This window comes from Stenotrophomonas sp. (genome assembly GCF_032066555.1).
Classification (GTDB): domain Bacteria; phylum Pseudomonadota; class Gammaproteobacteria; order Xanthomonadales; family Xanthomonadaceae; genus Stenotrophomonas.
Genome location: NZ_DAMBKV010000005.1, coordinates 214,039 through 263,658 on the forward strand (window position 1 = coordinate 214,039; position 49,620 = coordinate 263,658).

General features: G+C 59.5%; 37 protein-coding genes and 2 pseudogenes. 13 read left to right on the forward strand and 26 right to left on the reverse strand.

Annotated elements, in window-relative coordinates; translation table 11 throughout:
* The first annotated feature begins 369 nt into the window (after positions 1–369).
* The 4 genes from hutG to tssA all read left to right on the forward strand — a co-directional run bounded on the left by hutG (position 370) and on the right by tssA (position 6,626).
* Positions 370–1,221: an N-formylglutamate deformylase gene (hutG, locus tag RT131_RS09160; protein ID WP_313172216.1), complete on the forward strand. Its 852-nt coding sequence runs from the start codon at positions 370–372 to the stop codon at positions 1,219–1,221.
* Positions 1,218–2,885 (forward strand): urocanate hydratase, encoded by a 1,668-nt coding sequence (gene hutU / locus RT131_RS09165; protein WP_313172218.1) that lies wholly within the window; start codon positions 1,218–1,220, stop codon positions 2,883–2,885. Before hutG ends, hutU begins: the two co-directional genes overlap by 4 nt.
* Before the next feature lie 278 nt (positions 2,886–3,163).
* On the forward strand, positions 3,164–5,344 hold the full coding sequence (locus RT131_RS09170) for a CocE/NonD family hydrolase (protein ID WP_313172220.1): 2,181 nt from the start codon (positions 3,164–3,166) through the stop codon (positions 5,342–5,344).
* A gap of 217 nt (positions 5,345–5,561) precedes the next feature.
* Positions 5,562–6,626 (forward strand): type VI secretion system protein TssA, encoded by a 1,065-nt coding sequence (tssA, locus tag RT131_RS09175; RefSeq protein WP_313172222.1) that lies wholly within the window; start codon positions 5,562–5,564, stop codon positions 6,624–6,626.
* A 34-nt stretch (positions 6,627–6,660) separates the two neighbouring features.
* Here tssA and RT131_RS09180 read toward each other — a convergent pair whose 3' ends face one another.
* The 6 genes from RT131_RS09180 to RT131_RS09205 all read right to left on the reverse strand — a co-directional run bounded on the left by RT131_RS09180 (position 6,661) and on the right by RT131_RS09205 (position 14,882).
* A complete protein-coding gene (locus tag RT131_RS09180) occupies positions 6,661–7,452 on the reverse strand; it encodes an OmpA family protein (protein WP_313172225.1) in 792 nt (263 codons plus the stop codon).
* A 2-nt stretch (positions 7,453–7,454) separates the two neighbouring features.
* Positions 7,455–8,438 carry a type VI secretion system-associated protein TagF gene (gene tagF / locus RT131_RS09185; protein ID WP_313172227.1) on the reverse strand — a complete coding sequence of 328 codons (984 nt, stop codon included), beginning with the start codon at positions 8,436–8,438 and terminating at the stop codon, positions 7,455–7,457.
* Positions 8,435–12,166, reverse strand: a complete 3,732-nt coding sequence (tssM, locus tag RT131_RS09190; protein WP_313172229.1) for a type VI secretion system membrane subunit TssM — start codon at positions 12,164–12,166, stop codon at positions 8,435–8,437. The genes tagF and tssM overlap by 4 nt, the downstream gene beginning before the upstream one ends.
* A gap of 16 nt (positions 12,167–12,182) precedes the next feature.
* Positions 12,183–13,619 (reverse strand): hypothetical protein, encoded by a 1,437-nt coding sequence (locus RT131_RS09195; RefSeq protein WP_313172231.1) that lies wholly within the window; start codon positions 13,617–13,619, stop codon positions 12,183–12,185.
* Between the two features lie 43 nt (positions 13,620–13,662).
* Positions 13,663–13,923, reverse strand: coding sequence for a PAAR domain-containing protein (locus tag RT131_RS09200; protein ID WP_313172233.1), 261 nt, complete (start codon positions 13,921–13,923; stop codon positions 13,663–13,665).
* Positions 13,924–14,024: 101 nt separating this feature from the next.
* The gene (locus RT131_RS09205) at positions 14,025–14,882 is read right to left on the reverse strand and encodes a M15 family metallopeptidase (protein ID WP_313172235.1); all 858 of its coding nucleotides are present in this window, start codon (positions 14,880–14,882) and stop codon (positions 14,025–14,027) included.
* 225 nt (positions 14,883–15,107) lie between these two features.
* Between RT131_RS09205 and RT131_RS09210 the strand changes: the two genes are divergently transcribed.
* The gene (locus tag RT131_RS09210; protein ID WP_313172237.1) at positions 15,108–15,848 is read left to right on the forward strand and encodes a hypothetical protein; all 741 of its coding nucleotides are present in this window, start codon (positions 15,108–15,110) and stop codon (positions 15,846–15,848) included.
* 353 nt (positions 15,849–16,201) lie between these two features.
* On the opposite strand, the gene RT131_RS09215 is transcribed toward RT131_RS09210, so the two are convergent.
* From RT131_RS09215 to RT131_RS09310, 20 genes and pseudogenes are all read right to left on the reverse strand, one after another.
* The gene (locus RT131_RS09215) at positions 16,202–16,804 is read right to left on the reverse strand and encodes a hypothetical protein (RefSeq protein WP_313172301.1); all 603 of its coding nucleotides are present in this window, start codon (positions 16,802–16,804) and stop codon (positions 16,202–16,204) included.
* Between the two features lie 11 nt (positions 16,805–16,815).
* Entirely contained in the window at positions 16,816–17,199 is a 384-nt protein-coding gene (locus tag RT131_RS09220; RefSeq protein WP_313172239.1) for a hypothetical protein, read from the reverse strand.
* Between the two features lie 246 nt (positions 17,200–17,445).
* Positions 17,446–18,495: a DUF6708 domain-containing protein gene (locus RT131_RS09225; protein ID WP_313172242.1), complete on the reverse strand. Its 1,050-nt coding sequence runs from the start codon at positions 18,493–18,495 to the stop codon at positions 17,446–17,448.
* 295 nt (positions 18,496–18,790) lie between these two features.
* Positions 18,791–18,904 (reverse strand): annotated as a pseudogene (locus RT131_RS09230) (transposase); the annotation flags it as partial.
* Positions 18,849–19,256 (reverse strand): hypothetical protein, encoded by a 408-nt coding sequence (locus tag RT131_RS09235; RefSeq protein WP_313172303.1) that lies wholly within the window; start codon positions 19,254–19,256, stop codon positions 18,849–18,851. The pseudogene RT131_RS09230 and the gene RT131_RS09235, both read right to left, overlap by 56 nt.
* A 43-nt stretch (positions 19,257–19,299) precedes the next feature.
* Positions 19,300–20,241, reverse strand: coding sequence for a phage holin family protein (locus tag RT131_RS09240; RefSeq protein WP_313172244.1), 942 nt, complete (start codon positions 20,239–20,241; stop codon positions 19,300–19,302).
* A gap of 161 nt (positions 20,242–20,402) precedes the next feature.
* Positions 20,403–20,660, reverse strand: a pseudogene (locus tag RT131_RS09245) (transposase); the annotation flags it as partial.
* 548 nt (positions 20,661–21,208) lie between these two features.
* On the reverse strand, positions 21,209–22,201 hold the full coding sequence (locus tag RT131_RS09250) for a DUF6708 domain-containing protein (RefSeq protein ID WP_313172246.1): 993 nt from the start codon (positions 22,199–22,201) through the stop codon (positions 21,209–21,211).
* Between the two features lie 44 nt (positions 22,202–22,245).
* Positions 22,246–25,740, reverse strand: coding sequence for a T6SS effector BTH_I2691 family protein (locus tag RT131_RS09255; RefSeq protein WP_313172248.1), 3,495 nt, complete (start codon positions 25,738–25,740; stop codon positions 22,246–22,248).
* The gene (locus RT131_RS09260) at positions 25,733–26,704 is read right to left on the reverse strand and encodes a hypothetical protein (RefSeq protein ID WP_313172250.1); all 972 of its coding nucleotides are present in this window, start codon (positions 26,702–26,704) and stop codon (positions 25,733–25,735) included. Before RT131_RS09260 ends, RT131_RS09255 begins: the two co-directional genes overlap by 8 nt.
* Positions 26,701–29,430, reverse strand: coding sequence for a type VI secretion system Vgr family protein (locus RT131_RS09265; protein WP_313172252.1), 2,730 nt, complete (start codon positions 29,428–29,430; stop codon positions 26,701–26,703). The genes RT131_RS09260 and RT131_RS09265 overlap by 4 nt, the downstream gene beginning before the upstream one ends.
* A gap of 126 nt (positions 29,431–29,556) precedes the next feature.
* Positions 29,557–29,907 (reverse strand): hypothetical protein, encoded by a 351-nt coding sequence (locus tag RT131_RS09270; RefSeq protein ID WP_313172254.1) that lies wholly within the window; start codon positions 29,905–29,907, stop codon positions 29,557–29,559.
* Between the two features lie 21 nt (positions 29,908–29,928).
* The gene (tssH, locus tag RT131_RS09275; RefSeq protein WP_313172256.1) at positions 29,929–32,679 is read right to left on the reverse strand and encodes a type VI secretion system ATPase TssH; all 2,751 of its coding nucleotides are present in this window, start codon (positions 32,677–32,679) and stop codon (positions 29,929–29,931) included.
* 66 nt (positions 32,680–32,745) lie between these two features.
* On the reverse strand, positions 32,746–33,831 hold the full coding sequence (gene tssG, locus RT131_RS09280) for a type VI secretion system baseplate subunit TssG (protein WP_313172259.1): 1,086 nt from the start codon (positions 33,829–33,831) through the stop codon (positions 32,746–32,748).
* The gene (gene tssF, locus RT131_RS09285; protein WP_313172262.1) at positions 33,795–35,630 is read right to left on the reverse strand and encodes a type VI secretion system baseplate subunit TssF; all 1,836 of its coding nucleotides are present in this window, start codon (positions 35,628–35,630) and stop codon (positions 33,795–33,797) included. The genes tssG and tssF overlap by 37 nt, the downstream gene beginning before the upstream one ends.
* Positions 35,630–36,121 (reverse strand): type VI secretion system baseplate subunit TssE, encoded by a 492-nt coding sequence (gene tssE / locus RT131_RS09290; RefSeq protein WP_313172264.1) that lies wholly within the window; start codon positions 36,119–36,121, stop codon positions 35,630–35,632. Before tssE ends, tssF begins: the two co-directional genes overlap by 1 nt.
* Positions 36,122–36,241: 120 nt before the next feature.
* On the reverse strand, positions 36,242–36,739 hold the full coding sequence (locus RT131_RS09295; protein ID WP_057628616.1) for a type VI secretion system tube protein Hcp: 498 nt from the start codon (positions 36,737–36,739) through the stop codon (positions 36,242–36,244).
* A 146-nt stretch (positions 36,740–36,885) separates the two neighbouring features.
* Positions 36,886–38,376: a type VI secretion system contractile sheath large subunit gene (tssC, locus tag RT131_RS09300; protein WP_313172267.1), complete on the reverse strand. Its 1,491-nt coding sequence runs from the start codon at positions 38,374–38,376 to the stop codon at positions 36,886–36,888.
* Between the two features lie 3 nt (positions 38,377–38,379).
* Positions 38,380–38,880 carry a type VI secretion system contractile sheath small subunit gene (gene tssB, locus RT131_RS09305; protein ID WP_313172269.1) on the reverse strand — a complete coding sequence of 167 codons (501 nt, stop codon included), beginning with the start codon at positions 38,878–38,880 and terminating at the stop codon, positions 38,380–38,382.
* Between the two features lie 32 nt (positions 38,881–38,912).
* Entirely contained in the window at positions 38,913–39,539 is a 627-nt protein-coding gene (locus RT131_RS09310; protein WP_313172272.1) for a tetratricopeptide repeat protein, read from the reverse strand.
* 239 nt (positions 39,540–39,778) lie between these two features.
* On the opposite strand from RT131_RS09310, the gene tssJ reads away from it, so the two are divergent.
* From tssJ to RT131_RS09350, 8 genes are all read left to right on the forward strand, one after another.
* The gene (tssJ, locus tag RT131_RS09315; protein WP_313172273.1) at positions 39,779–40,390 is read left to right on the forward strand and encodes a type VI secretion system lipoprotein TssJ; all 612 of its coding nucleotides are present in this window, start codon (positions 39,779–39,781) and stop codon (positions 40,388–40,390) included.
* 221 nt (positions 40,391–40,611) lie between these two features.
* Positions 40,612–41,946, forward strand: coding sequence for a type VI secretion system baseplate subunit TssK (gene tssK / locus RT131_RS09320; RefSeq protein WP_313172275.1), 1,335 nt, complete (start codon positions 40,612–40,614; stop codon positions 41,944–41,946).
* Positions 41,946–42,737, forward strand: a complete 792-nt coding sequence (locus RT131_RS09325; RefSeq protein ID WP_313172277.1) for a DotU family type IV/VI secretion system protein — start codon at positions 41,946–41,948, stop codon at positions 42,735–42,737. Before tssK ends, RT131_RS09325 begins: the two co-directional genes overlap by 1 nt.
* Before the next feature lie 10 nt (positions 42,738–42,747).
* A complete protein-coding gene (locus tag RT131_RS09330; protein ID WP_313172279.1) occupies positions 42,748–45,609 on the forward strand; it encodes a type VI secretion system Vgr family protein in 2,862 nt (953 codons plus the stop codon).
* Entirely contained in the window at positions 45,606–46,118 is a 513-nt protein-coding gene (locus tag RT131_RS09335; RefSeq protein WP_313172281.1) for a hypothetical protein, read from the forward strand. The genes RT131_RS09330 and RT131_RS09335 overlap by 4 nt, the downstream gene beginning before the upstream one ends.
* A gap of 11 nt (positions 46,119–46,129) precedes the next feature.
* Positions 46,130–48,010: a TIGR02594 family protein gene (locus RT131_RS09340; protein ID WP_313172283.1), complete on the forward strand. Its 1,881-nt coding sequence runs from the start codon at positions 46,130–46,132 to the stop codon at positions 48,008–48,010.
* Positions 47,934–48,722, forward strand: coding sequence for a hypothetical protein (locus RT131_RS09345; protein WP_313172285.1), 789 nt, complete (start codon positions 47,934–47,936; stop codon positions 48,720–48,722). The genes RT131_RS09340 and RT131_RS09345 overlap by 77 nt, the downstream gene beginning before the upstream one ends.
* Before the next feature lie 139 nt (positions 48,723–48,861).
* Positions 48,862–49,521 (forward strand): hypothetical protein, encoded by a 660-nt coding sequence (locus RT131_RS09350; RefSeq protein ID WP_313172287.1) that lies wholly within the window; start codon positions 48,862–48,864, stop codon positions 49,519–49,521.
* The last annotated feature ends 99 nt before the right edge of the window (positions 49,522–49,620 follow it).

Genomic DNA, 49,620 nt, shown 5'->3' on the forward strand with positions numbered 1-49,620 from the left:
AGGCCAGGCACAGTTCACCGCGAGCTGCGATGCAAGCCCTTCTCCCGCCTGCGGGAGAAGGTGGCGCGCAGTGCCGGATGAGGGGAGCTTTTCGGCTTCACCGCGAAGAGCGCCCTCACCTGCCCTCCGGGCATCCTCTCCCGCAAGCGGGAGAGGCGACAGCCAGCAACGCTGCAATCTGCCAGGCCAGGCACAGTTCACCGCGAGCTGCGATGCAAGCCCTTCTCCCGCCTGCGGGAGAAGGTGGCGCGCAGCGCCGGATGAGGGGAGCTTCTGGCCTTTACCGTGCAAAGCATCCCCTTCTGCCCTTCGGGCATCTTCCCCCGCCAGCAAGGGAAGAACAACGCCTGCCATACCCCAGGAATCCCCATGACGAACTCCCCTGATTGGCTGCAGATCCACCACGGTCACGCTCCATTGATCGTCAGCTTCCCGCATACCGGAACCGAATTGCCGGCATCGCGCGTCGGCCACTTCGTATCACCGTGGCTTGCACGCCGCGATGCCGATTGGTGGGTGCACGAACTCTATGCCTTCGCCAAGGCGATGGGCGCCACCACGGTACGCACTGCCATCTCGCGCTCGCTGATAGACGTCAATCGCGACCCATCCGGTGTCTCCCTCTACCCTGGGCAGAACACCACCGGTCTGTGTCCGCTTACCACCTTCGACAACCAGCCGCTGTACCGCGCCGGACACGAACCTGATGAAGCGGAGATCCAGTACCGCCGCGAAACCTGGTTCGATCCCTACCACGCAGCACTGGCCGGCGAGATCGCACGCCTGCGTGCCCAGCACGAGACCGTTGTCGTCTACGACGCGCACTCGATCCGCTCCCTGATTCCGCATCTATTCGAGGGCGAACTGCCGCAGTTCAATATCGGCAGCGCCGGCCCCAGCGGTGCCCCCGATACCTCCTGCGACAACGCGCTCACCGACGTGGTCGAGAACCTGTGTGCGCTGAGCGGCATGAGCCATGTGCGCAACGGTCGCTTCAAGGGTGGCTGGATCACCCGCCACTACAGCAACACCGCCAACGGCGTGCACACCCTGCAGATGGAGCTGGGCTGCCGCGGCTACATGCACGAACCCGCACCCGAGGACGTGGACGAGCACAGCTGGCCCACGCCCTACGACCCCGAACACGCAAGCCCCGTCCGCAACACCTTGCAGCAAGTGCTTGGCGCTTGTATGGAATTTGCTACCAGGAGAAATGCATGACCCGTCACGACCCCTCCCGCAACCCGCGCGCACCTCGCGGCACCACGCTCAACTGCAAATCCTGGCAGACCGAAGCGCCCTTCCGCATGCTGCAGAACAACCTCGATGCCGAGGTCGCCGAAGACCCGACCTCGCTGGTGGTCTACGGCGGCATCGGCCGCGCCGCACGCGATTGGGAAAGCTACGACAAGATTCTGGAGACCCTGCAGCGACTGGACGACAACCAGACATTGCTGGTGCAGTCCGGCAAGCCGGTCGGTGTATTCCCCACCCATCCGGATGCACCGCGCGTGCTGATCGCCAACTCCAACCTGGTACCGCATTGGGCCAACTGGGAGCACTTCAACGAGCTCGATAAGAAGGGCTTGATGATGTACGGGCAGATGACCGCCGGCAGCTGGATCTACATCGGCAGCCAGGGCATCGTCCAGGGCACCTACGAGACCTTCGTCGAGATGGGACGCCAGCACTACGGCGGCAGCCTGAGCGGCAAGTGGATCCTCACTGCCGGCCTCGGCGGCATGGGCGGCGCACAGCCGTTGGCCGCCTCGTTGGCCGGTGCCAGCAGCCTGACCATCGAATGCCGCCAGAGCAGCATCGATTTCCGCCTGCGTACCCGCTATGTCGACGAACAGGCCAGCGACATCGACGACGCCTTGGCCCGCATCGCCAAGTACACGTCTGCCGGTGAAGCCAAGTCGATCGCCCTGCTTGGCAATGCCGCCGAGATCCTGCCGGAACTGGTACGCCGCGGCGTGCGTCCGGACTGCGTCACCGACCAGACCAGCGCCCACGACCCGGTGCATGGTTACCTGCCGATCGGCTGGAGCGTCGAGCAGTGGCTGGCCGAACAGCAGGCCAATCCGGAGAAGGTGCGCGACGCCGCCAAGGCCGCGATGCGCGTGCACGTCGAAGCGATGCTGGCCTTCCATGCCGCCGGCATTCCCACCGTCGACTACGGCAACAACATCCGCCAGATGGCCTTCGACGAAGGCTTGCAGAACGCCTTCGATTTCCCCGGTTTCGTGCCGGCCTACGTGCGTCCGCTGTTCTGCCGCGGTGTTGGTCCGTTCCGCTGGGTGGCGCTGAGTGGCGACCCGGAAGACATCTACAAGACCGATGCCAAGGTCAAGGAAATCATCGCCGACGACCCACACCTGCATCGTTGGTTGGACATGGCGCGCGAACGCATCAGCTTCCAGGGCTTGCCGGCACGTATCTGCTGGGTTGGCCTGGGCCTGCGCCACAAACTCGGCCTGGCCTTCAACGAAATGGTGCGCAATGGCGAACTGAGCGCGCCGGTGGTGATTGGCCGTGACCATCTGGACAGCGGCAGCGTCGCCTCGCCCAACCGCGAAACCGAATCGATGAAGGACGGCTCGGATGCGGTCTCCGATTGGCCGCTGCTTAACGCCATGCTCAATGTCGCCGGCGGTGCCACCTGGGTAAGCCTGCACCACGGCGGCGGCGTCGGCATGGGTTACTCGCAGCACTCGGGCGTGGTCATCGTCTGCGACGGCAGCGAGGCCGCCGACCAGCGCATCGCACGCGTGCTGTGGAACGACCCCGGCACCGGCGTGATGCGCCATGCCGATGCCGGCTATGACATTGCCATCGACTGCGCCAAGGAAAAGGGCCTGGACCTGCCGGGCATCCTCGGCTGACCGAGCGCCTCTGGCTGTGAATGCAACGGGCAGGCCGATGGCCTGCCCGTTTTGCTTTCAGCACTGGTGCCCAACGGTGCGTGCCTGCCAGAACCTGGACAGAAGCAACGCTTCCAAGGCGGGCTCCCCGCGTTGTGGCAAGGCTTTGACCCACTCAGGCCGCTCATTACGCTCATCCAGGCGATGTGCTATTGAAGACCGACGATCAAACCGATGGTCTACCCATGCGTGGCTTGCTTGCCCTACTGCTCTTGCTCAGCGCGGGAACTGCCTCGGCCTTGGACCAGCCAGCTCCCAGGCTGGCGCGGCCACAGGCCGCCGATATCGATGCAGCCATGCCCGGGCTTGCAAGGCTCGCCTTGGGCCGCCTGCCCCAGGGCGACGAACAACAGCTGTTGGACACCCGTTTCCGCCTGCAGATCGTCGCTGGCCAGTATCCACAGGCGCTGGAGAGCATCCGCAAACTGCGCGCATTGCGCGCCGATCCACGCCAACAACCGCCGCTATACCTCCAGTACGAAATCTACGCGAACGCCAAACAGCTACAGCAAGCGCTGGGAATCAGCTTTGCCGATGCCTGGAAGCAATGTTTTGAAACGCACTTCCAGCGACTCGACGACCCAACGGCCCTGAAAGCCGAGTTCGCCTTCGCCAGCAACCTGCAACCGCTACGCGAGCAACGCGACAGACTGATCAATGCCACCGACAGTGTCGCTGCGTTGGACGACGAGCAAACCATTGCCCTGCTGCGCGCATGGCAGGTACACCGTGTCTACGCGGACTTCCTGCCGCTGGCGCCGCAGGCTATCCGCGAAGACGACGCGCGGCGCTACAGCATTGACCGCGACATCAGCATCACCACGCCCGATGGCGCGCGCATCTCCGTTATTTCCGTGCACCCTAACAAGGCCAGCAAACTACCGGTATTGCTGACCTTCACCATCTATGCAAATGACGACTGGGCCTGGTCCGATGCCAAGACCATGGCTGCACACGGCTACGGCAGCGTGGTCGCCTACAGTCGCGGCAAGGGCCGCAGCCCTGATCCGATCCGGCCGTATGAGCACGATGGCAGCGATGCCGCGGCAGTGATTGCCTGGGCTGCCACCCAACCATGGAGCAATGGCAAGGTCGGCATGTATGGCGGCAGCTACAGCGGTTTCACGCAATGGGCGGCACTCAAACAACGGGCCCCTGCACTCAAAGCCATCGCCACCTCCGCAACCACCGCGCCGGGCATCGACGTACCGATGGAAGGTGGGATCTTCCTGAATTTCATCTACCCATGGCCGTTCTACACAACCAACAGCACCTCGCTGGACGATGCAACCTATGGCGACAACGAGCGTTGGAACGCGCTGAACAGCCACTGGTATCGCAGCGGGCAGGCCTATCGCGACCTGCCTATGCTGGACGGCGCGGCGAACCCCTGGTTCGAGCGCTGGCTGCAGCATCCTACCTATGACGCTTACTGGCAGGCATTGATACCCCAAGCGCGGGAGTTCGCTGACATCGGTATCCCGGTGCTGGCGACAACCGGCTATTTCGACGGCGCGCAGGTCGGCGCCCTGCACTACTTCCGCCAGCACCTGAAACAGCGCCCGGATGCAGATCACACCCTGCTCATCGGTCCCTACGAGCATTTCACCATGCAGACTGGCGTACCCGAACAGGTCCAGGGCTATACCCCTGATCCCGTCGCGCGCGTGGACCTTCAGGCGCTGCGCCTTGCATGGTTCGACCATGTGCTGAAAGCTGCGGCCAAACCGCCGCTGCTGGCCGACCGGGTCAACTGGCAGGTCATGGGCAGCAACCAGTGGCGTCATGTCGCATCGCTTGATGCAATGCCGACACGCCAACAGCGGCTCTACCTGCTGCCCGCCAGCGCTGGCGGTCATCGACTTGCGGTTGAACCCGCGCCTGCCCGCAGCAGCGTGCAGCGGGTCGATTTCCGTGATCGCGGCGACGCCGCCTGGCAGGCCCCGCCCAATGTCGTCAACCGCACGCTTGATCCACACGCGGGGCTGGTCTTCCTGGGCGAACCGTTGGCGCAGGACACCGAACTGGCGGGTGCGTTCTCAGGCACATTGGACTTCAGTCTGAACAAACAGGACGCCGACATCGCGCTCGCCATCTACGAACTCACTGCCGACGGCACCTATCTCGATCTTGCGTACTGGCTGCAGCGGCTCAGTCATGCAGCCGATCCCCGCCAGCGGCAGCTGCTCGCCCCCGCACGACGCCATAGCGTGCGCGTGACCGATACCCGATTGCTGGGCCGCAGGCTCGCTGCAGGCAGCCGCATAGTGGTGACGCTGGGGGTGATCAAGCAGCCCGATCGACAACTCAATCTCGGTAGCGGCAAGGACCCGAGTGATGAAACCCTGGTCGATGCAGCAACGCCATTGGAAGTACGCTGGTATGGCAGCAGCCACATCGACCTGCCCATCCGTGATTGACCGTGGCAACGCCAGCGCTTGACGCCGCAGGCCAGGTGCAACGACATCCCCTTCACATCCACGTCCGCCATCGCCCCAAGGGTGCATGAGCAAGCTGCCCAGCCATTGCTGAATGAAGGCAGGCGCGACGTTCTCTTCGCCAGCCTGCAACCGAGCGCTACATTCTTCTGCCCACAGCCGCGCTAGAATCGGGCGGTAACCCACAACGAGATTTGCCATGCTGGATCAGGATGCCCTGCTGGCCCCGATTGACGGACACGCAGCGACCGGTGAAGACCTGTCGTTCTCGGCCGAATTTGATCGGATCATCGAAAACCGTCGTGCCGATGACCCCACCCTGGATCAGGGGGCGTGGCAGACCGATATCAAATATGCGGACTGGGGCAGCGTGCTGCGCGACTGCAACCAGTTGCTGCAGACCCGCACCAAAGACCTGCGCCTGGCCGGCTGGCTGTGCGAGGCAGCGACCCAGCAGGAGGGCTTTCCCGGCCTGGCCGCAGGCTTCCGGGTCACCGCAGGGCTGTGCGAACGCTATTGGGATGACGTGCATCCAGTAGCGTATGACGGCGACTACGAGGAACGCATCGGTAACCTGAGCTGGTTGCTGACCAATACTGCGCAATGGCTGCGCGCGATACCCATTGCCGTCGCACCGCAGGGTCGTTTCAGCCTGGCCGACTTCGAGCATGCCCACGCCAATGGTGGCGAGCCTTCCGATGGCCGGCCAAGCCTTGATGTTCTGGAAGCCGCGCGTCGCAGCACCTCGCACGACGTGTACCGACAGCTGGTTACCGCCCTGCCCGACTGCAGCCAGGCACTGGATGAGTTGCAGGCCGCGGTGGACAGCCGCTTGGGCATGGATGGCCCCAGCTTCAGCTCGGTGCGTGAGCAGCTGGATCATCTGCAGCGCACCGTCCGCCGCTTCGCACGTGAGGCCGGCATGTTGCTCGACGGCGAGGTGGAAGACACCACCGATGAAGCGAACGGCACACATTTCGCGCCCGCAGCGATCACCGCTGAGCCAGCGGCGGCCAGCACGGCGCCACGTGGCCCTGCCGGCGCACCGACCAGCCGCAAGGAAGCGTTGGCGCAGCTACGTCAGGTAGCCGAGTTCTTCCGTCGCACCGAACCGCATAGCCCGGTCGCCTACCTGGCCGAGAAGGCCGCCAGCTGGGGCGAGATGCCACTGCACGTGTGGTTGAAGCGTGTCATCAAGGACCACACCACGCTCGAGCAGATGGAAGAAATGCTCGATGTCAAAAACGATAACGACGGGCTTTGAGCCCGTCGTTGTCGTTTCAAGCTGGGCCCGGCACTTACTGGATCTTGAACTCGATACGCCGGTTGCGCGCACGCCCATCGTTGGTGGTGTTGTCCGCGACGGGCTCATCCGGGCCTTTGCCCAGCACATCCATATGCGTGCTGGGAATGCCCTTGGACATCATGTAGTTCTTCACCGCTGCCGCACGCGCATGGCTAAGCGACAGGTTGGACTCTCGCTGGCCGACATTGTCCGTGTGGCCAATGATCAGGAAGCGGCTGTCCGGCATCTGTGCCATCTTCGCCACCATTTCATCGAGAATGCTCATGCCAAACGGCGTGAGCTTGGCACTGCCACTCTGGAACTCAATGATCCGGTTGGCCAGGGTTTGGTCCAGCACACTCTGCTGTGAGCCCACCTTCAAGGCATTGCTGACCGTATAGCTGGTATTGCTGGCAAGGCTGAGGTCACTGGCCACCTGCTGCCGCAGGGCCTCATTGGCCACTTCGCCGGTAATCCGCACCGACTGCCCGTTGACCTCCAACTTGCCGGGTGAAACGCGCTTGAGCCCGGTGTTGATCATCCCGGCAACATAGTCGCCCCAGTTTGGTGGCGTGGCGATGCTCTCCACCTGAATGCGATCGACCACACGTTCGGCACCATAGACCGCGCGCAGGTTATTGAGCAACTTGGCCTTGGTGGCCTGATCCGGCACCACCCCTTCGATCACCACAGGACGCTCCCCCGCTGCAGGCGTCGCCGCAGTTGCCGGAGCAGCCGTTTGTGCGAACACAGGCGTAGCCGCCAACAGCAATGCAGCGATGTAACTCACTTTGAACAGATGCATCGTCAGGTTCCCAGGAAAGTCTCGCCAAACAGCCGACGCGCGGTGACCAAGGCAAGGTCGTCACGCTCGAGGAAGCTGCCGAAGCGGTTCAAGTTGTAGTCGCCATGCAGGTAGTCATCCACCCACGCAGAGTGCTGCAGGTGAATCAGGTAGTCGCCTGCTTCGGAAGGATCCAGTGCCGCCCGCAACACCATGCGATCAGCACCGTTGAAGCCAATCACCATGTTCGGCTTTGCATCGTTGCGGATCAGCACCGCCAGCTCGAAATCACCGCGACTGACGAAGCTGGATACCAGGTCCAACCAGAAGGCAGCCACCAATGGTCGATAGGCCGGGTCGCGCACCAGCGGCAGCACCAACGCCTTGTCGATGGTCACCTCGCCACCACTCAGCACCGGCTGCAGCAACAAGCCCAAGGCCGGCAGCACCTGCCGCAAGGACACATCGCCATGGCCTGCCTCACGCAGGCGCTGTTCGAAGCTGGCGATAGTGGTGCCTTCGAGGAAGTCATGGAAACTGGCGTTGTAGTCGGCCGGATCGGTGCTGATGCTGAAGCGTGCATCTGCCAGTTGGCTCAAGGCCTGTGTGGCATCGGCATCTTCGTTGGCCTGGCGAGCCAATCGCGCCAGCCCGGACCACGCATTGGACAGCGCCAAGGGGCTGCGACCGATGAACGGCAAAGGTTCCGGGGCTTCCAGTCGCAATGCGGAGAGCAGCGGGAAGCGTCGCTCGGACGCGTCGCGACTGGCCAGGAAATGACCACACACCAGCATCTTGCTACGCGAGCCAAGAAAGGCGTAGTTGATCTCCGGGGCATCGTCGTAGCGCTGCTTCCAATCCGGGCTCTGGCTCAGTAACTCCAATGACTCACCGGCCCAGCGGTCCAGCCACCCCAGCAACTGGTGGTTGTCGGCGGCACGCACGAAGTCGCCCCGCGAGGGCACCTTTCCAAAATAGGAAACACCGGCACTGACAACGCGGCTCATCGCGCACCTCCGGCAGCCTGCTGCGCCGGCGTCGTCGCAGGCGTAGTTGCTGCAGGTGCCTGCATCGCGGGGACCTGCGGTGCTGCGGCTACAGGCGCACCGCCGGCGACGCGCTCCGGCAACTGCAGGCCGCGCTGCCAATCGCTGCCATCAGAGCCCGTGCCTGCACGCCGTACGACACGCATTTCCACCGTTACGGCAACACCACTGCCTTCCCAGGTGATGCGGCTGGAGTCATCGAGACGCTCATACTGCCCTTCGGACATCAAGCGCTTGAAACCATTGGAGCCCGGCGCATTGAATACCTCCACCGTGCGCCCATCGCCGGTCACCGCCGAGATCTTCACGCCGGGAATCTGACCCGCGTTCGGGTATTGCATGGTGGTCCACTGCGGCGGCGTGTTGCGATAGCGCAGCTGCTGGCCATCGATCTCGATGGTGTACTCCACCGCTCCGGTGGCCGGTGACGGCAGCAGCTCGAAGATGGTGCTGTCCTGCGCTGCGCCCGCACCGGCACCGCTGACCCAGTTGCCGTAGTTGGCGACCAGTTCGGAGGACAGGTTGATACCGATACCCGCCCAGCGCCGTGCTTCAAGCAAGGGCCCGCGCTGGATGACCAGTGCCCCCATCGCGTCCTTGTTGAAGGTGGCAATGCTGCCGCTGGCGCCGAAGATGGCACCGATATCGCTGGCGGCGGCGTCCACATCCGAGTTCAGGTTGAACGGATACTGCTGGCCGATACGTGCCTTGAACGGATCATAGACCTGTGCCGTCCAGGTCTTGTTGACCTCGTCTTCGGTCGGCGGCACCAGGGCGGCAAAGGTCTGCGTCAACGGACGCAGCAGCAACGGTCGCAGTGCATCGCGCTGCTTCTCATCCAAACCGTTCAGCACCTGCTCGTCGACCAGGGCCAACGCGACACTCAATTCGGAGCCTTCATTGCTGAAAGTATCCTGCATCAGCTTGCGTGCGCCCACACCCACGTCGCCCTGCGACTTGATCGCATTCAAACGGGCGCGCAGCTTGCCCAGCGTGTCGAAGTACGCCGCGATCACGGCCGGCTGATCGCCGCGCGGCATGGTCAGCCGCGCAATACCTTCAAATGCCTTGCCAATCGGTCCGACCGGCGCGGCTGCGGCAGCAGCTGCCGGATCCTTACGCAGGATCGTACGTTGGAACCAGGCCACGAAACCCTTGCCGGCCTTGCTGGAGCGCGCCTGTGCAGGCGGGTTGTCCCAGATGGTTTCCTCGTTGATCTTCTCCAGCAGGGTGCGCAACGGCGAGTTGCTGGCGTCGCCCAGGCGATTGATGCGGGCGGCGGCCTCGTCGAAGGTATTGAACTCGGCAATGCTCAAGCCCTGCACGAACTTGCCCCACTCCCGCGCGTATTCCTGCTTGTACAGCGTCACCAGCTCACGCGAGACATGCTCTGGGCTGCCGGCAAGTGACAAGTCGCTCTGCTCGGTTGTGCCCAGGACCCAGTCGGTTGTGCTCAGCTGGGTGTTGGCCGCTTCCTTGATCGCATCCTGCACATAGTCTTCCCAGGCCTTGCGGCTGAAAGCACCGGAGATGGCATAGCTGCCATTGATCAGCCGCGCATTGCGCTCCTCACCCACCAGGCCATCCACCGTTACCGTGCCAAAGCGCGCACCGGCGCGCGCCTTGATCTGCGCGAACACGCGCTCCATCGCCGGCTGGCCCTTCATGACCTGTGACAGCGCCTGGCGCGAATCGGTGACCAGGGTGACCTTGTTCTGCACCTGCGGCCAGCCCGGCTTGCCGGCCTGCGCCACGTAGAACGTCATCAGCTTCTCGGCAGCGCGCACCATCTCCTCACGGCTCATCTGACCACGATTGGCTTCCAGCCAATTGCGCCAGAACAGGGTGAGCTGCTGTGACAGGTGCGCGCCTTCCACATACTTGGGATTGCCCAGCATCAGGTAGGTCTTGAGCGCGTTGTAGGCGTCGTTGGTGCTGGTCGGCGATGCGTTCTGATACAACGTTTCGCTTTCCGCAGCGGCAGCGTTGGCCTGGCCGAGCTTGTCGCGCTCGGCAACCACTTGCCCCAGATAATTCTCAAGATTGGATACGGTAGGCGCCAGCATCACCTGCTGCATGCCGTGGTTGTACTCGCGCAGCAATTTGTCGCGAATCGCGTCGCCTTGGTACAGGCCGAGGCTTGTGGTGATGCCACCTTCCTTCTTGTAGCGATCGAGCTGCTCCATGCGATCCTGCAGCAGCAGCAGCGCGTCGACGCGTGACTTCAGGTCCATGCGATCCTTCTGCACACGCACGGCCTGGTCCAGATCCTTGGTCGCATTGGCGACCAGTTGCGCATTGGTGGTGTACGACCAGGTCCACAGTCCCAAACCCAAAGCCAACACACCCACCGCACCCAGGAACACGCCATAGCGCAGGCGATTCTGGTGTGGACTTGCGTACTGCCGGACCAGCTCGCGGTCGGCGAAGATCACCTTGCGGAACAGATCCTTGAGGAAGAACGCGGTCTGCCCGCTCGGCGCCTCGTCGACATTGGAGCCGCGCTGCAGCCCGAACTGGCGCCCAACGCGCTCGGAGGCATGATGGACCGAGCGGCCTTCCTGCAACGCACTGCTGAAGTAGAAGCCGCGGAACACCGGCTTGAACTGATACGGATTCTCCTCGAACAGTGTTGCGATGAAGGTGCGCAATGCCGGCTTGATGCCCACGAACTCCAATGGCAGCGACAACAGGCCTGGCGAGACTTCGCGCCCCCGCTGCATGGCCATGTGGGTCAGGCTCATCTCCTTGATGCCGTCCGCCAACTCGTCGAAGTGCTTGTCGAACGCCGTCAAGGCGTCACTCTGCTGCAGCACATCGGCTGGCAAGGTCGCGCCCCACACATTCTCACGCTCGCCCGGGTCCAGGTTGCCAAAGAACTCGCTGAAGCCAGCGATCAAATCGGCCTTGGTAAACAGTACGTAGACCGGCGCAAAAACCTCCAGCTGTTCGGTGACTTCCTGCACGCGCTGGCGCAGGTTCTTGGCCAGCTCCATTGCGAATTCCGGCTTGCTGCCGGACAACTCGGCAATGCTGACCGCGATGATCACACCGTTGATCGGCGCGCGCGGTCGATTCTTCTTCAGCAGACCCAGGAACGTCAGCCACTCCATGCGGTCTTCGGTGCTGACCGAATAGCGTCCGGCCGTATCCAGCACGATGCCGTTGGTGGTGAAGTACCAATCGCAGTTGCGGGTACCACCAATCCCCTGGATGACATTGCTGCGGTTGTCCTCGAACGGGAACTGCAGCCCGGAGTTGAGGATGGCCGTGCTCTTGCCCGCAGCAGGATTGCCGATGATCACGTACCACGGCAGCTCATAGAGCGCTGCATTGCCCTTGAGCATGCCCATCCGCGAGGACTTGATCTGCTTCACCGCGTCCAGCATGCGCTTGCGCAAGGCTTCGGTATCGGCCCGCTGCGACGGCTGCGCATTGGCCACGGCCTTGTCGGCCTCGCCCTGCACCATCGCTTCCACCCGCCGTGCTGCGCGCCGCGCCATGATCCGCTTGATGATCCACACGATCAGCGCGACAACCAACAGTGCTGCGAGAACAATCGCTGCCCATATGCCGATCTGACGTGCTTCGGCCTCGCCGTACTTGGCCAGCCCCGCGGCGCCGATAAGGCCGATCACCATCCACAAGCGATAGTCACGCAGGTAGTAGCTGAAATTGCTCAAACTCATGCAGGGAATCCAGGGGTTAGTTGACTGTTGGCATTTCAGCCGCCAGCGTCGGGGAAGAAAGCGGCTCTACGAGACCAAACAAACGTTGCTGCGCATCGGCAACACCGAGCAACAGCACCGCATCGGACTGCCGTTGCAACTGCGCCTGGGCCAAGGCCAACTGGGCAACCGGCAACACCGGGCCAAGCTCACCTGAGCACACTGCAAGGGCAAGGCTTTGTGAACTGAAATCCAGGTCCGGATTGAGCGCAGCCGTGACCGCCGCAGTGGCGACAATGGATTCAGGGTGCTGATCGGCGTCATGCAGCACGAACTGCACACGGCCCGCATCGGCAAGCAAAGGCTGCAGCCACTGCTGCGCCGCCGTGGCGAGCTGACGACGAAGCTCCGCAGGCCGGCTGCCGTAAACCGGCTCCAGACGCTCGACCTGTGGGCGCCACAAGCGCCCCGCACCTTCGCCTGCGAGTGCGATGCTGCTCAACAGCACACCGGCCGCACCCTCGCCCGGTACACGGCCCTGGGCGTTCTGGGTGGTTGCCAACAGGCCCTGAGCCAACCATGTGTTGATGACACCGGCGTCAATCGCGGAGTAGCAGGAAACCAGCAGATGCCAGCGCGGCGTACCTGCGCTCAATGCATCCACTATGCGCTGCAGATGCGCCCACACATCCCCGGGGCGCTCGAGCACACTGATGCGAACATCAAACCGACGCGCGTCCAAGCCGGCCTGCACGGCTTGCTCCTGCAGCCATGCCTGTACCCAGTGACGCAATCCGTCAGACCACGCCGGTGAAACCACGAGTTCGACAGTAAGAGCGTTATCGACCCGTTCTTCTTCCCGACGACGCAAGCCGGCAACCACGACTTCTTCACCGCCAACGATTGCTGGCATCGCCAGATAGGCAGCATCCAGCAATTGCTCCAGGACCGGCTGCAACAAGGCCGTCGCACGCCGCTCATGGGCTGCGGTATCGATATCACCTTCACGCTCGGACAACACCAGCCACTCGTCCAGATCAGCTACCGCGCTGACCCGGATAGGCAGGTTGTTGGCGTCGCGAAACCGATTGTCCAACTGTGGCCTGGGCAGCGCCGTTGCCACGGCCAACATTGCGTTGGCGTCCGTAGCCGCAGCCGCAGCCGCAGCCAGATTGATGCTGGCTGCAGTTATCGCCATCGACGGCAGCGCCGCGCCGGGGGCAGCCACCGTCGCAGCAGAGGGCGCCTCAGCGCCGCTCGCGTTTGTTTCAACAACCTTTTCCACGCCGCGCGACAGCATGCTGCGCAGCATGTAGCCCGCACCGCTCAAGCCTACCGGCAGTACGCCGAGATAGGCCAACATCTGCATGCCATTGGGGGTAGTGCCGCTGCTACGCCAGTACATGATGGCCGCTGCCCAGGTGGCAACGAAAACCATCATCACGCTCCCCACGTTCTTCAACCAACCTGCCATCAGTCGCCGTGCTCCATGCCCGCTCCTGTACTGCGTGTTGCGATTAGCCCAACCCGGTGCTGCTCTGTGTTGCCAACAACGTGGCACCACACGCAGTGCGATCTCCGTCACGTGCGACAGGCTGCCCGTCGATTACGACGGTAGCGTCACCACTGATGATTGATGTTGCCCCGTGCACCGCACAAATGGCGCGGTCCCCTATCCGGGAAACAGGTTTGCCATTGACGTCGGTCTGGCCAGTGCCAGACACCACGCTACCGCCATGACTCAGTTTGTCACCGACAACGATAAACGGTCGTGCCATGCATCATGCTCCTTGATTCGCCGTGACCCGGCCTTTCCATCGCCCCTGTCCAACGGCGACCCGAGTCATCACCGGCTTACGATACCAGCACTTGTCCGCGCTTATAAGCCTTGCCGTCGCAGTTCATCGCGCTTTGCATTGCGTGCGGTGCGGCAGCGATCCGTGTCTTCGACGTGCACGTAGTCCTTGATGCTGCGCCAGTTCCCACCCCAATCCAGACCTGCCTGTTCAGCAAGCTCCCCGTACAGAAAATAACCTCGGCGGGTCCACGGGTCTTCCATGTCCCATTGCAGACGCCCGTCACGGATTGGCGCGCTGTCCACACCCAGTCCGTATTGGTGACAGCTCTGCCAGGCACCGGCACGCGTGGCCTTCCCACCCGCCATCAGCTCGGCCTGCCGCTCGGGGCTGCGATAGCCTTCGATCAGCACCATCTCGTAACCATACTGACGACGCATCACTTCGTAGATAGCCAGAACGCGTTGCTGCAGATCCGGATCAATCTGGTTCCATTTGCGATCAGCCGTAACTATCTCTGGTCGCAAGCGACGAATCTCGGTGGTGGTGAACACCTCTGGCGGCGGCGCTGGCGGCGGGGTCAAGCGCTCGCCACGCAGCAGCTGCGCAACCATCGAGCCGGATTCGGCGAGGTCATCTCCGCGAAAATCCGACAGCACCACGGTTTGCCGCGACATCAGAATTATCACGGGAGGAATCGACAACAGCCCGATGGCTATCGCCAACACAGGCCAATGGCGGCGCAGCGCACCGCGCGCACTAACGACTTCTTCACGAACCCCACTGCGCACACGCGCCGCGCCCTGACCTGCACGATCACCCGCGCGCCCTGCCCGCTGCCGAGCCGCTGCCCAGCGTGCCTGCAATCGCGCAAACACCGGACCCAGCGACTCAGGAAACAACAAGCCCCAACAAAGCAGTGCAACAAGCAGCAACAGCACAATGGCTACAACGACAATTACAGTCACCGGTCCTCCATGACGACAATGCTGGTTGACGCATCGAGAGGCTTACTCTACAAATGCGCGTATTCGTTTCGGCACTAGCCGACTCAAACCAAGGGCTGGAAGCACTTGAATAATGGCGGAATCAATCGGCCGAGTCTGCTCTCAGGGGGAGCGCAGAACAACGGCCCGGCACCGAACACGGGCCGCATTCTCGCAGACATGGAAGGTCGACAGGTTGCCGCATCGTCGCGCGCCACCAAAGACCGCCCCACTCAACGCCGGCGCGTCTGGGTGTGGGTTGGCGCGTGCTGCGCACTTCTACTGTCGTTCACGACGGCCACGTTGTGGTGGCTATCGAGCAGCGCGTCACAGGACAGCACCGAGTACTCACTGAACCCGGATGCAAACCCAGATTCATCTGTAACCGGCGCTACCGGCCACCCCGACGCACCCTTTGCTGCCCCCAGCGATGGCGCTGCGATGATCATTGATGCGCCGGACAGCGCAGATGCCAAGAACCGCAACGAGACGCCACCGGCTGTGGAAGCCGCCGCAGCGAACGCAACACCAGCGCCCGCAGCACGGGATGCACGCGTACAGCGCACCACAGCGGCCGCACGCCCTGCAGCAGGCAGCAGAAATGCGGACGAGAATCTTCTGGGCACATTGCTGGGCATCATCAAGGAAGAGGAAAGCAAGAAGAAGAAAAGCGCTGCTGCGCCACAGCCTCAGACCATGGATGATCTGATCGCGAAAATTGAAGCAGACGACAAGAAGCGTGCCGATGACGAACGCGTTGCATTCGAACAGGTTGCAACGCGGAAGACTGCTTCGACCGAATCGACGATCCAGACCCAGCTGCGTGCGTGTCCTGGTGCGAACACCACCAAGGGCCTGGAGTGTCGCGCGAAGATCTGTGCCAGCGTACGCGGCAGGGATCCTGCTTGCCCTGCCATGTGATGGCTTGCCTATTCGGTTTGGGAATCGACTGAAAGTCAGTAGTTCCTCAACGACGCGTATGCAGATGCAGTCGTGACGACGTCCTGTCCTCCGTCTCTACTTGTGCCCACGAGCCCGCCGCTGCGGGCTTTCCCATAAGTCACGATTGACTCGTCCATCGACCATCGACCATCGACCATGCGCGAGCCTGTCGGAGACGAGCCTCAACTTCGTAGCGATTTGACTCATCGCCGGTCTCGTTGAGGTTGGTTTACCCGGAGACCTCTAAGGATGTCCGGATCAAGGCCATGGGCAGGCGACACACGCCTGCACAGCACTCCATGCGGCCTCACCGAAAATATTCTCCGGAAATACTAAGATTTACCTTTACGTTGCTGCCGCTCGCGATAGAGTTCCCTTGCTCTTGCCACCACATCTGGGCGGCCGCCAAATTGATCAATATAGTCCGGCTCTTCCCAACGATCTGCATCATTTGGATCGAATCTACTTTCAGCTTCGGTTGCGGAGGAAAAGCGAGGGACCGCGCACGTCAGCATAACCACCCATCGTGTTAGCGCCAACGTCCAGTACAACGGAAAAAAGAAGTACCTGAAAGGAAACAGCGACTTTCCAAGTAGGAAGCAGGTCCAGCGATAAGCATTTACAAGAGTATTACGCACGGACAGCGTAATAACTTTATCCGCGTCGTGAGAAACCGCACGTTGCGCACCCCACTCCATGTACCGTTTAATGAACTCCCAGCACTCACGCACCCGCCCTGGATCATCATGGAAGATCCCGACAGTAAACGTTTCTATAATAATTCCATTTTTATCAAGGATATGGCAGCGTAGATCGCGCAAAACCGAATTTTGACTACCCCGTCCAACATGGAATAAAAGAGCATCACTCCCCCACGGCACGATTACTTCACCACCTGAAAGATTGCTTCTGAAAATATGAACCTTCCTCGTCAGCCTGTTAAATCTTACCGGATAGTACCGATATGAAAAAAGTCATGCCTTAACACAAGGTTCCAGAAGAAATACACCAGACCGCTAGTTATGCTTAACAGAAAAATCGCTGCAAAAAACTCGGCCATCGAAGGATTAGCAGGAATAATACTTGCGATCGCACATATAGCGGTAACGACAAAAAAAACACTAAGGACACCTGCGACCAAGGTCGGAGCAAAACCTTTCATCGAAAATGTTCGATCTACAAAATCCGCATAAGTAGAGTTCAGTGAAATCAGCGAAGTGGAGTCGCCTGGAATAACCCCCTCACTCACACCTAACGCAAGATGATCAGCCTTTTCAACATTGGTGATGCCTCGCCCTTTCTCAAATCTCGGATACCAACCCGTCAACATATCGCCTCACTCCTCTTGCGCGCATATCCCGATCCGGATCTTTAGCGGATACTCTCGACTCTCAACGTCCGCATCCTCACAACGCTCAGATGTCAAACGCTCCAATAGCAACACTATAGCCAAGCGTGCCTCAAGTTATCACCATCAATCCGGCATACATCCGCTTGAGATCGGCGTGCTCGGCTTCAACGTCGCGCGACGGCTGCACCTCCGAAGCTTCGATGCCGCCGCAGTCTTACGAACTCTTTAAACGACGGCCTTTCCATAGATTTGTGCTTTCAAATCTGCGTCCAAGGCTTTTGCTTCCTGCACTGATTCCCTCCAATAGGTCATCATCGCCTCTGCCTCGGGTCCCTGCTTCACTCGCCCAAATACTGCCGGCGCCTTGAGGCCATCGCCTTGACCGCTAAGAGACCTGCAATCCGCAAGCACGGACGTAGGCCAAATCGGCTTACGGCACAGCATCATCGTCAAATAGCGGGATAATGCCCAAGGGAGAGTCAACGGCAGACCCAGCAAGATCATTCCCGGACCTGGGGAAGATACGTGCATGATGAAAGCGTTGCGAAAGCTAGGTACAACGGACGTAAGCAACTGCAAAGGTGGGAACGGCAAAGCATCAGGACCTGACTCCATGAAGCGTTTGATCATCTCCCAACTAGCTAAAGACACCCCTGGACTACCTCCGCTATCGGAACCCACGGCAAACGTATGGACCACAATGCCGTCACGCATCACGTTTCCCCGCAAGTCATAGGTATGACCTTCATCTGGCCCAACAGGCTTGTCTCGCCCGATGTAGAAGTGCACGTCGTTCCAGGGGACAGATATGGCACGACGGTTTCCGCCGATAAAGACGTGCACCATACGCGTCACCCGATTAAATCGAATTGGGTAGTACTGATATCTAAAAACATCCCGCCCCAACAGCATCCAGTATGCAAGACCTGCGATTGAGAAACAAAGCAAGACCAAAAAACCAACGGCATAGTACTCACCCTGTACGATCACTCGTTCGCCAGCGATCTGCACCTGCCAAAGCACCCATATCATCCCGGCCGCGAATGCCATTACCAGCACAATCAAAAGCGCCCCCCACATCGCTGCCCAACCACGATAGTCGAAGTGGCGATCCACATATTCGAGGTACGTCGAGTTTATCGCTATCAAACCCTGATCTATTGGTTTAGAAACCCTGAAAGAGCGAAGACTGCCGAATCCAGCGGCGATTTCGTAATCTGACAAAGAACGCCCCACCTTGTAACGCTGAGCTAACCAACCTGCAAATTGGCTCATGCGGTAGGCCTTCGTAAAAAATACATCACTATTTGCATCACCACTTCTCCAATAAGTCAATAAACCGCAGTCGACCCAGGATAAGGCAGGCCAACTGCCCAACGGCAGACGGCAATCCCGCCTTAGCTACGAATGATCAACTGGTTGCCTCCAAGATGATCTCAAGGGCCAGCGCCGACTTGCGCCGGGCGCTCCAGCGCTTGATCTGTTCCTCAATCTTTTCGCTCATCGGTGTCTCCTTTGCGGAAAACTGACACCTGAGCAGGATTTTAGTGGATCATTACATAAAGACCTAGTAAGTCGCATCGAAAGTTCCAAGCTCACGGCAGACATCCTTGACCTGCGTTCCAGGATCAACCTGCTTCAACGTCGTAACGATATGACTCTCTGTGAATTTGCTCTTCCGCATCAGTGATCTCCTTGAGGCTAGTTTGCCCGGAGACCTCCAACAATACCTGGATCAAGTTTACCGTCAGGCGACACATCTTCTTTAATATCGAGCTTGCCTGTTCAAACGCATTGGATAGTGTGTGCAGCATAAATTTTCGCTTTTCACTAACCAAAGAACGCCGCCAACTACGAACAGAGTCATAAAAACGATAAATATTCAAGAATTCACAAGATATCCAACACTCATCCTCGCGGGAAGGCGGCCCCAAAAACATGACGTGATCCGACACGCCAAGCAGCGCATAGGCTCCCTCTCCAATCAACCCAAGAAACGCATGGAAACCCTTCCATAGATACCAGCGGTCAACCAACTCCAGAGACTTTGAGTTGACAGGTCACCCGCACACATTTTCATCACCCACTAAAATAATAGAACCAAGGTGGAATTCCGATAACCGCAAACATCATAAAGACAAGCACCGTGCTAATACTTCCCAGCAGGAGCCAGCGACGGTTCAAATAGTCCAGATTCCCATCATAAGCAAGACGCTCTGCAGCGGTGAGCCCTCTAGTTCTGAACGAGCTCTCTGGAGAGCGTACTGACATGTCCGCAAGAATATCCGATGGCCAATCAGGTCGAGGAGCACGACGCCAGATCCAAAGCCCTGCGCGTTCGAACCAATACATTATGGCTCCAACCACAGAAACATAGATCACAGGGAACGCACCAGGCTTTATACGATGCTGGTTATCCACAAGCCCCCCGTACAACCGTCTATCGAGCAGCACATAGTCCGCAGCAGCATCATCAATGGATGGCAGTGGATCCACAGGAGGCAGAGTCTTCGGGTCTCCATCCATGTAATGGCGAATGAACTCCCAAATCATTTCAGGCGCACGATTGTCGCGATTGGGCTGGGCCAACGGCACACACGAGCGGATACGGTGATCGGAACTGTCAATATCAATCACGGCGAGCACATAACCTGTCGCAGCACCTGCCAGACTATAGCTCCTGGACACCAACGAAACGGGTTGTGCGGCGTCATAATCTACGGTGACCCAGCCGCTCTTCTTGTCAATCCAACAAAAAAACTTCCTTAGCCTTCTGCTTAGCACAACCGGGGGCGGGGCGGTGCGTCTAACAGCGGCAATTGACCATACAAAGAACGCGCCACCGATCAGAAGGACCACTCCATAGGCGGCCGCGAGATAAGGCCAAAAGTCAGCCCGTGACAGAATACCCCCCAGTACCACACGAGATAAAATCATACTCAAGCTTGCACAGCCGAATACCAAACCCAGAATGAACGCAAATCCCCTGCTGGACGCTTCGGTAGCAGGTGAAAATGTCATGAAGGAGTTATTAATTGCTTGGATAGCATTAAGAGAGGCGGGCTCGACAGCTTCCGCCTTACTACGCGTACTTAGTAGTTCCCCCCACCAACCACTCTTTCCTGGAAGGTGACTCATTCCGAACAACGCGTCGTGAACATTCCTAGCCATGGGCGCTACTTCTTCCTTGCAATCAGATCCTTCAATGCATGATTTCCCATCGCCAGTCCCGCGTACATCCGCTGGGCTTTGCGTGCCTTACTTCGACATCGCGCAACCGCTGCACATCCAAAGCCTCCATGCCGCGGTACTTGGACTTCCAGACGTAGTGAGTCGCGTCGAAAACTCCAAGCTCACGGCACATCCTTAACTTGCATTCCGGCCTAAATCTGCTTCAACGCCGTAACGATCAGACTCTCAGTGAATATGGTCTTGCGCATCGGTGGTCACCTTGGGTTTAGTTTGCGTGCAGACCTCTAAGAATGCCTGGTTCAAATTTACGGCCAGACGACAGCCTGCGCGACGTTTTCAAACCAAAATTACGGACGCAAGAAAAAAAACAACCGGACATCCCATGCGCCCTAGCGCGTCGCTAGCAAACGAACGCAAAACAGTATTAACTTTTTTCCTACAAACCCAATCCGAACAATCAAAACTCCGCAAGCAACCCTAATCACGGTGCAGACTAACGGCCAAATCAACTCGACGAAACCAAGCCTAGCATTAACTCTCAAATCTCGCTCGAATGGGTCATCCGTGCAAATATCATTCGCAGCCTGAACTTCCGCCTGCCACACGGGAAAAGGGGATGTGGCCATCGCCAGCTACCAAGGGCTGTTTTCAGGATATCGCGACGCATAGTCACCCAGCCACTTCACTGCCTGCACCCATAATCCTCCGGGGTAGCGCATCGACTTCCTGAAGCTCACTAGGTGATTCAGCTTTTCGGGCAAATGGAAAATTGGAGCCTCAATATACCTCCACAGAACTAGCTCTTCTTAACTTTTCTCTTTGATTTCTCACCACTCAACATTAGCGACTCCTCCAATGAAGCCAGCGTCGCTTCATTAAAAGGTCCAGCTCCGATCGATGCCTTAATGGATTCTGGCCACACAGGTCGCCGCTTCAAACAATAGCTGATATACCGATTCATCCCCAGGTACGCGGTGATGGGGAAAAAGACCAGGCTTGCAGCACCCAACAGCCACATCAACGGACCCCTCCGCCAATTCTTTGCACTTCCGGGTCCAATCAAAGGCTGACCAAGAGTTAATGCTTCAGAAAAGCTGACTCCAAAGTCCTGGTATCGGACCTCTCCCTTGGCCCAAATCGGCCCTTCCCCGCGCATAGCCCTCCGAACATACTCCCATCGCTCAACTGGGCCGACGGTGTCGCCATAAGCGAAGCTAGGGCCGACACCTACCCGTTGGATCTCAACCAATCCATTTGGCCCGTCCTTTATGGACAGGACAAGGGACGATTCGCGCCGAGCTACCTGCCCCGTGAAAATCGTGAATGTCGAGACCTGACCCTCGACGCACGCCCAATCAAATGTTTGCACCTCGAATTTCGGACGACCAATTAGATTCCAACCCCATTGCCACCACGGTAACCCTAGCGACTTGAAGATGTGAACCTTTCCACTTCCTCTATCAAAGAGTACTGGTTCGTAGCGATACCCAATCCAATCGGTTTGAACAAATAACAAGAAAACAAATAGCATGAAAACAAGCAGCAAAGAGAGCCAATCAAATGCCCCCATTCGGAAGGAAACAAAGAGGCCAAAACAAACAACAAACAACCCAATTATTCCAGAGCTGCTTAGATAACCCCTCATCAACCCAACCTGGTCGACAAAGGCAAAACCATTTTCATACACTTCAATCACACCGCCATGACTGGAGGATCTCGACGTTGCGCTCGTTCCCAATGGAGGCAGCTGCAACAGCGATGGTGCGTTGATAGATTTGTCATTAACCATAACAGTTCAACGCCCCAATGTTCCCAGGTAAAAATGCCAACGATTTAATCCTTTTCCCATACTTCGCCACGGGCCATTATTTCATTAGATTTTCTACTGTGTAGCGAGTAAACAAGTCGTACTACTCTAAATTTTCCAGGTATGGGCGATTCTATTTTTGCTTTATGCCCCCCCCCATCTGGAATTTCTTCAAACACCAGCGGCGATGCATCACTTGAAACCACGCGCGCACCAGCGGGAGCGAGACCCTTGCCCATATCTGGCATAGATTCATAGCCCTCAAGGCTGTACTTGACTTCCTGTTCATCAACCTTCAGGTCGCCAACAGATATCGTCGCAAAAATAACATCGCTACTTAGTAAATTATCTTGCCAGTTTTCGATTGTTGCGGTTATTCCTAGTGCCAAGGCACCGAGACCGAGTATCTCATCATTCAACCCACCAGCTACCCATGCATCCTTATCATCGATCTCAGCACCACCAAATCGACCCTCTGTCCTTTCGTGCTTTCCAAAAAAAGATCTATCCAAGAATCTCTCATTCTCGTCATGCTCTAAGCTAGCAGCGTAAAGCGCCCAGGCGATACCAACGATTAGAAGAACAACGCCTACACCGGTCATGCTCGCTCCGACGAGAGCACCGATCGACGTTCTGAGAGCAACGCCACCGAGTACACGCAATGCAACCTGCTGCCCTACGCGTGCAGCAAGTGCTGCCTTCCAAGTCACAAAGGATCCGCCTATCAGGGCGCCACCAGATACGGAAAGCAAGACACCTGCAGTACGATAGTTGTGAGCGGCTTCAATCTGCCCCTGCGCGTCTGCTCTAAACGAACTTATAAATGCGGAGAACCCGCTCATTAGAGCCCCGACCCCGGTACTAACGCCAGCCAGGAAGCGAAGCATGAGTGCCCTATTTACATTTACCGCCAGCAACGACGTACCTAAAGGGGGACTTTGCCGGCTCGCTGCCTGATACGCGAACGCGCTTATCTCCATAGCACCGCCAAAAGTACCAGCCAAGCCCCCCATTACATTGACAGAGGCATCCGCATAATTGAAACCGGATGTGGAACCAAGCTTCGCCCAAGCATCCCAGAATTGACGAACAGAGAAGAATATAGCGAAGGCAGAAAATCCTACTTCTCGGTTGGCAAACCCCTTCCAGCCGTGTTGCCGCAAGATCGTGTTGCCTTGGACCAAACGCTCCGCGACATCAGCCGGCAGCTCCACCACTGGCGACGATTGACCAATGTTGTAAAGTTGCGTAACACCCTGCTTTCCCCGAGCCCTCTCCAGGGTAGCCCTCTCGACAATAAGCGGAACTGTCAGGTCAGCCTGAAACTCAGGTCTTTTCTGAAGGTTAGCCAAAAGCTTTCTAGAATCAGCATTTGCTCTACGGGAGGCCGTTCGATCACCAACTTTTCGGCCATTGAGCTCGAATACTCCGGATGCAGTAGCATCCCCATTCGCGACAGCATCGAGATAGGAGCCGACAGTCATTTTTACGTTGATAGAATAGTGCTGTTTGCCCGTATCAATGAAATCCCATAGTGCTGCCGCACGCACCCATACGATTTCTTTTCGCGCAATTTCCTCTAACGCCCCAACAGCCTGAGAGACCCCCTTCCCCGCAGCTGGCTTTAGCGCTTTTGCCCTATTTTCACTAGCGACCTGCTGCATGCTCAACACCAGACTCTCCACCGAGGCAACAGCTGATTGCTGATAACGCTTGAATTCCTGCCACCATGCCTGAGGCAGCAAAGCACCACTGAGAATAGCGGTATATACAGTACCCGCGTTACCTGGAGACTTAGCCGACTCTAAGAGATCGAACCCCGAAAGCAGCGCACCAGCGAACCAGTTATTCTCATCAGAAACATCCAACTTGAAAAACTTATCTAGGAGCTCAAACGATGCGGCCGAGGCGGCCCCTCCGCCATAGAAGCACTCTACAGCGCGCAAGCGAGCCACGGAATTGTAAACCGAATTCTTGATGTCAAGTTGCGAGGCGGCGGCTTTCGGGAGAGCGCTATTGAAATCATACTTACACACGATTTCTGACCAAGGACTTGACGAGAACTTAGCGAAGTCCTCGTCCACTTTCTTTACCGCGCTTTCCCAATCATCTTCATCAACTACATATTGAAGATTAAACTGTTGTAACGCACCAACGTCCAATCGCTCGCGATATCTCTCAAGCTTTTCCTTTGCCAATGCACTTCCGTGATATTTACCATTTGCAACAATGTATTCTTCGGAATACTCAATATTACCCAGCGGCTCCGATTTCCAGTTGGGGTCATAATCCCGGGGGTCCCCTGTTTCAGCTATTTTAGAAGTCGTCATCCGCAACCTATTGGTCACAGGGTCGATTGAAGGAATCCAGCGAGCTCGATGATAAGGATTCAGCCCATTCTTTTTTTTAAGCGGCTCAGCAACCGCCTTCCCATGCTTTCGTTGAAATTCGCGCTCAGTTACAAGAAAAGCCCCCTGATCGCGAAACTGCTGTGCACCTCGCCTGATACTTTCAGCAGTTTGCTTGCCCTCCCAATCCGCACGCTGACGTGCCCATGTCTCAACGTACGCCACATGAGTGGCTGACTGACGCTTCCATGCCCGCAACGGATCAGCTCCTAATCCATCCAGCCTTTGCCCACCAGCCCTCCAATCATCAGCGCGTCTACGAACCATTGATCGCAAAGCATTGTGATCGTCGGCAAGACCCACCGGATCAGGGATTACGAGAGCAACACCGGTCTTGACCGGGGTAGCTGAAGATGCAGTTGCCATTTCACTGACAAGTGAATCACAACTTGCCGACAGATTTAGGACTGCGCGTGGCACAAACTCATGCAACCGCGCCTGAAACTCGGACGGAGTAAAATCAGCGACTCCACGCAACGATTCCGCAGTAGCGAGCATCCCAAAACTTACGCCGCTACCCATGCCCACGTTGCCACTTGCAGCTTCCTGCACCATCAACTGGGTCATGCGACTATCTCGCCGGCCGTCAGAATTTTCCTCATACGCTTTCACGACTTCTGAGGACCAACGATGCTGGCTAAAAGCTATCCATATTTTGTCGAGGCTTGAATCCACGGTGATAAACCGTGGCTTGATGTTGCTATGCCCTTCACGACTACAAGATGACAGCAGCACTTCATCCGGCTGGTCAGGCAATGCGTCAACAGGCATTCTGTTGAACATCCCGTCGACCCCAACGACATACGCATCCCAGGTATTGTCCGACTTGTAGATATACAGATATCCCGTCGGCAAAGTACGTAAATAATACCAAGTAGCTGAGCCATCTGATGCATTGAGCCTTCGCCCAAGGCGAGCAAGTTGCGCAACTGCCACAGCATCGTCGGAAAGCCACTTATCCATGTAACTCGGGGCCGGCGCGAAACAAACCGGAAATAGGGCCAATCCAACCTTGCCAGTACAGTTACGACACTTACCCGGAGACTCACCTTTCTTGTTCGCAGCAGCGCGCACGGAGCTGGAAAGCCTGGAAGATCCATTATTTTCATTCATATCGATATCCTTCGAGCAGGCATTGCTGATTTGTTGCGCTTCGTATCTCTTGCAGCTGAGCATCTTCCAGTCGAGCGATACTTGATGCAAAGTAACCCGGCCTTCTGGTGGCTACAGATAGCACCCGATCTACCAATGGGAATTTAGAAAAGCGGGGTCCTAGCAGGAATACGCAACTGGCGAAGACCAAACAATCCTCCTGCGACTCCAACCCCGCTGACTGGGCTAACGAGAGCGCCGCATCCATCTGATGATCTTCTGGCAGCTCATTCATACCCCAAGTCAAAGCCAAACAGCGCAGCTGCTGCAGCCAAGCAACCCTTTCCAAGTCGATCCGTTGCTGATGCGACAGACGCAATTTTCTGGCGGGCACATCACATTCGCGCTCTGCGTGCGCGACTTTAATAGTGCCGCGATGATCGAGAAATAGCCAAGAGGAAAGTGGCGATATCAAAGCACTCCGCTGACCTTCCCCCAAAATTCTTCCGAGATGCCCCATGACGCGCGGATCGAAATAACGAAAATAGAGAGACTTGCCTTGAAAATCCGAGACACACGCATTGGCCCCCAAAGAAATAGCTAAGGAGCGAGCATTGAAAGTACTATCAGCTTCGATCGGTAGCCAGGCACAGATTGACCTCGCATTGCGAGCACTATTTACACCCGCGAAGCTTTCTTGGGCAGCGATGGAGAACGTCGCACTTATCAGCCTCTCGGCGCTTAGTTCGTCGTCGATCCATAGTAGATATGGAGAATTTTCTGAGCTTAAATCCGGGTGTTTGACCGCCAAGTGTATTGGCCGCATGCGTTCAGGCATGTAGACAGATAGCTGTCCCAACGGGTTAAAAGCTGCTGGATCAATGAGAACTGCGAGTCTAGAGGTTCCGATCCGAGACAACTCAGCCCTTAGTGCAATCGTTGCTTGTTCTGCAGCGACATCAGGGGAGGCCACAGCGTCGATCATGCTATTGCAGCTCCTGTCCGCGCAGCCTCACGAATTCGCTCAGCACACCCTTTACCTTGACCGCTTGGCACCTCTGCCATCGCGCTCACGCCCGCAGGCCCCACCCAATCCCTCTGGCTCGCCTTGAACTCAATCTTCCCCGGCGCGCCAAGCTCGATGTTGTCGCCTTCAATCCGAATGTAAGCACCGGCCGCCGTAGCCAGCAGATGCTTGCTCGGCGCCGCCATCTCGACATCGGCTTCCGTGCTGGCGATCCGGACGTTGGTTTTCGCGGCGATCGTGGCTTGGTTCTTGTGCGCCCTTGCGCTCACCTTGCCTTGTGCCGCGTGCAGGGCAATCCCTCGCTCCTGGTTGGGGCTTTCCTTGCTGCCTTCGCTGCCTGCCGTGTACAGCACCAGACCTTGCGCGACTGCCAGGCTCAGCGAGCCCTGCGTCATCCAGTTCAATGCAACGCCGCTGCTCAACAAGGTGTGGGTGCCGCTTACCCAGGCTTGGTCGGCCGGGGTCAGACTCATCACGCCGGCTACGCCGCTGCCGAGCAATACCGGCGCACTCCAGCCGGGTGCTTCGCCATCGCCGCCATTGATGCTGCCGGCGCTGCTGCCGCTATGCGTTGCTTTGAGCTGCTCTTGCAACTCGGCCAGGGTTTGATCGATGGGAAGTTCGGCAGGATCCTTGGGCAGCTGCGCTGTTTGATCAGTTGCGGAGTCGGCGAGACTCTTGAGCAGGTCGTGGCCTTGCTGCAGCTGTGCGATGGCTTGTGGTGCCGCCATCTGCGGCGTGCCCTCCTCGGTTGTCAGCAGCAGACCGCGACCGGCACGCAGACTGCCGTGTGCTTGGGTTGAAAGCTCGACGCCGAAGCCGCGCTCGCCTTCGCGCACATTGTCGTCACCGCCTTTCAGATGTCCGAGGGTGAGCGTTGTGTCGTGCTGCGTTGTCGACAGCTGTGCACGGCCTTGTCCGGGGGTATCGTCGAAGCGCAGCTGCTGGTAGCCACCGGTGCCGCTTTGGCTTTCTGCCAGCGCCTGGCTCTTGAAGCCGGTGTATACAGCGGCGTGGTCGTTGCCTTCAAACCATGCAGCGGCATTGCCGGTGGCGTTGGCGCCAGCGCTGTTCAACTGATTGTGCTGTGCATCCTGCTGACCGCGGCCGTTGTAGAGCGCGCCAACGATAACCGGGCGATCGATATCGCCCTCCAAGAAGGCAACCAGCACTTCCTGACCGCGCCGAGGCAACACTACCCCGCCCCAGTTGTCGCCGGCCCAGGGGGTCATTACACGCACCCAGGTCCAGGCGTTGCCGTCGGCGGGCGCGTTGTCGTCCCCCGCAGGGTGCGATAGACCGTTGCTGGCGTTACCGCCGCGCTGCCACGGAAACTGCACTTTTATACGGTGGTCACGGTCGGACAGCAATGGATCGCCGTCGCTGACCACGATCGCGCTCAAGGTGCCTGTAATGCTGGGGCGTGGATGCAGGTGCACGCCGTGGCCATCCTCGGTCTGTGGGCGGTAACTCACCTCGGCCGGAATCACCGCGAACTGGTTGTCGTAGTAGCCTGTGTCGATGTCATTGCGTTCGGCAACTATGCCGATGCCTGCCAATGCAGTTGGCAGCGCCAAAGTGCGCTGGTTGATCGGACCCAGTGTCTGCTCCAGTGCATCGAATACATCGGCGTCCAGGTTGTTGCGCGCCTGGTGCCGCACCGAGATGCAAAGGAATGCTGCGTCACCGGGCACCTGCGGATGCTGCGACAGTGCCAGCTTTGCGCCGGCGGCGAGCGCGCGCCATTGGCCAATTCCTTCTATCAGGTGCGCGCGTACCCGCAATGCATCCAGGTGCTGCTGTGCGCGGCGCTGGCCGCGGGCGTTGTCCTGCCAGCCATAGGGTCCGCTGGTGTCCTGATCGACGATACCCAGATCGCCGCCCTGCTCCGCTTCGGCGCTCGCTTGTCGACGCTCGAGGCTTCGGTAATCCCAGGTGGCGCGCTCCACTTTCGTGGTGCACCAGCTGCGGCCTTCCTGCCAGTGCTGGATCGCATCGCTACGCTCACTCTCATTGCTACGGTGAAAGCGAACGCTGCCAAGATCGGTGACATCGTGCGCGTGATCGGCCAGCACCAGGCTATGTTTGCCGAACGTGGATGCATCTGCATCGCCTTCGTGCTCAAACCAGTAGAAGATGCCCTCTTCGGCCAGCAGGCGCTGCACAAATGCGAGGTCGCTCTCTTGGTACTGTGTGGTCAGGCTGCGTTTGGCGTATTGGCCAGCATCCGTAAGCGCCCAGCGCCACTCGGGTGCCAAGCTGCCGTAGTCGGCGAAGATGTCTTCGACGATCTCGACCACCGTTTTGTCATGGAATACGTAGCTATCCACGCGCTGCGACAGGAACGCCAACCACGGTTGCAGGCGCAGACGATAACGGGCAAGTCCACCATTGCTGCCAATTCGCTCGGCTGCCGTGATGCGGCCATGTAGCGGTCGATGGCTGCCATCGGCCTGCTGGAGCTGGAGCAGTGCCGGCTTGCCGATCAATGGCTGCAGCTGCAAACCTGCATCAACCGACAGCGCAGTGATCGTCCATTGAAAGCCGATGCCATCGATCTGCTCGATGCCATCCAGGGTTTCCGCAATCAGCACATCGCTGCCCAGCGCGGTATGCAGCCGCAGGAAGCGCTGTGTCTGTGCGGGCCCGGCCAAGGCCGCCAATACATTGTTTACCAAATCCATGGTGGTGATCTGCCTTCATGGAGTGTAGTGCGCGCTACGCCCCGGACTGAAAACGGTTGGGTACATCCATTTGTCGCCACTCATTCCAGCGCCCGCCGGCGCTGGAACGAGCTTGTTGCGGGTGCATCAAGCGCTCTGCACGATTTCCTCAAGACGCAGGCGTACGCCTTCGCTGATCTGCAGGCGATAGTCACGTCCACCCGCGGAAACAAGCACTTCGCGCATGTTGCTCACCAACTGCGGCTTACCCACCGGGGCGCTATCCATATGGATACGCCAGGAGCCGCGGCTGATCTGGCCAGCCACATTACGGGCGTCCTGGCGTGCCGCCGGCACCGCGCTATCCAGCAGTTCGATGATGTGCTCCGGGCGCAGGCGGTTCCATGCGCGCACGCGGTCGAGGTCGCGTCCCAGGCCCAGCTCCAGGCTGTCGCAGTGGTTCAGTGCTGCCTGGCGGTCAAATCCGAAAAAATCCATGCTGTTCTCCTTCGTCCGTAATCAAGAAACTTTGTACTTGAAGTCGCCCTTCTTGCCGGCGCTGACCTTGATGCTGTTGATGCGCGTGCCTTCGGCCATGGCCGTCAACACGTTCTCTGCAATTTCCGGCAACAGGGTGCCGTTGAGAATGTGGTCGACATTGCGTGCACCCGAGTCCACCTCGGTGCAGCGTGCCAATACGGCCTCCACCAGGCCTTCGTCCCAACTGAAGCTGGCCTTGTGGTTGGCGCTGACGCGGTCGCGGATGCGGCCGAGCTTGAGCGTGATGATGCGCGCCAGCACGTCGTCGCTGATCGGGTAGTACGGCACGACTTTCATACGGCCCAGGAAGGCAGGCTTGAACGTGCGCATCAGGATGGGCCGCAGTGCCTCGCCCAGCGCTTCGGCGTCGGGAATCTCTTCAGCCGGTTTGTTCAGGCAGGACTGCATGATCTGCGAGGAACCGATATTGGAGGTGAGGATGATCAAGGTATTGCGGAAGTCGATCTCGCGCCCCTCGGCATCATCCATCATGCCCTTGTCGAACACCTGGAAGAACATTTCCAGCACATCCGGATGGGCTTTTTCCACCTCGTCGAGCAACACCACGCTGTACGGATTACGGCGCACGGCCTCGGTCAGTACCCCGCCCTCACCATAGCCCACATAGCCCGGCGGCGAGCCCTTCAGGCCGGATACGCTGTGCGCTTCCTGGTACTCGCTCATGTTGATGGTGATCAGTTTGCGCTCACCGCCGTAGAGGATGTCGGCCAGCGCCAGTGCGGTCTCCGTCTTGCCGACGCCGGAGGGGCCGACAAACATGAACACGCCGCGTGGCTTGTTCGGGTCTTCCAACTTCGCGGTCGCGGTACGCACACGCTGGGCGATGGCATCGAGTGCGTGGTCCTGGCCGATGACCCGCTCTTCCAGCAGGGCGCCAAGCGAGCGGATGGTGCGGATTTCGTCCTTGACCATGCGGCCCAGCGGCACGCCGGTCCATGCCGACACGATTTCTGCGACCACGGTGCCATCCACCTGCAATGGCACCATCGGAGTCTCGCCCTGCAGCTCACGCAGCTCCGCCTGCAGCTTGGCGAGTTCTGCATGTTGTGGTGACAGCTCGCGGCCGGCAGCCTTGCTGCGCTTGCCGGTGGCCTTGGCGACCGCCACATCGGCCTGCCCCTCCGCCGAGGCATCCGCCTCACCCTCGCCCGCCTGCCCTTGTTCAAGCTGCTGGCGCAAAGCAGCCACCCGTCCGGCGAGCTCGCGCTCGACGCCCAGGCGCTGCTCATTGCTGGCAAGCACCGCCTGCGCCTCGATCTGCTGCGCCTTCAGTTCGGCAAGGCGCTCTTCATGCTGGGTGCTGCCACCTGCGGTCTCGCGCTGCAGGGCAACCAGTTCGGCCTCAAGCCGATCCAGATGCTTGCGCGTGTCTTCGATGATGGCCGGCGTCGCGCTTTGCCCAAGGGCGACCTTGGCGCAGGCGGTGTCCAGCACGCTGACCGCCTTGTCCGGCAGCTGGCGGCCACTGATGTAGCGATGTGACAGACGCACCGCCTCGGTGACCGCTTCATCCAGCACACGGATACCGAAATGGGCCTCCATCAGGCCGACCATGCCGCGCAACATCGCAGCGGCCAGCACTTCGCTGGGCTCTTCCACCTTCACAACCTGGAAACGACGCGCCAGGGCAGCGTCCTTCTCAAAGTACTTCTTGTACTCACTCCAGGTCGTCGCTGCGATGGTGCGCAGCTCGCCGCGCGCCAATGCCGGCTTGAGCAGGTTGGCAGCGTCGTTCTGGCCCGCCGAGCCGCCAGCACCAATCATCGTATGGGCTTCATCGATGAACAGGATGATCGGATGCGGGCTCTTCTTGACCTCGTCGATCACGTTCTTCAGGCGGTTCTCGAACTCACCCTTGACGCTGGCACCGGCCTGCAACAGGCCCATGTCCAGGGTATGCAGTTCAACACCCTGCAACACCTCAGGCACATCCTTCTCGGCAATGCGGCGGGCCAGGCCTTCCACAACCGCGGTCTTGCCCACGCCCGCCTCACCCGTGAGGATGGGGTTGTTCTGGCGACGGCGCATCAGGATGTCGACCACCTGGCGGATTTCGGCGTCGCGACCGACAACCGGGTCGATCTTGCCATCGCGTGCACGCTGGGTGAGATTGGTGGTGAACTGATCCAGCGCCGGCGTCTTGGACAAGCCCCCCTTGACCTCACCGGGTACCGCGTCAGCACCGTCATCAGCCCCGCCCGAAGCAGCGGCGTCAGCGAAGCGTACAGTCTGTGCTTCCTGCGAGCCCTCGGTCAGCTTGGCGAAATCATGCTTGAGCTCTTCACGCTTGAAGCGCACAAACAATTTGGAGCCGCGGTACGCCAGTTGCGACAGATCCGGCTCGGTCAGCAGCGCCAGCAGCAGGTGGCCGCTGCGGATGCGGGTGGTTTCCGAATCCAGCGAGGCAATCAACCAGGCGTGCTCAAACAAGGCAGGCAGATGCTGTGAGAACACCGGGGTGCGGGTATTGCCGGTCTTGAACTGGCTGATTTCATCACTGAGGTCACGTTCAAGCGACTCTGGGGAAATACCGCTGCGCTGCGCGATCAGCACGAAGTCACTCTTGGGCTGCTCCAGCAGGGCCAGGAACAGGTGCTCCAGGTCCACCTCATAGTTGCCACGCGCCATGCACAGATTGGCTGCGCGCTGGGTAGCCTGGCGGCAGGTGTCGTCCAACTTGCTGATAAGTGTTTTGAGGTTGATGCTCATGCGGAACCACGCACTCCCTGCTGAAACCGTTCAAATACCGGCAGCGTTGTCGCCACCGGCGCCTCGTCATTGCAATGTATGGATGCCATAGGTGGTGTCATCGCGGGAGGCAGATTGCCCACGTGTGCACATATAGCTGTCCCAACCCAAGCGCGCGCCATTTCCCAGTGCGCTGCCTTGGACATCCTCGGCACGCAGCACCAGCCGCACCTCATACTCAAGCGTCCCGCCGGTCAGCAAGGCCAACCACTTGGCCAAGGCCAAGGCCGCATTGCCACCGGGCAGGAAGTCATCAAACGCTTTCTTTGAAAGCGGGCCTATGCGCAGCCGCAGGCGCAGATCACGCTGCCAGACACGATCACCCGCCAGCGCACTCGCGCCAAGCACGGCGTTGGCTTGTCCCAGTCGGGTCGCCTGTCCCGCCGGCACGCGGTACCAGGCACCGACAAACTGCTCCACTTCAAGCGGAACCTGGAAATAGTCGGAAAGCACGCGCTGCATCAGCGCCGCCGATACCGGCCGCTGCCGGATCGCACCGGCGTAGTACGCCACGGCCTGATCGAAGATGTCGCCTTCGCCGTCATGCAGGCGGTCGCGCAACTCATGCATGCCCATGCCGAGCAGCGACAGCACCAACGGCAGGAAGCGCTCACGTCGATCCAGCTCGTACTGCAGCGCCAGCCGATGCTTCTTCCACGCCGCGTAGTGCAGCGCTACGGCACGGGTTGAAAAGATATCCAGGAACGCGCGCGCGGTACGGTCGCGCTCATACAGCTCGCGAACCTGCAGGGTCTCGGTGTAATGCAGCGGAAGTGCACCGGCCGTACCCAGCAAGCCCATGAACTGCGGGGTCAGGTGCACCTCGCCCAGGGTCTCGGCGGACAAGGCCTGGTCAATGGCCCCGGGCTCCTGCAGGCGATCGCCGGCCAGCGAGTACACCTCTCCGTCAGCTGACAACTCGGTAGCCGGGAAACCCAGCGACAGGTTGTTGCGGAAGCGCACCCGCATCGGGATGGCCTGGCCCGACTTGACGCCTTGCCGCTCGAACACCTGCTCAAGCAACCGCACCGCCTGGAAAAATTCGAAGCGGTGCGGCTGGGCGAGCAGCTGCTGCGCTACGCCAGGATCGATTCGCCGCTGCGCGCTTGGCATCGGACGATCTCCTCCCCGCTGTCGCCGGAAATCAGCACCAGTCGGGTGAAACTATTGGCGTGCACATACAGTGCGAAGAAATGATCCATCACCTGCGCGAACGCGGCCACGCCGGTACCGACGAAATGGGCCTCGTTGATGGTCAGGCGAATCTCCAGGCCACGCACGACGGAGGCGAACTGGCGACCGGACATCCAGGTCGTTGCCGGCACCTGCTCCAGCGCGAGGATGCCATCCACCTGCCGCGCGGACACATTGCTGCCGGACAAATCGTACAAACGCAGCATCTCCTTGAGCGCGGCCAGCCCGCTTCCACTCAGCGACAACTGGTTCAGCGAGAGGTGCGATATCAACCGCCATTGCGCACTGCGGCCGTGACGGAAACGCAGCGGTCGGGTCGGCTTGCGCAGCAGGGTGATCGCCTTGGCCGTGCTGCCTCCCTCGATGCTCAGATCACCGCCGGTCACGCCATGGGCAAGCTGATGCGGCAGATCACGATTGCTGCAGGTCAGCTCAAGACTGACGGTATCGGTCTGCGGCAACACCGGATTAAAGGACAGGTCAACGAAGCTGATCTCCATCTCGAAGCCCGGGCTCTCGCGCGCGATGTTCTCGTCACGGCGGGCCACCCAGTATTGGCCGGTGCGGTCCGGGTCCTCGCCATGATGCAGCGAATAGAACGGCCGGAATTCGTGAATCGCCTCCCCTTGTGGCGTCTGGCGGATACGGTGCACCGAATCGATGGAATGCACTTCGTAGGCAAATGCGCGGCGCGCGTCCGCCAGGACAGGATAATTCACCGTGCGATGGGTGACCCGGATAGGCTCACCATTGATCTTGAACAGGTTGACAATGGGCGTGCAGCCCAGCCGCACGTTATGCAGGCCTATGTCTTCCAGCACCATTGCATTGGCGCGTTCCTGTTGGCCCGCCGGCAGGATCAGGTGCAAGGTGAAGCGACGGCTGGCGCCAACACTGCTGGTGGCAAGATCAAGGTCAACGAAGCCGAACTTTTCCGGGTAACCGAACAATTCGGTGAGCAGTCGATAGGCGGGATGCGAACGGGCCGGGAAGTCGATCAATGCCTCGCTGTCAGCAAAGCCCACCGGGGTGATCGGCACGGATTCCAGACGACGCCAACGCCCATCACCATCGGATTCAACATAGGCCGCTTTTACACCGAGCAGCAAGGCATCACGCAAGGCTGCGCGTACCGACGGCTCGCCATCGAGGAACAAGCGCAGCTTGTCGGTGCCCAGCTGGCCGAAGCCAAGCTGATCGGACAGCAGCTGGAATCCCAGCGAAATCTGCGCACCGCTCCCCGCCGGCAACGCCGTTGCCATGGGTGCATCGGCCACCGCGCGATACGCAACGGAGGCAATGCTGATCGGCGCAAGCACAACGTCATAGCTGGTGCGGAAATCACAGGGCACACCGCGAACCGCCCTGCTCTGCAACGACGTACCACGTGGAATCCGCACCGGCGCGCTCAGCTTGGACGCCACCCCTTCCATGTCGAAGTAGGCAATCGAGCAGGCCGGGAATGGTCGCAGGTAGTGCGGGTAAAGCACGTCCAGCAGCGCATCGGTGAACTCCGGGTAGTCGTCGTCGATACGCTTGGACACGCGCGCGGTCAGCAGCGCGAAGGCCTCGATCAGGCGTTCGACATGCGGATCCTGGCTGCCATCGGCAGACAACTGCAGGCGACCGGCGATCTTGGGATAACGCTCGGCGAACTCGCGCCCGTAGCGACGCAGGTAGGCGAGTTCACGCTCATAAAAGGGCAGCAGATCCTGCATCAGAGCGCCTGTTGCGTGCGACGGGCGCGGGTGACCTGATACTGCAATGTGGACGGCTGCAGCATTGCGTCGAAACTTACCGGTTCACGCGCAGGCTCGAGGTCCAGCAGCGCATGAATGGTGAAATGCAGCCCGCCGGCGAACTGCTTGCCAGCATCGAGCTGCACACTGACATTCTTCAAGCGGCGCTCATGACGGCCAACGGCCTGCTCCAGCGAGCGACAAATGGCGGAGCGGTCGTAGGCGTTGGCCAGGCTCATTGCCGAGAAATCGCCCAGCCCATAGGTCAGCAGCGACTGGCGGCAATTGGGGAACTCGGCCATATCGCTCTCCTGGAATGCGGCGCGCGAGTTCAGCAGCCCCTCCAGGTCTCGTGCGATGGATTCCTTGTACTGTTCCAGCGATACGGACTTGAAGATCGGCCCGGCACCCGCACTGCGCGGATTATCGTCAAACAGTTTTTCCAACAGGCTGGGTTCGAGTCCCTTCATCGTTGTTTCCGGTAGCTGGGCATCCGTGCGTTACGGCAGCGATGCAACTGCAGGGCCTTTCCTGGCCTTGCCGGGATTGAGACTGCGATGGCGCATGACGCGCCATCGCAGAACACATCATCAAACGGTGTAGTTCGGGATGTTCTTGGTTGCGCTCCACTGCGCCACGGTCTTGCCACCAACGCCGCCTTCCGGCTTCTGCTGCTGGTAAGTCCACTTGATGGCACCAAAGCTCAACTGCACCACTTCCTGCGGCATACCTTCCTTGTCAACCGTAGTGGTGACGCGGTGTACCAGCACGTTCAGCAGCTCGACCAGGTAGTAATTGATCGCGTTGCCGTCCTTGTCAGCGCGCATGAACTCAACGCGTGCCTTGGGGAAGGTGGTGCCGTTTGCAGCGGCCTGGTTAAGTGCCGTGGATGCGAGGTCGATCGACTTGATGATTTCGATCGGCGACAGGTTCACGCGGGCTGCCGTGGTACCACCGGAGGTGGAAGCAGTCGCCGAACGCGGCTGCAGCAGGTCCTGCGAGAAAGACTGGATTTCAATCCAATCCTTGTGCTTGTCGTCGTGCGACTCACCCTTGATGGTGTCAATGGAAAGAAAAGCGTGCTGCATATCTGGTCTCCTAAATTCCGTTCTTCCGTGAGATTGTTTGCCAGGCGGGGGCCTGGCGGTTGAGGGGGGCTTCGCCCTCTAGAAATGTGCGCCACCGCGAGGAAGGGACCGAGGTCCCTACCCGACGCTACAGCAACATCAAAACATCACGACTTTTTCGCGGACGCCGGCAATTCGGCGACCAGTCGCAACGAAACAGACAGCTCATCGAGCTGGAAATGCGGCCTGATAAAGGCCACCGCGCGGTAGACACCGGGCTTGCCCGGCACTTCCGAAACCTGCACAGACGCTTCGCGCAACGGGAACTGCGCCTTGGCTTCCTGGCTGGCGTTGTCGTCCAGCAATACGTACTGGGCGATCCAACGATTCAGGAATTCCTCGACGTTGCCCGCGGAGGCAAAGCTGCCGATCTTTTCGCGCATCATCGCCTTGAGGTAGTGAGCGATGCGCGAAACCGCGAAAATGTACTGCAGCTGCGCAGACAGGATCGCGTTGGCATTGGCCGAATCGGTGTTGTACTTCTTCGGCTTCTGTGCCGACTGCGCGCCAAAAAATGCGGCGTAGTCGGTATTTTTACAGTGAACAAGCGGCATGAAGCCGAGGTCGCTGAGCTCTTTCTCACGACGATCGGTGATGGCCACTTCGGTCGGGCACTTCAGCGCCACCTCACCGTCATCGGTACGGAAGGTGTGGGTCGGCAGATCCTCGACCAGACCACCACCTTCAACGCCACGAATCGCAGCACACCAGCCGTAGCTTTCGAACGCCTGGGTAAGGCGTGCACCCGCCGCATAGGCGGTGTTGCACCACAGGAACTTGCTGTGATCCGCGGCTTCGATCTCCTCGACGAAGTTGAAGCCCTCGACCGTGGTGCCATCCTTGGGGTTGTACGGCAGGCGGCCGAGGAAACGCGGCAGCGTCAGGCCGACGTAGCGGCTGTCCTCGCTCTCGCGGAACGACTTCCACTTGGCGTACTCAACCGTGTCGAACACCTTGGCCAGGTCGCGTGGCTTGCCCAGGTCAGTAAACGACTCCAGACCGAACATGCCTTCGCTGGCAGCAGACAGGAACGGCGCGTGTGCGGCAGCAGCCACATGCGACATCTGCTCGATGAAGTACATGTCTTCCGGCTGACGACCGAGGTAATAGTCGCCGATCAGCGCGCCGAACGGCGCACCACCGAAGGTGCCGAACTCTTCTTCGTAGACCTTCTTGAACAGTGCGCTCTGGTCGAAATCAATCGCGGACTTGAAGTCCTTGACCAGGTCCTTCTTCGGCGAATTGAAGACCTTGATCTTCATGTTCGGCCCAGTGGAGGTCTGCGAGCACAGGTAGTGCAGGCCGCGCCAGCTGCCTTCCAGCGCCTGGAATTCCTGGGCATGCATCACCGCGCTGAGCTGCTCGGAAATGATCCGGTCGATCTCGGCGATGCGCGCATCAAGGGTCAGGTTGAGGTTGTCCGACACCACCACCGTGCCGTCCATGACCTCCTGCGCCAGCGCGGAGATGATGTCCTTGGCACGCTCGTGCTCCGTGCGCGACTTGGCAACCTTGCTCTTTTCAACGATCTGGTCGAGAAGATCGATCTCTTCGGTGACCGCTTCCTGCGCGGCCAGCTGTGTGGCTTCAGATGCCATCGCTTATTCCTCCTTCGCCGCGCCGAGCTTCTTGAGTTGCTCGGTGTTGTTGAGCACATCCGTCAACAGGTCCTCGAGCTTTTCATTGCCCGCCAACTTGTTGCGCAGATCGGCCAGCTTGGTGCGCGACTCCAGCAGGCGGCGCAGCGGATCGATCTGCTGGACCACGGATTCAGGGCGGAAATCCTCGATCGAGTTGAACTTCAACTCCACGCCGAACTCGCCGCCGCTCTCGCTGATCTTGTTCGGCACGCGATAGACCGCGCGCGGACCGGCGGCTTCCATCACTTCGTCGAAGTTGTCGAGGTCGACGTTGACGAACTTGCGATCCTTGACCTTGGGGAGCGGGTTTTCCGGCGTGCCACTGAAGTCACCCATCACACCAACCACAAACGGCAGCTCTTTCTGCTCGATCGCGTCGCCCTTCTCTACGTCATAAGTAAGCTGCACGCGCGGCGGCCGGATCTTCTGTAGCCGCTTTTGAACGCTGTCCTTCTTGGCCATGGGTGTCTCCTGACTGGTCCTGTTGATCCGGCTTAATTGCCAATGTTCTGGAAGGGATCGGCGCCGTTGTCGCGTGCCGGACGCGCCGGTGCAGGCTGGGCAGCTGCCGGCGGCGTAGCGCGGCGCCCGGCGGCGGTGGAACGCGTAGCCTGTCGCGTGGCGCGCGGCTTCGGCTTGCCGGTTTCAAGAATGGCGTCGCCCATGGTGGAGCGCAGCGTTGTGACCAGGGTCTGTGCTTCGCGCTGTGCGGTTTCCGAGGCCAGCGCGCCGCGCCCATCCAGGCGCTGCAACGACTCATTGGCGATACGGAAGCCGGCGACAGTCAGCACGCCGTCGGCGACAAGATCATCGGGATCGCGTTGCAGCACTTCTTCCGCTGCCACGATCGCGCGTGCATAGCGGTTCTGGTCGAACTGCAGCTGGGCGATACGTACCCACGGCTCCTTGCGCGTGGGATCGGCTTTCGCAGCGAGCTCAAATGCGCTGATCGCTGCATCGGCACCTGCCGTCGACACCTGCGCCTCGGCATTGGCCAGCGTTACATCGAAAGGAACTTGTGCTGCCTTCTTCGGCGTGGATGCACATGCGCCCAACCCCGACACCAGTGCCAACGCCAAAATCGAACGACGTGTTGCCGCCCCAAACACCTTCACATCCATAGTGATTCCTTCGTCGAAATAAGTTCCTAAAGGGAGCCGCATTTCCGCCGATACAACTCGCGGGAATCCAGTCCCAGCGGCGGCAGTGTACATTCGGGAATGCGCGCCGGTATAGTCATTTTCGAAATCGCGATCTGTTTGTTCTGAACATTTCCTTCACATCGCCGTGTTGCACTCGCAACCAGATGTCATCGTTCACCCGTTGTTTTCTTGGCGCCCATCACTAAATGAATGCGTACATGAGCAAACTTTTGCGTGTGGTTTCACTCCCAACTTTCATCCTTGTTAGCACCATCGGGTTAGGTGGCTGTGCTTCCGGCAGCAAACTGGGCAAGGCCATGGACAGTACACTGCAAGCAGTTGGCCTGCGTGAAGCCAAGCCTGAGAAACCTCCGGTAGTTCCGCTGAAAATCTACGCCGGGACCAATCTCAATGCAGGCAATGACAAGCGCGCCAGCGCTGCGGTTCTCAAGATCTATCACCTGCGCAGTGCACAGCGTTTCGAGCAGGCCACCTTCAATGCATTCCTCGACCAGGCCGGCGAACAGGCCGCACTGGGAGCGGATCTGCTATCGGTCAACGAAGTAGTACTGACACCGGGTGTACGGCAGGAATTGTCCGAACAACTAAGCGATGGCACCGCTGTGATTGGCGTCGTTGCGCTTTTTCGCTCCCCGGCCGAGAACCGTTGGCGCATGGCCTTTGACGCGCGCACGAAGAACCTGCCCAGCGATGGCATAACCATTGGTGTCCACGCCTGCGCACTCACTACCGATAGCAGTGCGTTGAGCTCACGCATCTCCGGGGACCCCGGCAGTTTGGCCTCGGTGCGTTGTGCCGGCGCCCGCTGAACAGCACGCATTTTTGCGGCAACCTCAACATTGCAGCGCAGGCATGCGCTAGTATCTTTTGCGTTCGCACCACAAGCTGTGATGAAAATCATGATGTGAATGGAGTTTTCACATCACGCTGCAAAGCTGCCAACAACGCGAATCAAGCGGCTTGAGCAGCATGCTGGATGCAACGCGCCGACAGGATTTCCAAGGATTGAAATGTGGCTTACGTAAGCAGGATGTCGAAGGTTTTATGGGGTGAAGGTTTGTTCCTGCGCCCACAGCACTTCCAGCGTCAGGACGCCTATCACGAGGCACGTCTGCAGGACCTGTCCCAGACGCTGCACCCCTATGCCTGGGGCACAAGGCGTGTACGTTTCGATCCGCATGCGTTGACCGGTGGAACCTTGCGACCGCTGGACCTGTCCGCAGTGTTCCCCGACGGTGAGAGCTACGACGCGCCGGTGCATGACAGCCTGCCCGACGCTGTGTCGCTGCAGGACCTGCCAGCGGGGGTACAGGCGACGATTGTGTATCTCGCATTACCGCTGTTGCGTGATGATGGTCGCAATTGCGCCGACGCCGAGGGCAGTGTGCTCGCGCGTTACCGGCAAGCCAACCGGGTTTCGGATGACTTGTTCACCGATGCGGCCGAGGCTGAGCTGGCTTACCTCAGCAAGGCGGTGAAGCTGCTCACCGACGATCAGCCCAAGGACGCCTACACCACCGTACCGGTTGCACGCGTGCGCCGCACGTCAAGCGGCGGCTTCGAGCTTGATGATGAATTCATCCCGCCGTGCGCACAGCTGCAGGCCTCCCCCTTCCTGCATCGCGAGCTGCGCTCGGTGCTGGATGCGTTGCAGGCCAAGGTGGATGCGCTGTACGGCCTGCATCGGCAGACCTCGCAGAACATCATCGAATTCCGCTCAGGCGATATCGCCTCGTTCTGGCTGCTGCATACGATCAACTCGTCGTTCAGTGCCCTGGCGCATCTGCTGCATCACCCGCAGCTGCACCCGGAGCGCCTGCACCAGGAATTGCTGCGCATGGCCGGCGCCCTGCTCACCTTCTCCAACACCTATCAGTTGAACGATCTTCCGGTGTATCGCCACGACCAGCCGGAAGCCTCGTTCCGCAAGCTGCTGGAAATCGTACGCGCCCTGCTTGAGACGGTGATCTCCACGCGTTATTTCAAGATCGCGCTGAACGAGATCAAGCCGTCCTATCATCTTGGCCGGCTCGATTCGCAGCGCATCGACGGCGAAGCGTCGTTCTATCTGTCCGTGTCGGCTTCCATGCCGGCGCAGGACCTCATCCAGACCGTCCCGATCCGCTTCAAGATCGGCGCACCGGATGATGTGGAGAAATGCGTTCTTTCTGCGCTGCCCGGCGTGAAGCTCACCCACGCCGCGCAGGTACCGGCCGCTATTCCGGTACGGCCTGGCAGTCACTATTTCGAAATTGATCCGCGCGGCGCGCTGTACGAGCGCATGCTCAAATCGCAGTCGCTGATGATCTACGTCCCGGCCGGCATTGCCGACCTGAAACTGGAACTCGTTGCGGTGACCACCTGATGAATTCACACCTGCCTCCCACCCCGGGCCCGATGCCGTCACTGACCGGCAATGCGGCCATGGCCAACAGCACTCCGATCACGGCGGCTCCGCAAAGCCTGCAGGATCTGATGTCCGATGGTTTCTACCTGCTGTTGTTACTGAAGCGCGGGCAGTTGCCCAACGACGCCGAGGGCTTCGTGCAGACCGTGCAGAAGTTCCTCGACGGCGTCGAACGCAATGCAATGCGCCTTGGGATCGCAGCAGAGGACGTATATGCCTCCAAGTATGCGTTCTGCGCTGCGGTGGACGAAGCCATCCTCTCCCAGCCTTCGCCACTGCATGAAGTATGGGAACGCAGCCCGCTGCAGTTGCGCATGTTCGGCGAGCATCTTGCCGGCGAGCATTTCTTCGACAAGCTTGAGGAGTTGCGCCGCCAGGGTGGTCCACGCCTGCCGTCACTGGAGGTGTACCACTACTGCCTGCTGATGGGCTTCGAAGGCAAGTATCGCCTGGAAGGTACAGAGAAGCTCGGTTATCTCACCGCGCGACTTGGCGATGAGATCGTCTACCTCAAGGGCAAACGCCACGGCTTCGCCCCGCATGCATTGCCACCGGACAATATCCGGAACCAGCTGCGCCGGGTCATCCCGTTGTGGTTGCCAGCCGCAGTTGTTGGTTGCTTCGGCGTGCTGGCCTTCATCGGCCTGCGCACCTACATGGGTCACGATACCCGCCAGCAGTTGGCGGCCTACAACAACGTCGTGCAAATGCCCGAGCGCACTGCACACATCACGATCACCTTGCCATGAGCCTGTCGATATGGACATCCCGAGCTCCTCGTTGTCTGCCGCGCTCGCCGCGCTGTCACACCAGAATCGTCTGATCAAACTGCAGGCCCCGCATGAGGGCCTGGTGGTTGAGCGCTTCGAGGGCCAGGAGGCCCTGTGCGGCGTCACGCGGCTGCAGATCGACTGCCTCTGCACCGACGCGTACCTGGAGACAGATGGTTGGCTGGAACAGCCACTGACCCTGCAGCTTCAGCTGCCGGACGGGTCGCCGCGACAGTGGCACGGCTTGTGTACCGACGTGGCGCAGCTGGGCAGCGACGGTGGCCTTGCCCGCTACCAGCTCACGCTCGAACCGTGGACGGCACTGCTACGCTTGCGCCGCAACGCGGTGATCTTCCAGGACCTGGATGTACGCGCGATCTGCGGGCAGATTTTTGATGATTACCCACAGGCGTCCTATCGCTTCGATATCGAAGCCGCCTTGCCACAGCGCCCGATCACCACGCAATACCGCGAGAGCGATTGGGAATTCATCAGTCGGCTATTGGCTGAAACTGGCTTGGCCTGGCGCATCGAGCAAACCCAGGACGGCGATGGCGCACATACCTTCGTGGTGTTTGAGCCTCAGGCCGAATTGCCTGACCTCGGCAACATCCGCTTTCATCGCATTGCCGCCAGCGAATCCAGTGACGGCATAACCGGCTTCAGCGAGCAGCAACAGCTGGTTCCCAACAGCAGTACCGTTGCCAGTTGGCATGCCGACAAACTCAACGCGATTGCAGGGCAAGCCAACGCACAAAGCGGTGACGTTCCGCCGCTGGAAGTGTATGTGCAGCCGCGGGCTGGCCGCTTCAACGAGTCCACCTGGGCGCAGAACGAGGCCCAGGCGCGACTGGACGCGTTGCAGGTTGCCCAACTGCTGCATAACGGCAGCAGCAGCGAACGCCGCATGGCGGCGGGCGCACGTTTCAACCTGACCCAGCACCCGCAACATGAGGGCAGCCAGTTCCAGGTGCTGGTCGTCGCCCACGCCGCCGTGAACAACCTGGAAAGCGGCATTGCCGAGCTGCTTGGCGATACCGCCCTGGAGCGCGGCAGCTATCGCAACAACTTCATCGCGACCGCGGCCAGTGTGCCGGTGCGTGCGCTACCGCATGACCGCCCTACCCTGCACGGCCCGCAGACCGCCCGCGTGGTTGGCATCGCTGATGCTGCACTCACTCCCAACCGCGAACACCAGGTGCGCGTCCAGTTCGGCTGGCAGCGTGGCAGCGCCCCGAACGCCGGCGGATTGAGCGAAACCGGCAGCGCCCAAGCCGGCCACGCGCCCGGCGACCAATCCAGCGGCAGCTGGGTGTCCGTCGCCGAATGGATTGCCGGCCCCAACTGGGGTACCGCCTTTCTTCCCCGCATCGGCAGCGAAGTACTGGTGGAATTCCTGCACGGCGACATCGATCAGCCGCGCATCACCGGCCAGTTGTACAACGGCAATGTTGCGCCTCCCTTTGGCGGCGGCATTGACGACAACGCAAAGCATCCAGGTGTACTCAGCGGGCTGCATACACAAGCGCACGATGGCAGCGGGAGCCAGCAGTGGCTGATCGACGACACCCCCGGCCAGCTACGCACACGCCTGCACAGTTCACTTGCCGACAGCCGGCTTGAACTGGGCTACCTGATCCAACATCAGAACACGGAGCGCGGCGCATTGCGTGGCGAAGGTTTTGAACTGGCGACGCAGGGCTGGGGCAATGTGCATGCAGCCGAGGGCTTGCTGTTGTCCGCCAGTACCCAGGAGCGCGCAGCGTCAACGGTGATGGACAATGCCGAGGTCATTGCCCAGCTCAGGGGTGCCGAACGCAGCCTGGAGCAGATGCAGCAGACACTGCAGCAACAGCAGGTCCCGGGCCTCAACGCGTGGCAGCACACTGGTCAGTTGCGCGAGCAGATCGATCCCAGCGTGGACGGCCGCTTCCAAGGCGTAGTGAATGGCCAGTCCCAGTTCAAGCCCAGCGATGGCCGTACACCCGGTGAGCAAGCGGTTGAGCGCTTTGCCAAGCCGCTATTGCTCGCTGAAGCACCAAATCACATTGCCTGGACGACACCCGCAAGCGCGATTGCGTTCGCCGGGCAGAACCTGCAATTGACCGTACAACAAGACCTGCACGCCAGCAGCGGGGAAACCATCGCTGCGGTCTCCGGCGGCCAGGTTTCGCTGTTCGCGCAAGCCGGCCCGGTGCGGTTGATTGCTGCCAACGGCCCCGTCAGCCTGCAGGCCAACGACGGCGAACTGGAACTGCTGGCCGACCAGGCCATTACCATCACCGCCACCGACCAGCGCATCGATGTACTCGCCAAGAGCAAGGTGGTCCTGCAGGCAGGCAGCAGCGCAATCACCCTGGAAGGTGGCGATATCACCTTCAGCTGCCCTGGGGAGTTCAAGGTCAAGGCGGGCGAGCATCCATTCCTGGGCGGCAGCAGCGATGCACCGGCCTTGCCGGCACTTCCCGCCGGCCTTTTCGCGTTCAAGGAAAGCCTACGTTTCGCTCTGGAAGGCAGTGATGCGTTGGCCGCGGACCTGGGCTGGAAAGGCAAACCGTTCCGCATCAACGATGCCGATGGCAAAGAAGTTACCAGCGGCACCGTTGGCGAGGATGGCCGCCTGCCACGCGTCATGGCCGACGGTCTGGGTCGCCCTTTGACATTGCAGGTTGGCGAGGATAGTTGGGACAAAATTGCTTCCAGTGCAGGTTTGCCGCCAGAGAATGACGGTGACAACCCTGACTTCGAAGGCGTAGATCCATTCCTTGGCCAGCCAAGCGACCCACCCACCGGCTCGCTCACTTCAGAGCAGATCCTCGAACTCCTCAACGAATCTCCGGCATCCACATGAAGATATTTTCGCTCCTCATGCTTCTGTGCCTGAGCTGGGTACCGGCCGCCCAAGCGCAACAGTACGCCTCCGGCAACACCGACATCAGAACCTCCCAAGGCACCCTGCGCGTCAACTCTGGCTACGTCAGCCATTTCAATGCCCACAGCTTTCACGTCTACACTTTCCAGTATCACCCTGCGTCCGATGGTGCGGTGTGGAATCAGCTGCCACTGCTACCAAGCTCCGAAGCACCCCCTACCGAATTCCTTGTCAAAGTCACTGCTACCGCAGACTTTCCGTTGCGCGACGCGCGCGTAGTCGTTGAGTCAAATGACGTTGCCTTGTACGTCGCACAATTGAAGTTCAAGACAACGCCGTACGACGAAGACAGCACTGTTGAGATGTACCGCTATCTGCTCAAGCAGCAACCAGATGAAGAACGCTGGGTGTGGGTGCTCGACACCACCCGACTGCTTCCAAAGGGCGTGAATGTCACGCAGGCGTTGACCAGAATTTCCAATCGATAGGCGGATACCGGATGACCACCTATATCAGCGCAACTTTCGACAGGGAAACTCGGACCGTGGAGTTCACCGCCGACACCGGCGACAAGCTCATCCGCAGTGGCGGCACGCTGGCTTGGTTACTGAACAATCCAGGCAACCTGCGGCCCGGCGGCAAGTACCAGAAAATGATCGGCGAGGCCGACACCAAAAGTGGGAAATTCGCCATCTTTCCGACTGCTGAAGACGGACGGGATGAGAAGCGAGCCTTGCTGCGGCGCAAGTACAACGAAATGACATTGCACGATGCCATGCATGTCTACGCACCAGAGGACGAGAACGATACTGCTGCCTACCTGGCGTTTGTCCGGAACCGCTCTGGTGCTACTGACGACACCGTCATCAAAGATATGACGCCGGAGCAGTTCAACGGCATGGTCGGCGCCATGGAGCAGTATGAGGGCTTCAATGCCAATGCTGATTCGCGCAAAGAGCGCATCGTTCACGCCACTCAGGTCACGTTGTCAGACGGTGCCAGGCCATTGCCTGCTATCCCCGTTATCGTTCGCAGCAGCGCCACGGGTGAGAGAAAGGCTTCTACCAACCAGAATGGTGTACTCCCGACTTTCGTTACCCGCCAACCAGGCGAATTGATCGAACTGTTCCTGGACGAATCCGGCAAGCTCGGCACAAAAATTGGCGAATTTGCCTTGCAAAAAGCCTCGTCCTCGCTGATTTTTGCTCGCCAGCTGATGACCATTGGTGGTAACTCACAACCCCACAACCCTACCCGTACTGCCGATGTCAGCCGTGCTCCCCTGCGCTACGTGGTGCAGCCGGGCGACACGCTCGCTTCAATCGCGGCGCGATTCAAGACATCCGTCGGCGAGCTGACAGCAAACAACCAGATCCGCAATCCCAACCGCATCTATCCAGGCCACGTTGTTTGGATCTACGGCAAGCCGCAGACCACAGCCGCCAATGACCCCGGACCGGCGGCCCCACCCAAGCCACAGCCCCTCGTATACAGCGTCCGGTCTGGCGACACGATGGGCAAGATCGCCGATCAACATGGCACCAGTGTGCAGGCTTTGATGGCAGCCAACCCCTCCATCAGGAACGCCAACCGGATCAGTCCCGGACAGAAGCTGACGCTACCGGCAGGCGCGAGGCCCACTTCCGGCGGAACACGCGCTGCGGATAATGCGACTGGCGCGCGAGCCACACCCCCTCCTTCGTTGATCAGAACCCGCCCCCGCACACCGCCGTCAGCGATCAGCCGCAGCGCGCCGGCACCGGCCTTGCAAGCGCGCGATACCCGTAGCCGGGAAGGCCAAGGCCATCCCATTGCGATCATTCCTTTTTCGCAAACGCGTGCGCCGTGGATCGAACACGCCTACACCCAGGCGAGCAAGTGGGCGGGAAAGAAAGAAGACGAGATCAGCCAGACTGTGAATTTCCATTCCGAACTAGGCTACGGACGGCAATTCACCAGTCTGTCGGGTAGCTCAAACGCCTGGTGCGCGTCGTTCGTGAACTGGTGCCTACGCAGCGCGGGTTATCCCATTTCTTCGCCGTACCCCTACCGTGCGCGGTCCTTCGCCGCAGATACTACCAATTTCAGCCAGATCGACGAACCCGTGTATGGCGCAATAGGTCTGGTAGGAACTTCGCACGTCGGCTTCGTCTATTCGATGGATCGCGAGCGGCCTGTTCTATTGGGCGGGAACCAAAGCGATCAGATCAACTTCGTCCGATTCAACCCTGCGACCCTGCGCTATTACGTACCGACAAGCTATCTGCCCTTCGCTCAGAAGGAACTAAAGGAATCCAAGCTCGATGAACTGGCTGCTGCTGATCTCAACACCGCCCTCGGCATCGTCGTCGCCAAAAAAGCCGGGGGCAATACGCGCTGACACAGCTCTGTTAGCGTTGGCAGTAGCGCTTCTATCGGTATTCGCCACACCAGGCTGTAGTTCACCCACGTCAGTTGACACAGCAGAAGTTTCAAAAGCAAAGGCAGTAGCCGCGGTGAAGCCGGAGCGCATGGCGAAGGTGCAGGTACGCGCCGATTTTCCTCTGGACCAACTAAAGCGCATGTTCAAAGGCACGCTTGTAAAGCAGCTCGCGTTCGACGACAAAGATGGTCACGGACTACTTCTGCTTTCACGCAATGAGGAAACACTGCAAGAGGACGCCACTGAAGAGTCCGTCGGCCATATCACCTTGATTGCGGAACAGTTCATTCGCACTACCCCTGACGCGCCATGGACCTCGCGCTGGCAGGTTGAGCAGTCCATCTCATGCGAAGGCCTTGATCTTGACGCCGGCTATTTTCTGGAGCAGACGCAGGCAACAGACCTGGATGCAGATGGCCGTGCAGAGCTGACGTTCGCTACCCACAGTTTCTGCGGAGGAGGCATCGACCCTCAGCAACTGCGTATCGATCTACGCCAGGGTGATCAGCAACACTTTGTGGTGAACGGCGACTCGCTCGTGGAGATCGAAGGCGACCCACCATTCGGTGGCGAACGCCGTGATGATCCGAACGTAGCCAAAGCATTGCCGCAAATTCGGGCACACCTGGACAACGTCTGGACGGCGATCAAACGCGGATCTACTCATTGAACAGGGCTCGCCCGGACCAGGCTGTCGTTCACCACCAAAGCTCTAGCCAGGCGCATGCGCACAGTTGCGTCAGTGACGGCAGCCGGGACAACATCGCAGACGTCTACAAAGACATTCTCAGCAAGGAGAACGAGGTCAAGTGACGCGGCAAGAAGTCGGCAGACGTCTATTCACAGCCGCCACGCTTGGTATCGCACTCGTCGGCTGCGATGCGAGATCTTCCCGTGCTCAGTCTCCTGCGGCAGCAACTACCGCCGCAGCTGCCAGCGCAGGACCTTTGATCGAAACCACGCCAACTGGTTTGGTCTATCAAGGCAACGCAATGAATCTCGGCGCACCGATGAGCGAATGGATACAAGCGCTGGGCCAAGACTATCGAAGCACCCAGCCAAGCCCCGGCCTTACCGTACTGGTTTGGGACAAGCTTGGCATCCGTGTCTACCCCGACAACGGCAAAAGCCCCAATGCCACCATCGTCACCATTGTCCTGAACCATATGGACCGCGAAGCTGCTGGCTTTGAAGTCGCTGCGCCCGGCACCGAGCTGGAACCACTACACGTCTTCAGTCAGCCGCTATCCTTGCAAGGATTGGTGATCACGAACCGAACGACGGTGGGCGATCTGCGCGTTGCAGGCGGTGAAGCTTGGGATTTCAGTTGCACCAAAGGTGTAGCCACGTGTTTCACTCACCGCACCGATCTTGCGCCGGACCAGCTATCCATCGCGTTCGCCGTTGACGGCCGGATCGAGGACAGTGTGATCTATACGGTGGAGCTGCAGCAGGCTGCACCGCAATAACCAACCCGCCATCGGCAAGCAGAGCGTTAGAATGCGCACCCCATGTGTCGACTCCCCGCATTTCAATGCCAAGCTAAATTAGAGGTTTCCGGTTCGTGG

Bases quoted from the DNA above. Each gene is read 5' to 3' on its own strand.
- hutG (WP_313172216.1), top strand. From the start codon at position 370: ATGACGAACTCCCCTGATTGGCTGCAGATCCACCACGGTCACGCTCCA.
- hutU (WP_313172218.1), top strand. From the start codon at position 1,218: ATGACCCGTCACGACCCCTCCCGCAACCCGCGCGCACCTCGCGGCACC.
- tssA (WP_313172222.1), top strand. From the start codon at position 5,562: ATGCTGGATCAGGATGCCCTGCTGGCCCCGATTGACGGACACGCAGCG.
- RT131_RS09180 (WP_313172225.1), bottom strand. From the start codon at position 7,452: ATGCATCTGTTCAAAGTGAGTTACATCGCTGCATTGCTGTTGGCGGCT.
- tagF (WP_313172227.1), bottom strand. From the start codon at position 8,438: ATGAGCCGCGTTGTCAGTGCCGGTGTTTCCTATTTTGGAAAGGTGCCC.
- tssM (WP_313172229.1), bottom strand. From the start codon at position 12,166: ATGAGTTTGAGCAATTTCAGCTACTACCTGCGTGACTATCGCTTGTGG.
- RT131_RS09195 (WP_313172231.1), bottom strand. From the start codon at position 13,619: ATGGCAGGTTGGTTGAAGAACGTGGGGAGCGTGATGATGGTTTTCGTT.
- RT131_RS09200 (WP_313172233.1), bottom strand. From the start codon at position 13,923: ATGGCACGACCGTTTATCGTTGTCGGTGACAAACTGAGTCATGGCGGT.
- RT131_RS09210 (WP_313172237.1), top strand. From the start codon at position 15,108: ATGGAAGGTCGACAGGTTGCCGCATCGTCGCGCGCCACCAAAGACCGC.
- RT131_RS09220 (WP_313172239.1), bottom strand. From the start codon at position 17,199: ATGTTGACGGGTTGGTATCCGAGATTTGAGAAAGGGCGAGGCATCACC.
- RT131_RS09225 (WP_313172242.1), bottom strand. From the start codon at position 18,495: ATGAGCCAATTTGCAGGTTGGTTAGCTCAGCGTTACAAGGTGGGGCGT.
- RT131_RS09240 (WP_313172244.1), bottom strand. From the start codon at position 20,241: ATGACATTTTCACCTGCTACCGAAGCGTCCAGCAGGGGATTTGCGTTC.
- RT131_RS09250 (WP_313172246.1), bottom strand. From the start codon at position 22,201: ATGGTTAATGACAAATCTATCAACGCACCATCGCTGTTGCAGCTGCCT.
- RT131_RS09255 (WP_313172248.1), bottom strand. From the start codon at position 25,740: ATGAATGAAAATAATGGATCTTCCAGGCTTTCCAGCTCCGTGCGCGCT.
- RT131_RS09260 (WP_313172250.1), bottom strand. From the start codon at position 26,704: ATGATCGACGCTGTGGCCTCCCCTGATGTCGCTGCAGAACAAGCAACG.
- RT131_RS09265 (WP_313172252.1), bottom strand. From the start codon at position 29,430: ATGGATTTGGTAAACAATGTATTGGCGGCCTTGGCCGGGCCCGCACAG.
- RT131_RS09270 (WP_313172254.1), bottom strand. From the start codon at position 29,907: ATGGATTTTTTCGGATTTGACCGCCAGGCAGCACTGAACCACTGCGAC.
- tssH (WP_313172256.1), bottom strand. From the start codon at position 32,679: ATGAGCATCAACCTCAAAACACTTATCAGCAAGTTGGACGACACCTGC.
- tssG (WP_313172259.1), bottom strand. From the start codon at position 33,831: ATGCCAAGCGCGCAGCGGCGAATCGATCCTGGCGTAGCGCAGCAGCTG.
- tssF (WP_313172262.1), bottom strand. From the start codon at position 35,630: ATGCAGGATCTGCTGCCCTTTTATGAGCGTGAACTCGCCTACCTGCGT.
- tssE (WP_313172264.1), bottom strand. From the start codon at position 36,121: ATGAAGGGACTCGAACCCAGCCTGTTGGAAAAACTGTTTGACGATAAT.
- RT131_RS09295 (WP_057628616.1), bottom strand. From the start codon at position 36,739: ATGCAGCACGCTTTTCTTTCCATTGACACCATCAAGGGTGAGTCGCAC.
- tssC (WP_313172267.1), bottom strand. From the start codon at position 38,376: ATGGCATCTGAAGCCACACAGCTGGCCGCGCAGGAAGCGGTCACCGAA.
- tssB (WP_313172269.1), bottom strand. From the start codon at position 38,880: ATGGCCAAGAAGGACAGCGTTCAAAAGCGGCTACAGAAGATCCGGCCG.
- RT131_RS09310 (WP_313172272.1), bottom strand. From the start codon at position 39,539: ATGGATGTGAAGGTGTTTGGGGCGGCAACACGTCGTTCGATTTTGGCG.
- tssJ (WP_313172273.1), top strand. From the start codon at position 39,779: ATGAGCAAACTTTTGCGTGTGGTTTCACTCCCAACTTTCATCCTTGTT.
- tssK (WP_313172275.1), top strand. From the start codon at position 40,612: ATGTCGAAGGTTTTATGGGGTGAAGGTTTGTTCCTGCGCCCACAGCAC.
- RT131_RS09325 (WP_313172277.1), top strand. From the start codon at position 41,946: ATGAATTCACACCTGCCTCCCACCCCGGGCCCGATGCCGTCACTGACC.
- RT131_RS09330 (WP_313172279.1), top strand. From the start codon at position 42,748: ATGGACATCCCGAGCTCCTCGTTGTCTGCCGCGCTCGCCGCGCTGTCA.
- RT131_RS09335 (WP_313172281.1), top strand. From the start codon at position 45,606: ATGAAGATATTTTCGCTCCTCATGCTTCTGTGCCTGAGCTGGGTACCG.
- RT131_RS09340 (WP_313172283.1), top strand. From the start codon at position 46,130: ATGACCACCTATATCAGCGCAACTTTCGACAGGGAAACTCGGACCGTG.
- RT131_RS09345 (WP_313172285.1), top strand. From the start codon at position 47,934: ATGAACTGGCTGCTGCTGATCTCAACACCGCCCTCGGCATCGTCGTCG.